Raw genomic sequence first — 57,316 nt, 5'->3', positions numbered from 1 at the left:
GCGTCCTGGTAGATCGGATAGCGCTCGTCGCGGCGGTCGGCTTCCATCAGGAAGAGGCCTTGCCCGAGCGCGCTGTCCACCTGCTCCGGAGCCTTGCCCAGATGGCCGAGGTAGCTGTCCACGAGCGAGCGCTTGGAGTGGTAGATGTTGGTCATGCCGTGAACCTGAACCTGGACCTCCAGCGACGTGCGCTGCTTGACCTCGACGATCTGCTCCATGTTCAGCTCGCGGGCGAGCACGATGCGCGACGCCCCCCGCTTGCCCCAATAGTCGGCCTGCGCGTAGCTGGTCGACGTCATCTCGGCGTTCCAGTGCAGCCGCAGCTGCGGCGCCGCCTCGCGCGCTGCCATCAGCACCGACGGGTCGCCGAAAACGATCGCGTCGACGCCGATCTCCGCGAGCCGGCCCAGATAAGCGGGCAGCTCGCCCACCGTGCGGTTGTCCATCAGGTTGTTGACCGCCGCGTAGATGCGCGGACGGCGCTCCGAGCCGCGAGCGATCCGCACGGCCTCGCCGATCTGCTCCAGCCCGAATTCTCCCGGCAGCCTGGCTCCGAATCGGGATTCCCCGATGACGAAGGCGTCCGCGCCGGCGTCCGCCAGCAGGCTAAGCTCCTCCAGGGAAGCGGCCGTCGCCAGCAATTCCGGTTTTGTCGCCACCATTGATTCCTCCTTGCTCCTGCTTCTATTGCTTGCCGCTTTCGCGGATGTTTTTCAGATGCTGGTCATAGGTGACGGCAAACAGATGCTCGCTCGAGCCGTCTTTTTTCGTCACATAGTAATAGAAGTCGTTTTTCTCCGGCTGCAGCGCCGCCTCGATCGACTTCAGGCTCGGACTGCTGATCGGCCCCGGCGGCAACCCGTCGCTGCGATAGGTGTTGTACGGGCTCTCGACCTCCAGATCCTTCTCGAACAGCCGCTCCTTGGGCTTGTCGAGCAGATACTGGACGGTGGCGTCGATCTGCAGCCGCATCGGCTTGGCGAGCCGATTGTAGATGACGCCGGCCACGGCCGCGCGCTCCTGGTCGACGACGACCTCGCGCTCGACGAGGGAGGCGACGGTCATGAGCTCATGCAGCGTCAGCCCGCGTTCTGCCAGCGGCTCGTCGATCTCGCCCAGCTCGGCCAGCTTGCGGTCGGTCTCGGCGAGCATCCGCTGCAGGATGTCCTCCTCGGTGCTGCCTTTCTTGAGCTCGTACGTCTCGGGGAACAGATAGCCCTCCAGCCGGTGGCGCAGCCTGGCGTCGTCCGGAATCGACTTGACCGCCTCCGCCTCCCAGTCCCTCTTCTCGTCCGCAAGGGCAAGGAAGCGGGTCTTGTCGATGAAGCCCTCCGCCGCCAGCTTGTCCGCGATCTGCAGCAGCGTGAAGCCTTCGGGAATCGTGAAGCGGATCGTCTCCTCCTTGACCGTATCGCCTTCGTTCAGCTTGCGGATGATGGCGTCATGCTCCATGCCGGGGGACAGCTCGTAGGTGCCGGCCTTGAACGCGCCGCCCTGCTCCCGGAATTTCAGGTAGTACTTGAAAATGAACGCATCGCGAATGATGCCCTCCTGCTCCAGCCGGTCGGCGATCCGGTTCGGGGACATGCCCCGCTCGATGGCGACCTGCCTGGCCTCGCCCGCCTCCGCCGGCCTCAGGCCGTTCCATATATAGCCGCCCAGCCCCGCTGCCGTAAGCAGCAGCAGCGTGACGAGCGTCAGCAATACCCATACCGTAATCCGGCTTCTCGAAGGTCCTGCAGGCTGCTGCGCGTCCCCTTCGACTCGATCGTTCCTTCGCATCTGGCTTCTGTCCCCCGCTTCCGACTGTACCTGAATTCCGCAGCCCGCCCTCGCGGCGCGCCCGGGCAGTAGAAAAGGGGCGGCAATTGCCCGCCCCAACCCGCCTGCTATTCCTTGCCCGATTCTTCGAAAAGCAAAACGTCGTAAGCCTCGGCGGCAAGCTCCCATTCCTCGTCGTCCTCGATCGTCTCGAGCTGCGGCTCGCCGTTATGCGCGGCGACCCGGAACATCTCGACCTCGCCTTCCTTGCGTCCGGCCGGAGACTGGAGCGCCGCGTAATGCGAGCCGTCCAGCTCGAACTCGGCGAGGATGACAAAAGCGATCTCAGCCCCGTCCTCGTCGACGAGGAGCACTTCGCGGCCAAAAGCCTGCTTGAGCAGCGACACGCGCTGCGGAAGTCCTGCGCTCATCAGCCTTGTCCGTCCTCCAGCTCGCCGAGAAGCGTGTTGAACGTCTCCTCGACCATGCTCCACTCTTCCTCGTCCTCGATCGTGTACAGCTTGAGGTCGTCGCCGTCCTCCTCGTAGCGGAACGCGTAGACTTCGTCTTCCTCTTCGTCCTCGCCTTCCTCCGCGCTGAGCGGAACGACCATCATGTATTTCTGGTCCGAGCCGTCGACTTCGAACTTCATGATGACCTCGAACTCTTCCTCGTTGCCTTCCTCGTCCGGAATGTAGATGATTTCCGGCTCTTCAAACTGCATGTCGTCCTTTGCCATCGTTTACCCTCACCTTTTCATCTTAGAGTCGAGATAATTCTGCAAAATCAGCGCGGCCGCGATCTTGTCGACGACCTGCTTGCGTTTGTTGCGGCTGACATCCGCTTCGAGCAGCGTCCTCTGCGCGGATACCGTCGTCAGTCGTTCGTCCCATAGGTGTACAGGTAAGTGGACTGCTTGCCTCAATTCCTCGGCAAATGCGATGCAAATTTCGCCACGCGGACCGATCGTGCCGTTCATATTTTTAGGAAGCCCGACGATGATCTCGGACACCTCGTGCTCCGCGGCAAGCTGCGCGATTCGCTGCAGCTCGCCGCCGCCCTTGCGCTGCAGCACCTCGAGCCCTTGGGCGGTCCAGCCCATCGGGTCGCTGAGGGCAACGCCGATGCGGCGGTCGCCGTAGTCCAAGCCCATAAGTCTAGTCAGTCTGCATTCTCCTGTCGCGGCCTGATCAGCGGTGAGCGGCCAGATACGAGCGGACCAGCTCCTCGATCAGCTCGTCTCGTTCCTTCTTGCGGATCAGGCTTCGTGCGTTGTTATGCCTCGGGATGTAGGCGGGATCTCCGGATAGCAGATACCCGACGATCTGGTTGATCGGATTGTAGTCCTTGTCGACCAGCGCGTCATACACCGTCAGCAGGATCTCCTTGGAGGAAGCCTCAGGACCGTCTGCAACCACGTCGAACTTCATTGTCTTGTCCATGGAGCTCACCGCCAGCACCTCGCTTTCCTCTGGCCCGGATCGTAAGGGCGCGATTAAAGATACATCCTCACTATATCACATTTGCCTGGGCGAGAACCAGTTCTTCGACAAGGCGCAGCGCTTCGCCGAGCTTCGACGGATCCTTGCCGCCCGCCTGGGCCATGTCCGGACGGCCGCCGCCTCCGCCGCCGCAAGCGGCTGCCGCTTCCTTGATGATCTTGCCGGCGTGGAAGCCCTTCTTGACGAGCTCCTGGGGCACCGATACGACAAGGTTGACCTTGCCGTCCGCCGGAGCTCCGAGCGCGATGACCGCCGCCGGCAGCTTGAGCCGCAGCTCGTCGGCGATGCCGCGCAGCGCGTCCATCGTCGGCGCGCTCACCTGAGCCGCCAGCACGGAGACGTCGCCCGCATTCTTGACGCCGCTCTCCAGCTGGCCCGCCTCGATGCGCGACAGCTTGCCTTGCAGCGATTCGTTGTCGCGCTGCAGCTCCTTCACCTGGCCGAGCAGAGCTTCCAGGCGGCGCGGCACGTCGGCCGCGCCAGCCTTCAGCAGGCTCGCCGCCTGCTCCAGCAGCTCGAGCCGTCCTTCGAGATACGCGTAGGCGCTGCGGCCGGTTACGGCCTCGATGCGGCGTACGCCCGAGCCGATGCCGGTCTCGCCTACGATTTTGAACAGTCCGATCTGCGACGTGTTCTCCACATGGCAGCCGCCGCACAGCTCGATGCTGTAGTCGCCGACCTGCACGACGCGCACGACGTCGCCGTACTTCTCGCCGAACAGCGCCATCGCACCCATCGCCTTCGCCTCGGCGATCGGCTTGCTCTCGATCACGACCGGCGTGCCGGCCCAGATCTGCTCGTTGACGCGGCGCTCGATTTCCGCCAGCTCCGCGGCCGAGATCGAGCCGATGTGGGAGAAGTCGAAGCGCAGCCGGTCCGGCTCGACGAGGGAGCCGGCCTGGTTGACATGTCCGCCGAGCGTTTCCTTGAGCGCCTTGTGCAGCAGATGCGTCGCGGTATGGTTTTTGACCGTGTCGCCGCGCGAGGAGGAGGATACCTCGGCCGCCACCTGGCCGCCCTTGCGCAGCGCGCCTTCGACGACGAGCGCATGATGGACCGGCTGGCCGTGCGGCGCCTTGGTGACGTCCTCGACCTGCAGCTTCAGGCCCGGCGCTTGCAGGAGGCCCTTGTCGCCGACCTGGCCGCCGCTCTCGGCATAAAACGGCGTGCGGTCGAGCAGCACGAGCACGCGGCTGCCTTCGCCGGCGATGTCGACAAGCTCGCCGTCCAGGACGATGCCGGTGACGACGGCGTCGCCGACGAGGCGGGAGTAGCCGATGAACTCGCTCGGCTCCGTGAACTCCGACAGGGCGCCGCCCTGCACGCTCATGCCGCCCGTCTCCTGGCGCGCCGCGCGGGCGCGGCTGCGCTGCGCCTCCATCGCCTGGTCAAAGCCGCCGCGGTCGACGCCGAGGCCGTTCTCGCTGGCGTAGTCCTCCGTCAAGTCGAACGGGAAGCCGAACGTATCGTACAGCTTGAACGCATCCTCGCCGCCGATCTCCGTCCGCCCTTCCGCCTTGGCCGCACGGGCCAACTGCTCCAAGAGGCCGAGACCGCCTTCGAGCGTGCGGTGGAACTGCTCCTCCTCGCTGCGGATGGCCTTCTCGATGAACTCGCGTTTCGCGACGACTTCCGGGTAGTAGACGCCCATGATGTCCCCGATCGTCTCGGTCAGGCGGTACAGGAACGGACGGTCGACGCCGAGCGTCTTGCCGTAGCGGACGGCGCGGCGCAGCAGGCGGCGGATGACGTAGCCGCGGCCCTCGTTGGAGGGCAGCACGCCGTCGCCTGCGGCGAACACGACCGTGCGCGCGTGGTCGGCGATGACCTTGAGCGCGATGTCCTTCTCCACGCTGTCCTTGTACGTCACGCCTGCGATCTCGCAGGTTTTCTCGATGATCGGCAGGAACAGGTCGGTGTCGAAATTGGAGTCGACGTCCTGCAGGATCGAGGCGAAGCGCTCGAGGCCGGCGCCGGTATCGATGTTCTTGTTCGGCAGCGGCGTGTAGCTGCCGTCCTTATTGAGGTTGTACTGCGTGAAGACGAGGTTCCACACCTCGAGGTAGCGCTCGTTCTCGCCGCCCGGATACAGCTCCGGATCGGACGGATCGTTGCCGTACTGCTCGCCGCGGTCGTAGAAGATCTCGGTGCACGGGCCGCAAGGGCCTTCGCCGATCTCCCAGAAGTTGCCGTCCAGCTTGACGATGCGCTCCGCCGGCAGGCCGACCGTCTCGTTCCAGAGCCGGTACGCGTCCTCGTCGTCCGGATGCACGGTCACGCTCAGGCGCTCCGGATCGAAGCCGATGTAGTCCTTCGACGTGAGGAACTCCCACGCCCAGACGATGACCTCGTCCTTGAAGTAGTCGCCGATGGAGAAGTTGCCGAGCATCTCGAAAAACGTCTGGTGGCGGCGCGTCTTGCCGACGTTCTCGATGTCGTTCGTGCGGATGCACTTCTGCGCGTTGGTGATGCGCGGATTGTCCGGAATCTCGCGGCCGTCGAGGTACGGCTTGAGCGGCGCGATGCCGGCGTTGATCCAGAGCAGGGACGGATCGTTATGCGGCACGAGCGAGGCGCTCGGCTCGACCTTATGTCCTTTGCTTTCGAAGAATTTCAGCCACTTGGCGCGGATTTCTGCTGCTTTCATGACAAATCCAACCTTTCCTATCGCGGAATGTGAAAAACAAAAAACGCCCCTGTCTGCCGACAGGGACGATTGAACTCGCGGTACCACCCTGGTTATCGCTCCGGCTCCGCGATGTGCGGACGGGCAGCGATCTCCTCGATCCGGCAGATAACGGCTCCGGCGGCCGGTGGAGTTGATCCACGCTCCGAGATCAGCTTCGGCACGCTCTTCGGCAGGCGGATTCTCGCAGCCGTCCGGCGGGCGCTCGGCGCTCCATCCGAAAGGAATCCGTTCTCTGATTGCCGGGCTGCGCCCTACTTGGCATCCCATCAACGCTGTGTCTATGCGGCCTCGCCCCAGCGGGACGTATTTCGGCCATATACCGCCGATTATAGGATAGAGCGGCAGGATTGTCAATTTGTATGGGCGGACGGACGCGACTGGAAGCGGTTGGATTGCTCTGCCGGCTATAGGAGCCTTGGCGAGGTTGCAAAAACGCTTTACACGGTCCGCCGCCGCACGTAATACGCGAACACATGCTGCAGGATCACCTTGAGCGCCGCGAACACGGGCACGGCGAGGATCATGCCGGGAATGCCGGCCAGCTGGCCGCCGACGAGCAGCGCGAAGATGATCATGAGCGGATGGATATGCAGCGTGCGCCCGACGACCTGAGGCGAGATGACGTTCCCCTCCAGGATCTGGCACGCCGTATTGACGACGGCGACAAGCAGCATCATTTTAAACGAAACCGTCGAGGCGACGAGCAGCGCGGGCGCCGCTCCGATGAACGGTCCGAGATACGGAATGACGTTGGTCACCGCGACGATCGAGGCGAGCAGCAGCGCGTAGGGCAGCCCGATGATGGCATAGCCGGCGTAAGCGAGCAGGCCGATGATGACGCAGACGAGGAACTGCCCGCGGATGTAGCTGCCGAGCGCCTCGTCGATGTCCTTGAGCATGCGGACGACCGGCTTGCGATGCGACTTGGGCACGCAGGCGATGACCGCGCGCTCCATCACCTCGAAGTCCTTGAGGATATAGAACACGAGGAACGGAATGATGAAGAACAAGAACACGGCGCCGAGCATGGAGCCGATGTTGTTGATGAAGTCGGTCGTCGATTCCGCGAGCCGCTTCTCCAGCCCGGCGAGCGCGCGGATCATCGCCTCGCGGAAGCTCTCCGGCAGGAACGACGTATGGTTGAAGTCCCGCACGAGGCTCTGCGCCCGCATCGTCAGCTCCGGCGCATGCTCCCCGAGCTCCTGCACCTGCTCGGTCACCATCGGGATCAGGTTCATGAGGATGACGGCGAGCGCCGAGCAGAACACGGCGTAGATGAGCAGGACGGCAAGCGAGCGCGGCACCCGCCTGGCGCTGAGCAGGCTGACGATCGGGTGAAGCACGTAGGCGATGACCATCGCGATCAGGAACGGGGTCAGCACGGCGCTCGCGAAGCGGTATACCGTCAGCAGCAGCGGCTTGAGCAGCAGCAGCAGGAACAGGGCGAGCAGGCCGAGGATCGCGTAGACGAGCCCGAGCAGCATCCGGTTCTGCGTCCATTTTTCCATCCCAGCCCCTCCCCTCTCGCATCCGCTGTCCGAAAGCCGGGACCGTCCAAGCTTGCTGGAGAGCCTGTCTGCCCGGCAGGTCCGTTAAAGTATATGCGGCTTCCGCCGCTCCCATACCTTGCCTGTCCGCTGCCGCGCTTCGCGCTTCGACGGACAGGAAAAACCCCTGACGGAAATCCGTCAGGGGCGCAGCTCCCGATATCTCGGTCGGCCTGCTTCAGTTCGCGTGGATCTCGGACGAGGCGATGTCGTCCTCGAAGAACAGATCGTCCAGCGAGCTGAGCGTTCCGTCCTCCTCGACCTGATAGACCGACATTTTATCGCCGTTGACCGTCAGCTCGATATAGCAGCCCCAGCAGTAAAACTGATGCGAGCCGATCTTGCCGATATCTCGGGAATTGCAGTTGGGACATCTCATGCTCATCGATTCATTTCTCCCTACATTACGGATCGGAAGCTGCGACACGCTCCAGGGCACTCTCGTCCAGCGGCGGGACGACAATCGCATCTTCCCCTAACAAGAAGACATCCGGATCCCGGGGCGCTCTCAGCCATCTCCGACCGTCCTTAAGGTCTGAGACAAATCCGTCCGTCAGTTCAAAGCCTACTACCTGTGTACCCTGATTCGGGTCAAAATAAACATCGCTTATCCGGCCGAGCTGATCTCCCTCCGCCGTGACGACGGGAAGCTCCTTGAGCCGCACGCAGCCGCCGAGGAACGAGCGCGGCAGCGACTTCAGGCGCCTCACCCCGATCGACTCGGCCGAGCGGAGGAACACGCAGTCGGCGCCGCAGACGAGCACGTCGTCCCACAGCACGGTTCGGGCATGGCCCGGCCGCCAGCACCAGCCGTCGAGCACGAAGCCCTGCAGCGTCCAGTGCTCGTCGAACCAGGCGTCGCGGATTTTGCCGGCGCGGGCGCCGGAAGCGGCGAAAAAGGCGGGCTGCCCGATGACTTCCTGCAGCTTCAGCATGCGGTCGGCGGCATTCGGCACGCAAAGCGCCTCCTAAGAAGATTTACGATTACGGCCGAGAAAAGTTTCAACGCGCTCGGCCGCAAGCTCCATTTCTTCTGTAGTATTGCCCAATCCGAAGCTGAATCTTACCGCCGAGCCGGAAAGCTCCTCCGGCACGCCCATCGCCTGCAGCACATGCGAAGGCTCCAGCGCGCCCGCCGTGCAGGCGGAGCCGCCGGAGGCGGCGATGCCGGCCAGGTCGAGATTCATCAGCAGCGACTCCCGGTCGAAGCCGGGAATCGCCAGGTTGACGATGCCCGGCAGCCGCCGCTCGGGATGGCCGAGCAGGACGGCCGCTCCGTCCGTAACCTCCGCCATCCTGCGCAGCCACAGCTCGCGCAGCTGCTCCATCGCGGCCGCGCGGCGCTCCCGCTCGCGCGCGGCGAGCTCGGCCGCGCGGGCGAAGCCGGCGAGGGCGGCGACGTTCTCGGTGCCGCCCCGCCGCTTGCGCTCCTGCGAGCCGCCGACGAGCAGCGGCGCAAGCGGCGTGCCTTGGCGCACGAACAGCGCGCCGACTCCTTGGGGGCCGTTGATCTTGTGGCTCGAGAGCGTCATCAGCGAGATCGGCAGCTCGGCGACGTCGATCGGCAGCTTGCCGTACGCCTGGGCCGCATCGGTATGGAACGGCACCCCGCGCTCCTGCGCCGCCGCCGCCAGCTCCGCGATCGGCTGGAGGACGCCGGTCTCGTTGTTGGCGTACATGATGCTCACGAGCCCGGTATCGTCGCTCAGGCTGTCGCGCAGCTGATCGGGCGAGACGAGACCGTCGCCGTCGACGGGCAGCACGGTGACGCGCCAGCCGCCGCGCTGCAGCCGCTCGCATTCCTTGAGCACGGCATGATGCTCGGCCGCGCTCGTGACGAGATGGCGCTTGCCGCTCGCGGCCTGCGCCTCCAGCACGCCTCGCAGCGCGTAGTTGTCCGCCTCCGTCCCGCCGGAGGTGAAGACGAGCTCATCCGGACGGCAGCCGATCGTGGCGGCGATCGCGTCCCGCGCCGCGCTCACCCGCTTGCGGGCGTCGCGCCCGAAGCTGTGCAGGCTCGAGGCGTTCGCCGGAGGCCCCTGCAGCACCTCGAGCATCGCCCGCGCGGCTTCGGGATGCAGCGGGGTCGTGGCGGCATGGTCGTAATAGATCCGTTCCATCGCGTTTCAAGACCTTTCTCGAATCGGAATCAAATATAGAACATATAGCTGTCGGCTTCGCTCTTGTCCGTATATTGGATGAGGTCGAGCAGCGTCGTGGAGTCGAGCACCTCGGCGATGCTGTCGCGGATGCGCAGCCACAGGTTGCGCTTGGCCGGATCGTCCTCCTCGGTGAAGTCGACCGGCGAGATCGGCCCTTCGAGGATGCGGATCACGTCGCCGGCCGTAATCGTGTCCGGGTCCTTGGACAGGATGTAGCCGCCGTAGGCTCCGCGGATGCTTTTGACGAGGCCGGCGTTGCGCAGAGGAGCGATCAGCTGCTCGAGGTAGTGCTCCGACAGCTGATTCTTCTCGGCGATGCTCTTGAGCGAGATCGGACCTTCTCCGAACTTGGCGGAAAGCTCCATCATAATGGTAAGGCCGTACCGGCCCTTCGTAGAAATTTTCATGGCTGCACCTCTTTCCCTGATTGGTCGACAAACTAAATCAAGGTATTCCCATAATACTGATATGTTAGCACAGTTCAGGGCTGTACGTCCGCTAAATTCGGCGTTCGGCCGCCAGAAATTCATCATCGGATGAAACTCTAGGCTCCGTTGTGCTACAATGGGAGAACTCTTCCCGCCCGGCCGTCAGCGGCAGGGACGGACACAAGTTGTCAGAATAGCAGGGAAGGCTCCAGATTGTCAAGGTGGTGGATTACTATGGCAGCGCAGGAAAGCAACCGCTCCAAGCGGGTTGTCGTCGGCATGTCCGGCGGAGTCGATTCGTCCGTGACCGCCCTTCTCCTCAAGGAGCAAGGCTACGACGTCATCGGCATTTTCATGAAGAACTGGGATGAGACCGACGAGAACGGCGTCTGCAGCGCGGACGAGGATGCCGAGGACGTGCGGCGCGTCTGCGAGCAGATCGGAATTCCCTATTATACGGTCAACTTCGAGCGCCAGTATTACGACAAGGTATTCTCGTACTTCCTCGATGAGTATCGCCGCGGCCGCACGCCGAATCCGGACGTCATGTGCAACCGCGAGATCAAGTTCGGCGAGTTCCTCTCCAAGGCCAAGTCGCTCGGCGCGGACTATTTGGCGACGGGCCATTACGCGCGCGTCGTCCGCGACGAGGAAGGCGTCACGACGCTGCTGCGCGGCATCGACGCCGGCAAGGACCAGACGTACTTCCTGCATCAGCTCAGCCAGGAGCAGCTCGCCTCGGCGATGTTCCCGATCGGCCATCTGCCGAAGCCCGAGGTGCGCCGGATCGCCGAGGAGAACGGCCTCGCGACTGCCCGCAAGAAGGACAGCACCGGCATCTGCTTCATCGGCGAGCGCAACTTCAAGCAGTTCCTGAGCGGCTACCTGCCGGCCCAGTCCGGGCCGATGGTCGATCTGCGCACCGGCGAGACCAAGGGCCGGCATGACGGGCTCATGTACTACACGCTCGGCCAGCGCCAGGGCCTCGGCATCGGCGGCTCCGGCACAGGCGAGCCGTGGTTCGTGGCGGACAAGGATCTGGAGGCGAATATCCTCTACGTCGTGCAGGGCGACGCGCATCCGCGCCTGTACTCCTCCTCGCTGACCGCGAGCGAGGTCAACTGGATCGACCCGCAGCGTCCGGCGGGCGACATCCGCTGCACGGCCAAGTTCCGCTACCGGCAGCCCGATCAGGGCGTCACGCTGCGGCTCGGCCCGGACGGCGGCGCGGAGGTCGTGTTCGACCAGCCGCAAAAGGCGGTCACGCCCGGGCAAGCCGTCGTGTTCTACGACGGCGAGCGCTGCCTCGGCGGCGGCACGATCGAGACCGTGTCGCTCGTCGACGAGCGGACGTTCGCGGAGTCCGGCCGCGCCTGACGGAGGCGGCGGGACGGCCGGGAATGATGCCGGAATTGGGAATCCAAGGCGCTTTTCTGCCTTGGAGCCGTCGGTTCAGGCCGAGAATGGGGATCCAAGGCACTTTTCTGCCTTGGATCTTTCGGTTCAGGCCGAGATCGGGAATCCAAGGCACATTTGTGCCCTGGATTCGCCGATTCAGGCCGAGATTTCTGGATCCAAGGCACTTTTCTGCCTTGGATTCGCCGATTAGGGCCGAAATTTCGGATCCAAGGCACTTTTCTGCCTTGGATTCGCCGATTAGGGCCGAGATTTCGGATCCAAGGCACTTTTCTGCCTTGGATCCGCCGATTCGGGCCGAGATTTCGGATCCAAGGCACTTTTCTGCCTTGGATCCGCCGGTTCAGGCCGAGATTCGGAATCCAAGGCACTTTTCTGCCTTGGATCCGTCGGTTCAGGCCGAGATTTCGGATCCAAGGCACTTTTCTGCCTTGGATCCGCCGGTTCAGGCCGAGAATGGAAAGGGTCTGTCCCCGGTCATCGTCGATGACCTTCGGGACAGACCCTTTTTCGTCGTGCAGCAATTCAGCGAGCGCATCTCCTTGGCTGCGGCGATTGCTAGCGCCGATTTTCCTTCAGCAAGCGTGTCTCCTTGGCTGCGGCGCTAGGGAGCGCCGACTTTCCTTCAGCTGACCGGCGCTCCCTAGCGCCGATCAGCTTCAGCGAGCCCGTTCTAGAAGGGTGTCCCTAAATGTTTTCCGCCCGAATAAGAATAAGCCACAGGACGGTTCGAGCACGCCGGCGCTCAAGCCCTCAAGTGCGGCGCATATACGCCTTCACTGTCAGCGGCGCGAAGATCGCGACGATGGCGGCCGCGGCGAGCAGCGACCAGCCGACCTCGGCCCCGAGCGTCCCTTCGTTCGCCAGATCGCGCACGGCGCTGACCAGATGCGAGACCGGATTGAACTTTACGAACCACTGCAGCCAATCCGGCATCGTCTCGACCGGCACGAACGCGTTGGACAGGAACGTCAGCGGGAACAGCACGATCATCGAGATGCCCTGGACGCTGGAGGCGCTGCGGGCGATGACGCCGAAAAAGGCGAAGATCCAGCTGACCGCCCACGAGCAGACGATGACGAGCACGGCGGCGATGGCCACGTAGCCGAGGCCGCCCTCGGGACGGTAGCCCATCAGATAGCCCATGACGAAGGTCAGCACCGTGGCGATCGTATACCGCACCGTATCGGCGAGGAGCGAGCCGGCGAGCGGCGCGATGCGCGCGATCGGCAGCGACTTGAAGCGGTCGAACACGCCTTTGTCCATATCCTCGCGCAGCTGCACGCCGGTGACGATCGAAGTGCCGATGACCGTCTGCACGAGGATGCCGGGGATGATGACCGGCAAATAGCTGGCCACGTCGCCGGAGATGGCGCCGCCGAAAATGTACGTGAACATGAGCGTGAACAGAATCGGCTGCAGCGTCACGTCGAACAGCTGCTCCGGCGTCCGCTTGATCTTGAGCAGCCCTCGGTACGCCATCGTCAGCGAGTTGCGGAAGGCCTGGACGATGCCGCCCCGCTGGACGATCCGCCTGGAAGCGCCTGCCGGCGCAATTTCGGTCTTCATGCGTTTCTAGCCTCCATTCGTTCGTTGGCGCTGGACGCGTCCGGCGCCGTAGCCGCCGGTCCGCTGCCGGTTATCGTCAGGAACACTTCGTCGAGCGTCGGCTTCTGCACGCTGATCTCCGCCAAGTCGACGCCGGCGCCGCGCAGGGCGATCAGCAGGTCGGTCACCTGGCCGGCCTCCGCCATCGGAGCGGTAATCCGCCCGGCTTCCGCCGTCGCGCTGGAGCGGGTCTGAAGCACGCGCTCCACCGTCTCGCGGGCGGTCGCGATCTGGCCCGGATCCGTCACGCGCAGATGGAGCGACGAGCTGCCGACCGACGCCTTCAGCTCGTCTCCGGTGCCCTCGGCGACGACGCGACCGCGGTCGATGACCGCGATGCGGTCAGCCAGCTGGTCGGCCTCGTCCAGATACTGCGTCGTCAGCAGCACGGTCGAGCCGCTTTTGACGAGCCTGCGGATCGTGTCCCACATCTGCGCCCGCGTCCGCGGATCAAGGCCCGTCGTCGGCTCGTCGAGGAAGATGAGCGGCGGCTGCGAGATCAGGCTGGCCGCCAGATCAAGCCGCCTGCGCATGCCTCCGGAGAAGTTTTTGAGCGGCCGCTTGGCCGCTTCGGTCAAGCCGAATTCCTCCAGCAGCTCCGCCGCCTTTTGGCGCGACTCGGCGCGGCCAAGACCGAGCAACCTAGAGAAGATTACGAGATTCTCGGTCGCGCTTAGCGACTCGTCGACCGAGGCGTACTGTCCCGTCACGCCGATCAGCTGCCGCACCTGCTGCGGCTTCTGCATCACGTCGACGCCGAAGATGCGCGCCTCGCCCGCATCGGGGCGCAGCAGCGTCGCGAGCATGCGGATCGTCGTCGTCTTGCCCGCTCCGTTCGGGCCGAGCACGCCATAGATCGAGCCGGCGCGCACCTTCAGGTCCACGCCGTCGACAGCCCGATTGTCGCCGAACTGCTTCACGAGTCCGCGCGCTTCGACCGCCCACTCGCTCGTGCTGGCTGGATTGGATTTCATCGTTGTTCATCCTCCCTGGTTATCGTTCGCTGCAAGCATAACCCTCGAATGTGAACTCGATTTGAACCGAATCAAAGGAAATCGCGAGGCATTTATGGATGATGGATTGCGAGAAGCAGATTGGGGTGCAGGCTGTTCCTGCGGCGCGGACGGAACCGTGCAAGGGAATTCGCCCTTTTTGTTTTTTTGGCCAGCGACGTCGAGAGGATGCCGCTTGTCCGTGAGCGGGAGCGACGCCGGCGCGGCAGTCGCGAAGCCCCGCCTTCCGCGGCATGCGGACGCCGGAATACGGACGCGGCTCGGCATAGGCGCCTTGAATGGCCGGGCGCTCTCCCCCATAATAGAATTCAATTGAAGCGACAGAGAGGATCGATGCTTGATGTTGAAACGAAAACCGGCGCCTGCGGTCGTCTCCAAGGCTAAAGGAAACACGCTGCTGCTGGAGCGGGCTTTCGAGGCCTCGCCCTCGCAGCTGTACCGGGCCTATACGGAGGAGGAGCTGCTCCGCGAGTGGTGGGGGCCGAAGGGCTGGACGGTGGCGGAGAGCCGCATGGAGCTGCAGCCGGGCGGCTTTTGGCATTACGGGCTTGCAGCCGAGGACGGCAGCCGGAAGACTTGGGGCAAGTTCGTCTACCGCGAGCTGCAGGAAAACGAGCGGCTCGTCTACGAGGACTACGCCGCGGACGAGTCCGGAGCCGTGCCCGAGGGACAGGGCCTGCTCGTCTCCCTGGAGTTCCGGGAGGAAGGCGGCCGCACCCGGCTCGCGAGCCGCGCCGAGTTCGTCTCTTCCCAGGCGCTGAAGCGCTCGCTCAAGCTCGGCGTCGTCGAAGGCATGAGCCAGACCTGGGATCGGCTGGCGGCCTGCCTCCGCCGCATGGACCGCGAAAAAGGCTGATTCGGACGTCCAGAAGGGACGGATGCCCGAAACAGCCTTATGAATGCTGACTGCTGACTGCTGAATGCTGACTGCCGACGCCCTGGCTGGCGCCGAGGGCAGGCTGCTGCCTGCCTTCGGCCGGCCTTTCAGCTGCCCGTATCGCGCAGGCTCCGCTCCGCGTCGAACTCGTCGGTGATGTCGCCGACGATCTCCTCCACGATGTCCTCCAGCGTCACCAGCCCCGCCGTGCCGCCGTATTCGTCGATCAGGATCGCGAGCTGCGCCTTGTCCTGCTGCATCCTTGCCAGCAGCGCATGGATGCGCGTCGACGCCGGCACCGCCGCCACCGGACGGATCAGGCCGTGCAGGTCGGTCGCCTGCATGCCCGCGCGGAGCAGGTCCTTGATGTGGACGAAGCCGATCACGTCGTCCTTGTCGCCGTCGCATACCGGATAGCGCGTGAACATGCGCTGCAGGGCGGCGGCTTTATTCTCCTCCAGCGAACGGTCCACGAACAGGCAGACCATGTCCGTCCGCGGAATCATGATCTCCCTCGCCTGCGTATCCGCAAAGTCGAAAATATTGTCCATGAGCGTCAGCTCCGCCGGATCGATCAGCCCGCTCCTGCGGCTCTCCTGCATGAGCAGGCGCAGCTCCTCCTCGTTATGCGCCGGCTCCGGCCCGGAAGCCGGCTCGAGTCCGCTCCAGCGCAGCAGCCGGCCGGCCATGCCGTCCAGCACGCGGATGACGGGATAGAGCAGCGAGTGGAGCAGGATAAGCGGGCGCGAGGTCCAGAGCGTCACCTTTTCGGCCTGGCGGATGGCAAGCGTCTTGGGAGCGAGCTGGCCGAGCACGATGTGGAACAAGGCGATGAAGCCGAAGGCGGCGACGAACGTGACGGTCCCGGCCGCCGGACCGCCGAAGCCGAAGCGCAGCAGCAGCGGCTCGAGCAGCGCCGCGACGGCCGGCTCCCCGACCCAGCCGAGGCCGAGCGAGGCGAGCGTAATGCCGAGCTGGCAGACGGAGACGAAGGAATCGAGGCTGCCGGTCAGGCGGGAGGCGAACCGCGCCTTACCGTTGCCTTCGGAGACGAGAGCGCTGATGCGGCTACCGCGTACTTTCACCATCGCGAGCTGCGCGGCGACAAAAAAGCCGTTCAGGAAAACGAGAAGCACAATAAGCAGCAAGCTGATGCCGAGCGGCAAGGGGTCGTCGGACACGCTCTTCCCTTCTTCCGCTCCTTGACGGATGCGGAAGTCGGGCGCACCTCCTCCAGTTCAAGTCGATTATCTCTATGTGTATGGACGGAGGAGCCGCAATATTCAAGCTTCAGGCTTGTCAGGGAATGAGGAGGAGCTTGCCGGTTGTCCGGCGGCTTTCCATCTCACGGTGAGCTTTCGCAGCTTCTGTCAACGGATAAACGCCGCCGAGCTCAATGTTCAGCTTGCCTTGAGCAATCCAATCGAAAAGGCGCGCGGCGCGCTCACGCAGCAGCGCGGTCGTGGGAATGTGGTCGGTGAAGACGGCATAGCCCAGCTTGATGCTTTTCGGCAAGCTCATGATATCCAACGAGCCGGGACCGCCGAGAACGGGTCCGTACCAGCAGAACGTTCCCGAACGGCGCAGAGCCGCCATCGACCCCGCAAATGTCGTTGGACCGGATCCGTCGTAGACGATATGCACGCCCTCGCCGTTAGTCAGGTCGCGTACTTGCTCAGCAAACTTTCCTTCCCTGTCGACGATGACGTGATCGGCGCCGGCCTTGCGCGCCGCTTCAGCCTTTTCTTCACTGGATACGCGACCGATTACCGTGCCGCCGCGCAGCTTTACGATCTGGGTGAGGAGCTGGCCGAGGCCGCCAGCCGCCGCATGGACGAGCACGGAGTCGCCTGCCTGTACGGGATAGAAGTCGGTGGCGAAGTGGCTGGCGGTCAACCCCTGCATCATGACCGCAGCGGCAGTTCGGTCATCGATGGCGTTTGGAATGCGAACGAGCGAATCGACAGGCGCGACCAGCTTCCCGGCATAGCTGCCAGGCACAAAGACCCATGCCACGCGGTCTCCGACAGCGAAGTCCGTCACGCCTTCTCCAACCGCCTCAATGCGCCCCGCGCCCTCCACGCCTAAAATTTTCGGGTTGGGCATTTCCACCCATGCGCTCCCGCGCCGGACACCGATATCCATGAAATTGACTCCAGCAGCAGCGACATCAATCCGTACTTCTCCGACTCCGGGCATGGGATCAGGGCGCTCCACATATTCAAGTCGGTCGGCTTCGCCGACCCCATTCATTACAATCGCTTTCATCGTCATCACCTTTTTTGAATGATCGTTCCGTTATTAGCAAAAAAAAATGGCTATCGTACTATCCGAAGCGCCATTTCGCCAAGATTGGCGAGATCATTCGGCTGAGCTCCGCCACGAGCCGCAAGCCGAATGCCTGAGATGCTTGCAATGAGGAAAGTCACCAGTTGATCGGGATCGAGTCCTTCCGCGATATCACCTTCGGACTGCGCCTTGCGGATGCTTTCAATCATGACGGCGCGAAGCTCGCGCTCGGCCGCAGCATTGACCGCTGTGAGCTCGGGACGCGAGCATCCGAATTCGGCAATCGAGCTGACGCCGAGACAAGGAGTGTAGGCCTCGCGCACGACCCGGTGGAGCATCGCCCGGATGCCGTCGACCGCGCGCTCCCCTTGACCCAGTGCTGCACGATGCGCGCTGCTCTCCGAGACGGCATAACGACGGACTACTGTCAAATAGAGCTGCCACTTGTCGCCGAAAGTGTCGTAGAGGCTCTGGCGACCGATTCCCATCGCATCAACAATCATCTGCGCTGACGTGCCTTCGAATCCGTATTGGCGGAACACGTTCGTCGCGGCGTCAAGAGCGGCATCAACAGCAGTTTTGGAACGTTCATTCAAGATAAAAATAACTGCATGCTGTTTTTTTTCTGTTGCCTCCGCCCTTTTGCAGCATCAGAACCAGCCGCCCACGGTCATCGCGAGCAAATACAGGTTCAGCACCGCGATCAGCGCCGCGCAGCTCCAGGCGACGGCCTTGAGCAGCGGACGGTTGGCGAATTCGCCCATCTTGCGCGGATCGCTCGTGAACTTGACGAGCGGGAAGACGGCGAAGCTGAGCTGCAGCGACAGGATGACCTGGCTGAAGATGAGCAGCTCGGTCGTGCCCCTCTCGCCGTAGAGCGCCGTCACGATGACGGCCGGCACGAGCGCGATGAGGCGGGTGATGAGCCGCCGCAGCCAAGGCTTCATGCGCAAGCCGAGGAAGCCCTCCATGACGATCTGGCCGGCGAGCGTGCCGGTCAGCGTCGAGTTCTGGCCGGCGGCGAGCAGCGCCACGCCGAACAGCACGCTCGCTGCCGCGCCGCCCATTAGAGGCGCCATCAGCCGGTAGGCGTCGCCGATTTCGGCGATGTCCGTATGGCCGCTCGTGTGGAACACCGCTCCGGCGACGATCAGGATCGCGGCGTTGATGAACAGCGCCAGCCCGAGCGCGATCGTCGAGTCGATCGTGGAGAAGCGGATCGCTTCTTTTTTGCCCAGCGGCGTCTGCTCGAAGCGCCTCGTCTGCACGATCGAGGAGTGCAGGTACAGATTATGCGGCATGACCGTCGCGCCGAGGATGCCGATCGCGATGTAGAGCATGGCCGGGTTGGACACGATCTGGCCGGACGGAACGAAGCCTTTCATGACGTCGGCTACGACCGGCTGCGCCCAGATCAGCTCCAGCAGGAAGCAGCCGCCGATCGTGCCGATCAGCACGATGACGAGCGCCTCCATGTAGCGGAAGCCCTTGTTCTGCAGCAGCAGCACGAGCATGACGTCGAGCGAGGTGAGGATGACGCCCCACAGCAGAGGCAGGCCGAACAGCAGGTTGAGCGCGATCGCCGTGCCGATCAGCTCCGCCAGGTCGCAGGCGGCGATCGCCAGCTCGCACAGCGCCCACAGCATCAGCGCGACCGGCTTGCTGTAGTGGTCGCGGCAGGCTTGCGCCAGATCGCGCCCGGTGACGATGCCGAGCTTGCCGGCGAGCGACTGGAGCACCATCGCGATCAGGTTCGACAGCAGCACGACCGACAGCAGCGTGTAGGCGAACAAGGAGCCGCCCGCCAGATCGGTTGCCCAGTTGCCGGGATCCATGTAGCCGACGGCGACCAGATAGCCCGGTCCCATGAAGGCGAGCAGCTTGCGCAGCCAGCTTCCTTTCCGCGGCACCTGGAGACTGCGGTTCGCTTCGGCGAGCGACGGCTCCCCTCCGCTTCTTCTCCAGCCGCCTGATTCCAGCGCCGCTTCGTTTCCGACCGCTCGCTCGTTCTTCATCGCTCATCTCTCCTTTTGCGCACGCACATCTATGTTGAGTTAGGGAAACTTTTAGAGCCGACGATTCCTCTCCCGTTATGAATATGACAGGGGATCGCAAGTGTTACACCTCTATATAGTTTAACTCTAAACATTGTCGCTGTTAAGCGGCAATTTTACGGCTGGACGAAGGCCGATGGCGGCACTCTCTCGTCGCGGAGCGGGGCGAGACCGGAGCCCCCCGCTTGGCAGAGCGGGAGACCACCGAAACCGGAACCCGCTTCGCGGAGCGGGTGAACACCGAAACCGAAACCCGCTTCGTGGAGCGGGAGAACACCGAAACCAGAACCCGCTTCGCGGAGCGTGGACTCGTTCCGATCTCCCTGGAGCCCAGATTCCTTTGATTCTATTTTTCAAAAAGGAAGGAATCCGGCCTCCAAGGGAACCGCTGCCGCTTCTCCACGAGCCCCCGTCCGCTTCGCTCCCCGGTTTCTCCTCCCCGCCGCTTTGCTTTGCCATCCGCAACCCGATTGCACCCGTTTGGCTCTCCTCACATCCGAGCAATTCGGTTATCGTGCCTCTGGTCAGCCTGTAATCCTTTTTTTCGACTTACTGCCTCACCAACACGCCTCCCAACAGTCTGTAACCCGATTTTTTCGACCCATTCGATCCGAGCTGCTCGGTTTTTCCGCGTAACTCCCCCGTTCGGGCTCACGTTGGACCCGAGCTACTCGGTTTTTCCGCGCAACTCCCTCATCCGACCGTACTTCCGACTCGAGCTGCTCGGTTTTTCCGCGCAACTCCCCCGTTCGGGCACTCGTTCGACCCGAGTTACTCGGTTTTTCCGCGCAACTCCCTCATCCGACCACACATCCGAGCCGAGCTGCTCGGTTTTTCCGCGCAGCTCGGAGAAGGCTATCCTCATGCGAAAAGGCCTGCCGCCTGGTCATGCGAAAAGCCCGCCGCCTGGGTGGGCGACGGGCCGGGACTGAAGCCTCCGGGGTCGATGCAATAGGTCGGCCGGGATCAGCCGGCTTGAGCTACGCTTCAGCGACGCTGGCTTGGGGCCGATCGGCGCTGCTGCTGGTTGTGGCGGATCTTGTCCTCCATGCCTTGGCGGGTCGCCTCGTAGACGGTCGAGCCGGCCAGCCGCTCGGGATAGTAGAGCTGGTCGACGTAGTGGCCGGGAAAGTCATGCGGGTACTGGTACCCGACATGGCCGAGCTGCTGCGAGCCCTTGTAGTGGGTATCGCGCAGATGCAGCGGCACCTCCGCCGTGCCGACGGCGTCCATCTTGGCCATCGCCTTGCCGATGGCGAGCGCGGTCGCGTTGGACTTGGGACTCTCGACCGCGAACAGGATCGCTTGCGCGACGTTGTACTTCGCCTCGGGCCAGCCGATCTTGTGGTAGGCGTCCATGCTGGCGACCGCCTGCAGCATCGCCTGCGGGTTGGCGAGGCCGATATCCTCGCTGCAGGCGACGATGAGGCGGCGGATGAACACCATCGGATCCATGCCGAGCTTCTCGACGGCGTACAGGAACCAGAAGAGCGCCGCGTCGGAGGAGCCTCGGATGCTTTTGTGGAAGGCCGAAAGCACGTCGTACTGGGTCGACTCGTCAGCCTGCACGGCACGGCTGCGGATCGACTCCTGGGCGACCTCGAGCGTGACGACAACGGTGCCGTCCGGCTCGGAAGGCGTCGTCACCGCAGCGAGCTCCAGCGCGTTGAGCGCGCGGCGGATGTCGCCGCCCGCCATGCCGGCGATATGCTCCAGCGCCTCGGGCCGCGCGTCGAGCTTCATGAAGCCGAGCCCGCGCTCCTTGTCGGCGATCGCGCGTCGCATCGCCTCCAGCGCATGCCGGCTCTCCAGCGCATGCAGCCGGAACAGCGTCGAGCGCGACAGCAAGGCTCCGTTGACGGAGTGGAACGGATTCTCGGTCGTCGCGCCGATGAAGATGATGATGCCCTGCTCCACCGCAGGCAGCAGCGCGTCCTGGCGCGAGGAGTTGAAGCGATGCACCTCGTCGAGGAACAGGATCGTCTTGCGCCCGTAGAGCGACTTGGAGCTCTTGGCCCGCTCGATGACGTCGCGCACGTCCTTGACCGTCGCGTCGACGGCGTTGAGCTTGACGAACTCGCCCTCCGTCCGGCGGGAGATGATGTGGGCGAGCGTCGTCTTGCCGCTGCCGGGGGGACCGAACAGCAGCAGCGAGCTGACCTGGTCGCCCTCGATCGCCCGGCGCAGCAGCGTGCCCGGGCCGACGACGTCTTCCTGGCCGATATATTCGTCGAGGGTCTGGGGCCGCATCCGATCGGCCAGCAGCCTTGCCCGCGGCTGCCGCTCCTCTTCCTTGTAGTCGAACAAGTCCATGCCTGCCACCTCGGTTCATAAAAATGTCTCCTGAAAGTGTACCATACCGCGGCTTCGGCGTACAAACGTTCGCTTGCGCGTCCGAAGACGCGCGGGCGGGCATGGCAAAAAGACGAGGCGGCCAGCAGGCCGATGTCATCAAGCCCCGTCATGCCTGAGCTTGATGACATCGGTTCGCGTCCGCCTCGTCTTATGTCGGCTGCGTCGCCGTTCGGCATCGTTGCTTGCTTCGTCTTCAGCTACGATTGCCGCAGCCCGGACCGCCACGGCTCGCCGGCTCGGGGCGACGCCGGCGCGTCTGCGGCTGCGTGCACGCCGTGGAAGCGCAGGTCAGGCCTGCGCCTCCGCGGCGGTCAGGCCGAGCTCCTGCCATTCGCGCTCGAAGCTCGCCTTCAGCTGCCGTTTGCGCTCCTCGTCGACGAAAGCGGCCTCGATCGCATGCCGCGCGACCTTCTTGATGTCCCGCTCGGAGAAGCGGAAACGATGGGCCAGATTTTCGTATTCCCGCGTCTGGTTCGTGCCCGACACCGTCGGATTGTCCGTATTGACCGTCACGAGCAGTCCGCTGTCGAGGTAGTCGCGGATCGGATGAAGATCCATCGACGGCACCGCTTTGGTCTGCACATTGCTGATGACGCACAGCTCGAGCGGGATGCGGCGCTCGCGGATGAGCTGCGTCACCTCCGCGTCCTCGCGCAGGCGGACGCCGTGTCCGATGCGGCGGGCGCGCAGCTTCTCGACCGCGCAGCGGATGCTGCACGCTCCGGCCGCCTCGCCGGCGTGGATCGTGATCGGCAGGCCGAGCCGATGCGCCAGCTCGAACACCTCGGCATGCAGCTCGTTCGGGTAGCCGGCCTCGTCGCCCGCCAGATCGACGCCGACGACGCCGAGCGGCATGAACCGGCTGGCGGCGCGCACGACCTCCTCGTTGTCCATCTGGCCGTGATGGCGCATGCAGATGAGGATCATGCGCACGCAGTGGCCGTATTTGGCCTCGGCCTCCGCCAGACCCGCCGCCACCGACGTGACGATCTCGTCTACGGACAAGCCACCGCGCGTATGCAGCTGCGGAGCGAACCGCACCTCCAGATAGCGGACGTTGTCGAGCGCGGCATCCTCCGCCGCCTCATAGGCGATCCGCCTCAGCGCCGAGCGCGTCTGCATGAGCAGCAGCGGCAGCTCGAACCGTTCCAGATATTCGACCAAGCTCGAGCAGGAAGGCGGCGCCGTCATCCGGCCGGTCAGCTCGCGCAGATCGGCGCAGCTGAGCTCGATTCCTTCCTCCTCCGCGATCTCGGCCGCCGTCGCCGGACGCACGCTTCCATCCAGATGGCAATGAAGCTCGATCTTAGGCAAGCGGCGCATCAAACTCATCTCCATCGTCCATCACCTTCCCGCAGGGTATTAGAACGATGGTACTTCCTCACAAGGTCAATGTCAATATACCTGACCCAAAATAGGCTTATTCCCAAAATATATGACATTGACCTAACCTAGATGCGAATGGATGAAACCGTTTAGGTTCGGCATCCGGCCCGCATGCCCCCGCCTACACCTCGATGCCGTTCTTCTCCAGCAGGTCGCGCACGGCGACGCTCACCATGATAAGGCCGGCGACCGGCGGCACGAACGCGTTGCTCGCCGGCGGCTGCTGCGCCTTGCGGATCTCGGGCGCGTTGTCCGGCACGATCCGCTGCGTCACGTCCTCGCGCGGCTTTTTGGGCATCTCCGACGAGAAGACGACCTTCACGCCCTTGCGCACGCCTTCCCGGCGCAGCTTCTGGCGGACGACGCGCGCGATCGGATCGGTATGCGTCTTGGAGATGTCCGTCACCGTGAACTTCGTCGGGTCCATCTTGTTGGCCGCGCCCATGCTGGAGATGATCGGAATGTTCCGCTCCAGGCACTGCTTGATGAGATGCACCTTGTACGAGATCGTGTCGGAGGCGTCGAGCACGTAGTCGAGCGGGTACTCGAACAGCTTTTCGTACGTTTCCTCCGTATAGAACATGCGCAGGCTGATCGCCTCGCACTCCGGGTTGATGAGCTGGATGCGGTCGCGCATCAGATCCGCCTTCGGCTGGCCGACCGTCGTCGTCAAAGCGTGGATCTGGCGGTTGATGTTGGTGATGTCGACGACATCCTTGTCGATCAGGATGATCCGGCCGACGCCGGTGCGCGCGAGCGCCTCCGCGGCGATCGAGCCGACGCCGCCGATGCCGAGCACGGCGACCGTGCTGCGCTTCATGACGTCGATGCCTTCCGGACCGAACGCGAGCTCGGTGCGGGAAAATTGGTTCAACATGGCTTTCGCCTTCCTTTCCTCTTGGGTTATCTTGCCCGCGGGCGATGCCAAAGCCGCACCGGAGCCGGTGCGGCTTTGGCGGCCGTGCTATGGTCCGAAGCAGCGGGCTTGCCGCCGCTTCGGGCGAGTTGCGTCTTGTCCGCGGCTGGCGGCTAGCCTTGGGCCGGGGCCCCTGCTGCCGCTTCGGCCGGCTGGCCGCCTTGCGGCGCGGCCGGCTTGGAGCCCGGCTTCGGCACGGTGCGGATGTGCAGCTGCTGCAGCTGGGCAAGGTCGACCTGCGCCGGAGCGTCCATGAGCAGGTCGGTCGCGCTGGCCGTTTTCGGGAAGGCGATCGTCTCGCGCAGGTTGCTGCGATTCGTCAGCAGCATGACGAGGCGGTCGAAGCCGAACGCGATGCCGCCGTGCGGAGGCGTGCCGTACTCGAACGCGTCCAGCAGGAAGCCGAACTTGTCATGCGCTTCTTCCATCGAGAAGCCGAGCGCCTGGAACATCTGCTCCTGCACCTCGCGCTTGTAGATCCGCATCGAGCCGCCGCCGACCTCGTAGCCGTTCAGCACGAGATCGTACGCTTGCGCGCGGATCGCGCCCGGATCGGTCTCGAACAGATGCAGGTCCTCGTCCTTCGGACGGGTGAACGGATGATGCTCCGCCACGTAGCGCTTCGCTTCCTCGTCCCAGCCGAGCAGCGGGAAGTCCACGACCCAGGCGAACTTGTACGCCGAGTCGTCGATCAGGCCGAGCTGGCGTCCGACCTTCAGGCGCAGGTTGCCGAGCACGTCGGCGACGACCTTTTTCTTGTCCGCGGAGAACGTGAGCAGGTCTCCCTCTTCCACCCCGAGCCGCTCGGTGAGCGCCTGGATTTCTTCGGCCTTTAGGAACTTGACGATCGGTCCGCGCCATTCGCCGTCCTTGACGGTGATCCAGGCCAGGCCTTTGCCGCCGTAGCGGGCCGCGAACGGCTGCAGGTCGTCGAGCTCCTTGCGGCTCCAGCCCGCGCAGCCCTTGGCGTTGAGCGCGCGCACGACGCCGCCGCCCGCCGCGACGCTGGCGAATACCTTGACGTCGCTCGTCGAGACGATGTCCGTGATGTCCTCGATCTCCAGGCCGAAGCGCAGGTCCGGCTTGTCCGAGCCGTACTTGTCGATGGCGTCGGCGTAGGTGATGCGCTGGAACGGAGCCGGGATGTCGACGCCGATCGTCTCCTTGAACAGGCGCTGGGCGAGGCTCTCCATCATGGCGAGCAGCTCGTCCTGGCTCAGGAAGGACGTCTCGATGTCGACCTGGGTGAACTCCGGCTGGCGGTCGGCGCGCAGGTCCTCGTCGCGGAAGCAGCGGGCGATCTGGTAATAGCGCTCGATGCCGCCGACCATGAGCAGCTGCTTGTACAGCTGCGGCGACTGCGGCAGCGCGAAGAATTCCTCCGCATGCACGCGGCTCGGCACGAGGTAGTCGCGCGCGCCTTCCGGCGAGCTCTTGGTCAGGATCGGCGTCTCCACCTCGACGAACTGCTCGCCGTCGAGGAAGTCGCGGAAGATTTTGGCCGCCTTGGAGCGGAGCAGCAGCGTGCGCTGCATTTCCGGACGGCGCAGGTCCAGATAGCGGTACTTCAAGCGCAGCGTCTCGTCGACCTCGATGCCGTCCTCGATCGGGAACGGCGGCGTCTTGGCCGCGTTCAGCACCTCGATCTCGGTGACGCGCACTTCAATTTCGCCCGTTTCCAGGTTCGGATTGCGCGTTTCCTCGTCCCGCTCGACGACCTTGCCCTTGACGGCAAGCACGTACTCGCTGCGCGCGCGGTCGGCGACTGCCAGCGCATCGCCGGAGAAGTCCGGGTTGAAGACGATCTGCACGATGCCCGTGCGGTCGCGCAGGTCGATGAACAGGACGCCTCCGAGGTCGCGGCGGCGCTGCACCCATCCTTTCAGTTCAACGGTCTTGCCTACGTCCGCCTTGCTCAGGCGTCCGCAATGAATGATGCTGCTCATTGATCCCCACTCCTTGTCGGTAATTTCTGCATGATTGCGCTATTCGCCCTGGATTGCCGCGGCCAGCTCGCCGAGCGGCACCATCCGCTGCTCGCCCGTATCCATTCGCTTGAGCGCGATTTGGCCTTGCGCCAGCTCGTCGTCGCCGAGGATCGCCGTGAACCGGGCGGCGTAGCGGTCGGCCGATTTCATCTGGGCTTTCATCTTGCGTCCCTGGTAGTCGCGATCCGCCGACAGTCCTGCCGCGCGGAGCGCGTGCAGCTGCCGGGACACTTCGCGCTCGGCCGCCTCGCCGAGAGCGACCAGGTAGACATCCAGCGGCTGCGCCGTCGAAGCCTCGCCCTGCTGATGCTCGAGGATGAGCACCGTGCGCTCGAGGCCGAGGCCGAGGCCGACGCCAGGCTGATCCGGTCCGCCGATCTCGCCGACGAGGCCGTTGTAGCGGCCGCCGCCGCCGATCGTGTCGATCGCGCCGATGCCCTCCGCCTTGAACTCGAAGGCGGTGTGGGTGTAGTAGTCGAGGCCGCGCACGAGGCGCGGATTGATTTCGTACGGGATGCCCATGTCGTCGAGGCCCGCTTTCACCTTGGCGAAGTGGTCCGCGCATGCTTCGTCGAGGCTGTCGAGAATCGACGGTGCGCCTTCGAAATGCGCCTGATCGACCTTGCAGTCGAGTACGCGCAGCGGGTTGCGGTCCATGCGCGACTGGCAGTCCTTGCAGAGCAGCTGCCGCTTCGGCTCGAGGAAGCCGAGCAGCTTGGCGCGGAAGTCCGCCCGCACCTCCGGCGTGCCGACAGAGTTGATCTCGACGCGCACGCCGCGCAGTCCGACCTCGGTGTAGAAGGTGTAGCCGAGCGCGATCACCTCGGCGTCGAGCGCAGGCTCCGCCGAGCCGAGCGCCTCCACGCCGAACTGGTGGAACTGGCGGTAGCGGCCCGCCTGCTGGCGCTCGTAGCGGAACATCGGACCGATATAATACAGCTTGGTCAAATCGGGCTCGCCGTACAGCTTGTTCTCGGCGTAGGCGCGCACGACGCCCGCCGTGCCCTCCGGACGGAGCGTCAGGCTGCGTCCGCCGCGGTCCTCGAACGTGTACATCTCCTTCTCGACGATGTCGGTCGTCTCGCCGACGCCGCGGCGGAACAGATCCGTCGATTCGAAGATCGGCGTGCGGATTTCCCGGAAGTTGAAGCGTCGGCAAATTTCCCGCGCCTTGGCCTCGACGAGCTGCCAGCGCTCGACCGCTCCGGGAAGCAGGTCCTGCGTGCCCGGCATTTTTTGAAATTTCATTGTAGCGCCCCTCCTGTCTCTCTTGCATCGCTTGCGTCTTGCGTCTTGCGTCGGTTGCGTCCCCGCGCTGCGGAACAGCAAAAAGCTCCCGTCCGCCGGCGACGACATGTCGCCAGGGACGAGAGCTGTATCTCCCGTGGTGCCACCCTGATTCCGAATGCGAAGGCCATGGCCAGCCCGCGCGTCCGCTCCGATGCGGTTAACGCCCGCCACACGCGATCGGCTACTTTCGTTCCTCGTTCGCCGACCGTTCTCCGGGATGTCCTTCCTTCAGCCACCATAAGGACGCTTGCAGCCGTAACGGCGTCCCTCTCTGCGTATGTGCGCTGAACTACTCGTTCCCATCATCGAAGTCATATGAGTGAATTTCCACCATTCTACCGCGCTGCAGGGATCAAGTCAAGAAGCGTGGCGCCGCCGGCAAAAAAAGGACCCGGAGCGGCAGCTCCGGGCAACAGGTGAACCTATTAAAAAGGGGGTCGAGGTTCAGTATAGCCCTCTTATGTTAAGGCAGCGTTCCGGTCGGATTACAATTCGATGACAAAACGGTCAAGGGCGGTCAGGCTCGGGCTGCTTGCGTTCCGGCAGCGGTGCCGAGCAGGCCCAGTCCTCCGCGAATTCGAGATCCTCCTCCAGCTCCTCCAGCAGCAGCGCCTCCCGCCGTTCGGCCTGCAGCAGACGGCGCCCCGCGGCGCCCAGCACGAGCTGCTTGCGTCCCACTCGCATGACATGCACTTCCTTTCGAAAATTGAGCCACGATTACCGCGAACCATTCCGATAAGTAGTGTTGCCACGCCCGCCCGGACTTAATCGTCGCCGGGGAGGCCGTTCGATCCGACTTACTCCTTGCTGTCGATCACCAGCGTGACCGGCCCGTCATTGACGAGCGCCACGTCCATCATCGCGCCGAAGCGGCCGGTCTCGACCTTGAGTCCGGCTGAGCGCAGCGCTTCGTTGAACGCCTCGTACAGCGGCTCCGCCTGCTCCGGGCGGGCCGCCGCCATGAAGTTCGGCCGCCGGCCCTTGCGGGCGTCGCCATAAAGCGTGAACTGCGACACCGAAAGGATGTCGCCGCCCGCTTCCTTGACGCTGAGGTTCATTTTGCCGGACTCGTCCTCGAAGATGCGCAGCCCGGCGATCTTGTCGGCCATCCAGCGCAAATCCGCCTCGCCGTCCTCATGGGTGAGGCCGACGAGCAGCAGGAGTCCCCGCCCGATGCGGCCCGTCGTCTCGCCGTCGACGGCTACGTGAGCCGACGAGCAGCGCTGCACGACTACTTTCACGGCATGCCGCCTCCTCTTATTGCATGATGCGCTGGACGGAGTAGATGTCCTTGACGCGCTTGATCTTCTCCACGACCGATTGCAGATGCTCGATGTTGCGGATGAGGATCGTCATGTGGATGATGACCATCTTGTTGCGGCCGGTGCGGCCGGTGACGGCGGAGATGTTCGTCTTGGACTCCGCGACCGCCTGCAGCACCTCGTTGAGCAGCCCGCGATGGTCGTACCCGGTAATCTCGATGTCGACGCTGTAGTTCGACTCCGCCGATTCCTCCCACTCGACCTCGATGACGCGCTCGGCGTCCTCTCCGCCTTCTTCGATCGGGATGTTCGGACAGTCGCTGCGATGCACGCTGACGCCGCGCCCGCGCGTGATATAGCCGACGATGGCGTCGCCCGGGACCGGGTTACAGCAGCGGGCGAAACGGACGAGCAGGTTGTCGATGCCCTTGACCGTCACGCCTCCCGTAGCCGCCTTCTTGCGCGTGCCCGGAGACTTCATCTCGACGGGCTCGCTCGTCAGCTCGATCTGCTGCGCCGCCTCGGCTTCCCGCCGCATCTTTTCGGTCATCTTGGTGCAGATCTGCGCAGCCGTGATGCCGCCGAAGCCGATCGCCGACATCATGTCCTCGGGATCGTGGAAGCTGAACTTGGAGGCGGCCTCCATGAGCTTGTCCTCGATCATCCACGCCGACGGCTCCAGGCCCAGCTTGCGCAGCTCGCGCTCGAGTGCCTCGCGGCCTTTGACGACGTTCTCCTCGCGGCGCTCCTTCTTGAACCACTGCTTGATCTTGGCCCGTGCGTGTGAAGACTTGGTGAGCTTGATCCAGTCCTGGCTCGGCCCGTAGGAATGCTTGGACGTGAGGATCTCCACGATGTCGCCGGTCTTGAGCTTATGGTCGAGCGGCACGATGCGGCCGTTGACCTTGGCTCCGATCGTCCGGTTGCCGACCTCGGTATGGATGCGGTAGGCGAAGTCGAGCGGCACCGAGCCGGCCGGCAGCTCGATCACCTCGCCCTTCGGCGTGAAGACGAAGACGAGATCGGAGAAAAAGTCCATCTTGAGCGACTCCATGAACTCCGACGCGTCCTCCGCCTCGTTTTGCAGCTCCAGAATTTCCCGGAACCAGCTCATCTTGTCCTCGATGTTGCCGCCCGGCGCCGTGCCTTCCTTGTAGGCCCAGTGCGCGGCGACGCCGTACTCGCTCGTCCGGTGCATCTCCCAGGTGCGGATCTGCACCTCGGTCGGCTCTCCGTTCGGACCGACGACGGTCGTATGGAGCGATTGGTACATGTTCGCCTTGGGCATCGCGACATAGTCCTTGAAGCGGCCCGGCATCGGCTTCCACAGCGTGTGGATGATGCCGAGCGTGGCGTAGCAGTCCTTGATGTTGTCGACGATGATGCGGATCGCCATCAGGTCGTAGATCTCGTTGAACTGCTTGTTGCGCATCGTCATCTTGCGGTAGATGCTGTAAATATGCTTGGGGCGGCCGGAGATGTCGCCCTCGATGCCCATCTCGTCCAGCTTCTCGCTGATGCGCGAGATGACTTGGCCGATGAAGTCCTCGCGCTCTGCGCGCTTTTTCTTCATGAGGTTGGCGATCCGGTAGTATTGCTGCGGGTTGAGGTACCGGAGCGCGGTATCCTCCATCTCCCACTTGATCGCCGAGATGCCGAGCCGGTGCGCGATCGGACAGAAAATCTCCAGCGTCTCGTAGGCGATGCGCCGCTGCGCTTCCTCCGACTGGAACTTGAGCGTCCGCATGTTGTGCAGCCGGTCGGCCAGCTTGATCAGAATGACCCGGATATCCTGCGCCATCGCGACGAACATCTTGCGGTAGTTCTCGTTCTGATGCTCCTCCTTGGAGCGGAACTTGATCTTCTCCAGCTTGGTGAGGCCGTCGACAAGCATCGCGCAGGTGTCGCCGAAGCGCGCTCTCACCTGCTCGACCTCCACCGTCGTGTCCTCGACGACATCGTGAAGCAGGGCCGCGATGATCGACGTCACGTCCATCTGCATGTTCACGAGAATCTCCGCCACCGCTACCGGATGGAGGATGTAAGGCTCCCCGGACTTGCGCACTTGGCCGAAGTGAGCCTGGTCGGCAAAAACATAGGCCTCCCTGATTCGGGCGAGATCCTGTTCCTTCATATAAGTTGACGCCTTAGCGAGTAGTTGGTCTATGCCCATGGAACGTCCCTTTCTGAGTGTCAGGATTCGACTCCAGCCGTGTCCCCGTACCTATGAAAATTGGTTTAACTCTTATTATGCCCCCATCATGCGGCGTCCGTCAACTCGCTGCCCGGCAGACGCTTTTCGACAATCCCAGACAGGATGCCGACGTAGGGAATCGACTCGCGCTTCTCAGGCGACCGACGCAACGAGCGATGCTGAAACCGGCTCGCGCTTCAGCCGCGACTGACGCTGAATCCGGCTGCCGCTTCTCAGGCGATTGACGCTGAGCCGATTCCCGCTTCGCAGGCGATTGACGCTGAAGCCGACTCCCGCTTGGCGGAGCGGGGACTCGTTCCGATCTCCCTGGAGCCCAGATTCCTTTGATTTTATTTTCCAAAAAGGAAGGAATCCGCCCTCCAAGAGAACAGCTGCCGTTTCTCCACGAGCCCCCGTCCGCTTCACTCTTTGGATTCGACGATAGGCTCGGTGATTTCGCTCAGCACCGTTAGCCCCATCACCGTTACAATCGGTTAGACGCTAATGCCGAACCCGCCCCCGCTCCGCTTCTTAGAGACTCATTCCGATCTCCATGCACACAGGATTTCTTTGATCGCAATCTCCGGAACCCTCGAAAGCTTCTATAACGAGCTGAACCCCCGGAAAAATCGGGTTACAGCGGCTCACAAGCTCGTCTTTTTGACCCTAACCCGAATAAATCGGGATACAGCGATTAATCAGCCAGTCTTTTGGGCTCTAACCCTAATAATTCGGGTTACATCGGCTCTCAAGCCCGTTTTTCAAGCTCCAACCCGAATAAATCGGGTTACAGCGGCTCGCAAGCCCGTCTTTTTGGCCCTAACCCGAATAAATCGGGTTACAGCGATTAACCAGCCCGTCTTTGGGGCTCTAACCCGAATAATTCGGGTTACAGCGGCTCACAAGTCCGTCTTTTGGGCTCCAACCGACACGCCTGCCTACCGGAGTTACTGATTTGACCTCACAACTCCGACTGGTTCGGCCTCCGATTGCCCGAGTTACTCGGTTTTTCCGCGCAACTCCATCCGTTCGGCCTCCGCTTGTCCGAGTTACTCGGTTTTTCCGCGCAACTCCGATGCGCCGAAGTCGTTGCAGTCTGGGTCATTTCCAGCAAGCTGGGGCTGCTTGCTGGCTCTTTCCGCAGCGGCCGTTCATGCTGCCGCGTGCCGAGCGAGCTGCCGTCTCCCAGGTATGCGGGAGACGGTTCACCCCCTAAAAAAGGGGGAAGGCTGGCTGTGGGACGAGGAAAGCGGAGCGGGCCGATGCCTTTCGGAGAAGCGGCAGCGGTCCTCTTGGAAGACGGATGGCCTCTGCATAGGAGGTCAGGAAATCAGGGCATCCGGCTTCCAGTGGAATCGGAGAAAGGCTCGGATCGCGCTGCGGCTTGTTCGTTTCCCAAACTTGCTTCCCCGGCTTCACCTGGGAATGGATCGGATCGCGCTGTGGCCTGTTCGTCCCACCTCTCTCGCTTCTCCAGACCGCCCGGAGAAAGGCTCGGATCGCGTCCCCAAACTTGCTTCCCCGGCTTCACCTGGAGAAAGGCTCGGCTCACACTGCGGCCTGTTCGTCCGCCGAAAACCAAAAAAGGCCGGGAATCGTCCCGGCCGGCCGTCATTATTTCCTGAGAAATAATTAATATTGGATGAGCGAGAAGACATCGGTTCCGTCCAGCTTCTCGCGTCCGTTCAAGTAGGAGAGCTCGATCAGGAACGAGGCTCCGACGACCTCGCCGCCGACCTGGCGGATCAGGTCCATCGTCGTCGCGATCGTGCCGCCGGTCGCCAGCAGGTCGTCGGCGATCAGCACGCGCTGTCCCGGCGCGATCGCATCCTTGTGAATGGCCAGCTTGTCCTTGCCGTATTCCAGGTCATAGGAAGCCTCGACGGTCTCGCCTGGCAGCTTGCCGCTCTTGCGGATCGGCACGAAGCCGACGCCGAGCGCCAGCGCCAGCGGAGCGCCGATGACGAAGCCGCGCGCCTCCGGTCCGGCGATCAGGTCGATCTGCTTGTCCTTGAGCGCGGCTTTCATGTCCTCGATGGCCGCGCGGTACGCTTTTCCGTCGCCGAGCAGAGTCGTGATGTCCTTGAAGCGGATGCCCGGTTGCGGGAAGTCCTCGATGACGCGGATATAGTCTTTATAATTCATGGTCGTTGATCTCCTTTTGTTCAATTCAAAATGGATTCGGCTTGAAGCTCCGGTCGGAGCTGCGCCAGCCAGGCGCTGATCGCCTCCGGACTGTCCTGAAGAAGAGCGGCCAGCCGGCTTTCTTCCCGCGCCGCTCTCCAGGAGGCCGACTCCGTCAGCTCCCGCCGGCCGGGAGCTGGCTCCAGCGCAAGCGCGCCGCCCTCCTCCCGAAGGAAACCCAGCTCCGTGAATACGGCCAGCGCGAGCGCGGCCGCGGCGCTAGGACAGCCCGCCTGCTGCGCGAGCTGCCGCGCCGCCTCGGCGCGACCGCCAGGCAGCGGCGCCAGGCGACGCAGGCGCGCGTAAAGCTGGCCCATCCGCTCCCGCTCGGTCCAATCGGCGCCGGCCGGCTGCTGCCTCGGATAAAGCAGATGGACAGCCGCGAGTCCGGGCGTGAGGCGCAGGCCAGCCTCCAGCTCGGCCCACGAGGACGGAGGCTCCAGCAGCGCCAGCTCGCGGCAGCCGAAGCCGCCTGCCGGCAGCTCGGCGGGGTCGCAGCAGCGGAAGCCGCCTGCCGCGCCGGAAGCGGCAGCGGCGGTCTCTTGCCGCAAAGGCCCTTGCAGTCTCGCAGGCGATGCGATGACCGCTCCTGTCGCGCCTTCTCGGAGCAGCCGCTCCCTTAGCCGAGCGACGAGCGCCAGCGGATCGCGCGTGCCCCGATGATCGTATACGCGCGGCTGCCGGACGGCAAGGTCGCGGATCATGAGCTGCGGACGCTTTCGGCCATTCCACTCGTTGACGCTCAGCTCTCCGACGATGTCGGCGGCCGAGCTGCCTGCCAGCTGCTCGGACAGCCCGCCCAGGCCGAAGCCGATCGCGTCCAGCGCGGAGGCTCCCGGCTTGCCGAGAGACAGCTTGAGATGGGACTGGTCCTTGCCGATCGTTCGCAGCTCGGCCAGCCTCGCTCCTTGCAGCAGCACCTTCGGCAGCGGGTTGCCGCTGCCGAACGGCTCCAGCAGCGCCAGCTGCTCGATCGTCTTCAGCGACGCCTCTTCCGGCAGGCAGACAAGATCGATCTCACTCACCGGCACATAATCTTCCGGCTGCAGCTGACGGGCCGCTTCCAGGCAAAGGCCGCGCTCGAGCTCGGCCAGATGCTCATGCTTCAGCGTCATGCCTGCAGCTGCCGCATGGCCGCCATAATGCTCCATGAGGTGCTTGGAGGCGCTCAGCGCCTCGTATAGGTCGAAGCCCGGAATCGATCGGGCCGACCCTTTGCAAAGCCCCGTCTCCAGATCATGGCCGAGCAGCACCGCCGGACGGAAATGCCGATCCAGCAGCTTCGAGGCGACGATGCCGATGACGCCCGGATTCCATCCCTCGCGCGCGAGCACGATGACGCCGGGATGAGGCTCGCCGGCTTCGTCGGCGCGGCGGCAGCGCTCCTGCCAGGCTTCCTCCGCCTCGAGCGTCATCTGCTCGACGATCGCCCGGCGGCGGACGTTCAGCTCGTCCAGCTCGCCGGCGAGTCCAGCCGCCTCGGCCAAATCCTCCGACACGAGCAGCCGCACCGCCGCATCGGCATGCTCCAGCCGGCCCGCCGCGTTGATGCGCGGTCCCATCTGGAAGCCGATATCGGACGCCGTCACCGATTCGAGCGCGGTTCCGCAAGCCTCGGCCAACGCTTTGAAGCCCGGCTTCGGCGAGCGGCGCATCGTCTCGAGTCCGCAGCGTACGAGGAAACGGTTCTCGTCCTCGAGCGGCATCAGGTCCGCGACCGTGCCGAGCGCCGCGATGTCGCTCCACTCCAGCGGCGGCCGCCCGAGCAGCGCCTGAGCGAGCTTGAAGGCGACGCCGGCGCCGGCAAGTCCCTTGAACGGATACGGACAGCCCGGCTGCTTCGGATTGACGATCGCATCCGCCTCCGGAAGCGACTCCGGCGGCTCGTGATGATCCGTCACGACGACCGACAGGCCGAGCTCTCTCGCTCGAGCGATCGGCTCCACCGCGCTGATGCCGTTGTCGACCGTGATGATGAGGGAGAAGCCCTGCTCGGCGGCCCTCTCGACGGCCGGCACGTTCAGACCGTAGCCTTCCTTCATCCGGTGCGGAATATAATAATCATGGCGCATGCGCAGCTCGCGAAGCAGATAGAGCATGAGCGACGTCGAGGATACGCCGTCCGCGTCGTAGTCTCCGTAGACGAGCACCCGCTCGCCGCCGTCGGCTGCCTGGCGGATCCGCCGCACGGCCGCCTCCATGCCGAGCAGCTCATAAGGATCATGCAGCTCTTCCACGCCGCCGCGCAAAAAACGCTCCGCCTGCTCGGGCGATTCCTGGCCCCGCAGGACGAGCAGGCGCGCCGCCAGCGGCGACAGCCGCAGCTGCGCCGCCAGCTTGGCGGCTTTTTCTTCGCCGGACGCATCCAGTTCGCGGATGCGCCAGCGGGTTTTGGACGGGATCAATCCGTCACCAGCCTTTCCAGCAAACAAACGCTGCCGCTTAGCGGCAGCGTCGACTCACCTGTTTATTGCAATAAGGTCGGCATATGCTCCTGATTCGGATCATGGTTCGATTTGTACGGATAGCCGGGGTTGTAGGGCTCCACGCAGATGCGCATCTCCACGATCTGCAGGAAGCGCTTCTGCACGAGCGTCCTCACTCTGCCGGCGATCTCGGAGCCCTCCATCACGGAGATGCGCGGGTTGACGCTGATGACGATGTCCGCCGCCAGCTTGCCCCCGTTGTGGACAGGCTGCACGGCCTCGACCGTGACGACGCCGTCGACGCGCTGGATCAGCTCCATCAGGTCGCTCGCCAGGCCGTCATCCGCCTGCCGCGTCTCGATGCGCGGCCTCCCGGCCTGCATGATGAGGCCGTAGCCCTTGCTGACGAGAACGGCCGCGATCAGCGCCGAAGCGATCGGATCCATGTACAGCAGCCATTCGATGCCGCTTTCTCCACCTGCCCATGCCGCTCCCGCCCCGGCCGTAGCCGCGATCGAGGACAGCCATTCGGTCGCCGGAGCCGCTCCGCGCACCAAAAGCAGGCGGATCACAAGGCAGGCCGGTACGACAAAAGCCGCGGGCCACCTCGGATAGAGGTCGGGCGGATCAAGCAGATCCTGCACGGCCAGCATCGCCAGCTCCAGGCCGATCAGCATGAGCAGGATCGAGAACAGATAGGCCGGCGCATGCTCGGCTCCGCCCAGCCATCGGCGGGAAAGGGCCGAACGTCCGCGCCGGGCCCCGTCTCCGCTCGACAAGTAGCTGCCGCAGGCGTCAGCCGCCGAGCGGAACGCATCGGAGAGCACGGCCGAGCTGCCGAGCAGCGCTCCCGACGTTCCTTTGGCAAGCGCCAGGCCGATATGGACAGCGGTTCCCCTTTTGCCGGAATCGGCGGCGGGCTGTAGCTTGATGGCCATCGGACGCGCCTCCTGACTACGAAGCGGCCGGGTTGCCCGCAGGCGCCTGCTTCTGCTTGGACTTGGACTTCATGAGCAGCCACAGCGGGCTCGCGATGAAGATGGAGGAATAAGCGCCGCAGAACAGGCCGATCAAGATCGCCAGCGAGAACAGGCGGATCGATTCGCTGCCCAGCACGAACAGGGCGGCGGCGGCGAACAGGACGGTTACCGCCGTGTTGATCGAGCGTGTCATCGTCTGCCAGATGCTGTCGTTGACGAGCTTGCGCAGATCGTCCGGCGACTTGATCTTGGCGAAGCGCAGATTCTCGCGGATCCGGTCGAAGATGACGATCGTATCGTTGATGGAATAGCCGATGATCGTCAGGATCGCCACGATGAACGGCAGGTTGACCTCAAGCCGGAACACCGAGAAGATGCTGATGACGAGGAACGCGTCATGCACGAGCGAGACGATGGCCGCGAGGCCGAAGCGCCACTCGAAGCGGATCGCCATGTAGAGGACGATGCCGATACTGGCGACGATCATCGCCTTGAGCGCGTTCCACTGCATCTCGCGGGCGATCTCCACGTCGACCGTGTTGACCTCGACCGAGGCGGCCGGGTCGAACTTGGCCTTGAGGTCGGTCTTGAGCTTGTTCTCCTGATCCTGGCTCAGCACTTCGTCGAAGCGGATCGTCATGCGGTCCTGGCCGAAGGTCGGCGCATTGTGCTTGCCGTATCCGCCCTCGGTGAGGAACGTCTCGATCTCGGCGCGCTGGCTCTCGAGGCTCTTGGACGACTGCACGTCCACGCTCGATCCCGAGCTGAAGTCGACGCCGTAATTCAAGCCGAGCGAGGCGAGCGAGATGATGCCGCCAAGCGTCACGACGATCGCGAAGAGATAGAAATATTTGCTGTATTTGACGAAGTCGATTTTCGACTCCTTGAAGTTGCGCAGGTCCTTGTCCTTAGAGGGCACGGATTTCACTCTCCTTTACCCCGTAGTAGCCCGGCTTGGCGAATCGTCCGCTCTTGATCATGAGCCAGAGCAGGTAGCGGGATACGACGACGTTGGAAATGAGGCTGATCAGCACACTGAGCAGCAGCGTGATCGCGAAGCCCTTGACGGAGCCGACGCCGATGAAGAACAGCACGAGCGAAGCGATGATCGTCGTCACATGGGAGTCGATGATCGTGCGCAGCGACGTCTTGGAGCCGGCGCGGAAGGCGCTGTTCAGGCTCTTGCCGGATCGCAGCTCTTCCTTGATCCGCTCGGCGGTGATGATGTTGGCGTCGACGGCGATGCCGACCCCGAGGATGAACGCCGCGATGCCCGGCAGCGTCAGCGTCGCGTCCAGCGCGATATGCGCCGCCAGCAGCAGCCACGTGTAGATGATCAGCGATACGCTGGCCGCGATGCCCGGAACGCGGTAGAAGATCAGCATGAAGAGTACGATGAACACCGTGCCGATGACGCCGGCGAAAATCGTGTCGTCCAGCGACTTCTGGCCCAGCGTCGCGCCGACGGACTGGGTGTATTTGACCTCGAGCTTCAGCGGAAGCGCGCCGAGGTTGATCGTGTCGCGCAGAGCCATCGCCTCGTCGCGCGTGAAGCTGCCCGTAATGGAGGCTTCGCTTTGGTTGATCTCGCTCCGTACGCTCGGCGCGGAGATCTCCTCTTCGTCGAGATAGATGGCAAGCACGTTTTTGCCATTGGTAAGCTTGGCCACCTCGCGGGTGACTTCAGCGAACTTGGAGGCGTCCTTGAGCTTGATGGAGATGCCGTACTCGTTGAGCGCGCTCTGCTGCAGGGCGGCCCCGTTCTCCTTGAAGTCCTGGCCGGTCAGCTCGATCTTGCAGTAGCCTTCTCCGTCCTTGCAGCCGCGCGCGCTGCGGAACGTCAGGTTCGCCGGCTTGACGAGCGTCTCGCGAAGCTCGGCTTCCTTGCTCTCTTCCATGCCGGCGATGCGGATGCGGATCCGGTCCGCGCCTTCCGTCGTGACCTCCGGCTCCGAGACGCCGGTCTGGTTCACCCGTTTTTCAAGGCTTTTGGCCGTCTCGTTCAACGATTCCTTCGTTACAGTGCCGCCTTCGTACAAGGGCGTGGCTTGGTACAGGATCTCGAATCCGCCCTTGAGGTCGAGGCCGAGTCTAGTCTTGTCAAGCAGGGCGGGGCTTGTTGCACCAATGACGCCTAAGCTTACGACGACAATGAGCAGGAATGCCAGCATCCGTTTCATATGCCTGATGTTCCTCCTTAAGTTCTCAATCGTATCTATTATACCGAGCGCCAAAATGGGAGTCAAAAAAGAAAACCCCTGCTCTCAGGGGTTCTGCCAGGCGCTCATCGTCAGATGATGCATCAGCTGCTGGGGCTTGAGCGACAGGATGTCGTTCACGAGCCGATACAGCGGCGGCGCTCCGCTCTTGGCATATTTTGCGTGCACGCACTCCCATATGTCCGGTCCGGTCACCGATTCGTATCCGATCCAGCGGAACTCCTCCGCCTTGCTCTCGCACAGGACGAACAGCTCTGCCGCGATCTCGTCCTCCGACATCCCGCCCGCCTGCTCCCTGAAGGGATGAATTTCCGTCATTCGGCCTGCCGCCTCCCTCGCTGCTCCTATCGTCCAGCCGTCATCGTTTCCAGTTGTACCCCTTCGACACCGAGGCGCCTTTTCCTGCCGGTATGCCTGTTTTCTTTTGAAAATGGCAGACATGCCCCCGCCCCCTGTCCGCATAGACTCCTCTACGGACGCGCTCTGCGCCTCGCCGCCATCTTCAAGGCGCCGGCAGAGCCAAATTACGGCCTAGCGGAAAAGAGAGGTTGCCATGACGAAACAAACGTTCATCAAGGGAGCGATGATCCTGCTCGCCGCAGGCGTCGTCAACCGCATCCTCGGCTTCGTGCCCCGGATCGCGCTGCCCCGGGTCATCGGCGCCGAAGGCGTCGGCTTGTACCAGCTCTGCTATCCTTTTCTCGGCGTCCTTCTGACGCTCATCACCGGCGGCATCCCGGTCGCGGTCGCCAAATGGGTCGCCGAAGCCGAGTCCCAGGGAGGCGGGGCAAGGGTGCGGCAGATCTTCCGCACCGCGATGGGGCTGACCGTCGCCCTCGGCTTGATCATGACGAGCGTCATGCTGCTGTCGGCCAAATGGATCACGACGCGGGTGCTGACCGATCCGCGGGTGTACGAGGCGTTTCTCGTAATGGCGCCGATGCTGCTGCTGATCGGCGTCTCCTCCGTCTATCGGGGCTATTTCCAAGGCAAGCAGAACATGATTCCGACCGCTCAGTCGCAGGTCGTGGAGACGGTGCTGCGGATCGCCGCCCAGCTGACGCTCGCCGCGCTGCTGCTGCCGATGGGCTTGCAATGGGCGGCGGCCGGAGCGATGATGGGCACCGTGCTCGGCGAGGTAGCCTCGCTGCTCGTCATGCTGCATCATGCGCGCAAGGACCGTCTGGAGCATCCCCGCGAGCGGGACGGGCTGGACATGCCGGCGGAAGGGGCCGCGCTGCCGCTGGAGCCGCTGCCGGCCGGACGGGCTCCCGTGCTGCGCAAGCTGCTCCGGCTGTCCGTGCCGATCACCGGAAGCCGGCTCGTCGGATCGCTGTCGTATTTGCTCGAATCCATCCTGACCGCCCGCAGCCTTGCCGCGGCCGGCATCGCTACCGGAGCGGCGACCGCCCAGTACGGCGCGCTGCAGGGCATGATCATCCCGCTGCTGCTGCTGCCGACCGCCCTCACCTACTCGCTGTCCGTCTCGCTCGTCCCGTCGCTGTCGGCGGCGGCGGCGCGCGGCGACCGAGCCGCCATCCACAAGCGGCTGCATCAGTCGCTGCGGCTCGCGCTCGTCAGCGGCGCTCCGTTCGTCGTCATCATGGGGCTGCTCGCCGAGCCGCTTTGCCGCATTCTGTACGACCACGCCGAGATCGCGCCGCTGCTGACGCTGCTCGCCCCCGTCGGCATCTTCATCTATTTGCAAGGGCCGCTTCAAGCCGCGCTGCAGGCGCTCGACAAGCCGGGCACGGCGCTGCTCAACACGACGATCGGAGCCGCCGTGAAGCTGTATCTGATCGTCGAGCTGGCCTCGCGTCCCGATCTGGGCATCTACGGCGCCGTCATCGCCATCTCGGTCAACATCGTGCTCGTCACGCTGCTGCACGGCATCAGCGTGCTGCGGATTTCCGGCTTTCGCATGAAGCTGCCGGATTTCGTCAAGGTCGGCGCCGCCATGATCATCATGGGGGCGGCCTGCCGCTGGATCATGTCCCATCATTCGCTGTCGCTCGAATGGCTCGGCCTTGCCGCCGCCTGCACGATCAGCGCGCTCCTCTACCTCGCGCTCATGGCCGTCATGGGCATTATCGACCGGCATGACCTCCGGCGCATCCCCGGCATCGGACGCTGGTTCTGAACGAAGCGGTCCCTACGACAAAAAAAGCAGCCGCGGAAAACGGCTGCTCATTGTTTTTTCCTCACATCGACAAACAGCTCTCCCTTGTGGTCGACCGAGCAGAAAAACACCTGCTTGTAATCCGACACATTGAACTTGCGAAGCTGCTGCTTGAGCCAGAAGCGGTTTTTCTCGAGCCTTTCCAAGCTCTGGTCGAGCACCTTGCCGTCCATGATGAGCGGGATCGGAAGCGTCTCAAAGCGGTAGCTGGCCGGCAGCTTCATTTGAACCGGCTTGTGCTGCACGCCGTCTGCCTTGCGGCTCGCGCCGGAGCCGCCCGCGCTGTCCTGGCCGCCTTGCTCGTCCGCTTCCCCGCCTTTTCCGCCGCCCGCCCCGCTCTCCTCCTGCTCCTTGGGAATGACCGACAGCTTGCCGCTCGTCTCCAAAATCGCAAACTCGACATCCGCTACGCGAGCGATCTGATTTTCCCGCAGCTGCTGCAGCAGATCATCCAGATTGTAGCGCTGCTTCTTCATTTCTTCCGGATCGAGCTTGCCGTCGGCGATAATGACGCTCGGCTTGCCGTCGAACAGCAGCCGGATGCGCCGGTTCTTCATGCCGATATAGGCGATGCCGACCTGCACGGCCATCAGGATGACCATCGGCACGATGCCGTCCAGCAGCGGCCTTTCCGTATCCTCGATGACGAGCACCGCGATCTCCGCGATCATGAACGAGATGACGAGGTCGAAGACGCTCATCTTGCCGATCTCGCGCTTGCCCATCAGCCGCATGATCAGGAACACGACGAAATAAATCAGAACCGTGCGAAGCAGCAAGGATCCAAGGTCCATGACCGGATCGCCTCCCCTCTCTGGCGCTTGCTCATGGGCTATTGTCGCCTTCCCGCCGATCCGCCATGCGGCCCTTGCCGCATCGAAATGTTGGCAATTGCCTCGGTCCGCGCCGCTGCGGCCATGCCGCGACTTGTACTATTTCTGCCGGCTTGGCCATATGGTGGAATAAACCGAACTCTCGGAAGGTGGGGATCCGAATGAATCCGATCAAGACCGTACCTAAAGTAAGGCTCGGCTCGCCGATGCTGGCCGGACTCGTCTTCGCCGCGTTATGGCTCGCCCTCGGCGCGCTGCTCCTGTCGCTGCTCCTCTATGCCGGCAGCCTGAACGAATCGTCGCTGCCGGCATGGTCGCTCGGCATCCATGGCGCGGCCGCGCTGTGCGGCGGCTTCACCTCCGGCAAGCGAAGCGGCTCGAAGGGCTGGTACCATGGCGGGCTGCTGGGCCTCGGCTACGGGCTGCTCGTGCTGATCATCAGCTTTCTGGCGGCGGATGCCGGCATCGGGGCGCGCACGGGCATCCTGTTCCTGATCGTCGCGCTGGCCGGCGCCTTCGGCGGCATGGTCGGCGTCAATTTGCGCAAATAATCTGGAATCAACTGAGAGCCGTGTAAATAACAAGCCGATATGCTATACTTGCTTACGTTCGTCTGCCGGGACCCGCTCGGCCGGCGGCGCATCAGGTTGACCTTTAGGGGGAAGCATATTGGCGATCTTTCATTCCATGAATCAAGTCACGATATATACGATCCTGACCTCGGCCCTGCTCATCGGCTTCGGCACCGGCCGCAATCCGCTGCGGGCGGCCTGGGTGTTCGTCCGCAATTTGGCGACCCGTCCTCGCTACCTGCTGCTGTTCGCCTCTTTGCTGGGCATCTTGTTCTTGAACAAGTTCGAGCTCACGCTCGAAAAGGCGATGAAGCCGCAGCCGGATTTCACGCCGTACATCTTCAGCTTCGAAGGCCGCTTCGTCGAGAACTTCCAGCAGCTGTTCCATGCCGAATGGCTGACGCCGTTTCTTGCCTTCTTTTATATCGTCGTGTTCCAGAGCGTGCTCGTCGCCTCGCTCGGCATCTACATGTTCCGCGACCGTTCAGGCCGGCAGTTCAAGGCGACCTGTTATGCCGTGATGATCAATTATCTCGTCGCCATTCCGTTCTATCTGTTTCTCCCGGTGAAGGAGGTATGGGCGTACGATCCGAACGTCCACTTCTACATGCTGGAGGCATTCCCGGCGTTCGAGTCGATGTATCGCGGCCTGTCGGGCCTCGACAACTGCTTCCCGAGCCTGCATACGTCGATCTCCGTCACGATGGCGCTGCTCGCCGCCCGTTCAGGCAATCGCCGCTGGGCCTGGTTCTCCGGCATCAACGCCGCCATCATTATTTTCACCATCTTCTACATGGGCATCCACTGGCTGACCGACATGCTCGGCGGCCTCGGCCTGGCGGTCTTCTCCGTCGCGCTCGCCTATCGGCTCGCCGACTTGAGCTCGATCCGCAAGCCGCTGCCGACGGTGCAGGGCTGAAGCTTTGCTCGTTCATGGGCCAGCAAGCAGGACCGCGATCCTTCCGCCGCGTGCGGGATGATCGCGGTCCTTTTTTGCGCAGACTCATGCTTTCGCTTGCCTGACCCTCAGAGAAGCTCAGTGGACGGCATTCTCGATCGTGGCGAAATAAGCCCCCCAATGCGGCCGCCGGCCGTCGCGGTCCGTGAAGCCGTACCGATCCGACAGCTCCCATGAGCTGAGCGCGCGGCCGGACAGCTCCTGCCGTCGCGGATCGGCAGCCAGGCATGCGAGCGCCCGCCCGACGAACAGCGGCGTCTCCGATTCGAGGAAATGCGGGTCCTGGCTCGCCGCATCGCGCCAATTTTCCTCCGAGACGCCGAAGTGGTCCAGCATCTCCTCCGAGCGCAGGAAGCCCGGCGTCAGCGACACGGCTGCGGCTCCTGCCGCCTTCCACTCCTCGGCAAGTCCTGCCGCCATATGGATGCCCCAAGCCTTGATCAGGCTGTACGCGAGCTCGCCGCGATAGCGGTAGTCGATGCCGTCCGTGATCTCGGCGATCAGGGCACCGTCCGACAGCGCCAGCAGCGGCGCGGCAAGGTAAGCGGTAATGTAGTGGGTCTCCATGACGGTGCGCTGCATCGCCAGCGCATCGTCAAGCGGGCTTTCCCAGTAGCGCTTGCCCCAGTGGGAACGCTTCTCGCCGCCCCAGATGTCGTTGACGAGAATGTCGAGCCGTCCCTGCTCGCGGCCGATCCGCTCCATGAGCGCCTCCACTTGAGCCGGCACCATATGGTCCGTGCGGACCGCGACCGCCTTGCCCCCGGCCCGCTCGACCCGTTCCGCCGTCTCTTCGATCGTCTCCGGCCTCCCCAGCTCCGAACGCGCCTCGCGCGTCGTCCGGCCGCTGACGTACACGGTCGCGCCGCGCTCGCCGAGCGCCTCCGCGATGCCTCTACCGGCTCCCCTCGTGCCGCCGGCAACGAGCGCGATCCTGCCCTTCAAGTCTTGCTCCGGCTTCCATGTCATGCCCAACCACTCTCCTTCTTTTTTCGCGTTCCCTTCCATCCTAACTTGCGAATAAGCCATCCTCTGTCCTATTCACGAGGATATAATGTAGAAAAGGAGGCTTGGAACCATGACGAGACAGCTGGAGCTGCTGCTCTTGCTTCAGGCAGAAGGCAAAAAAAGCGTGCGCGAGCTCGCCCGGCAGCTTGAAGTATCGCCTCGCACCGTGCAGCGCGACCTCGATGCGCTCTCCGCCGCAGGCGTGCCCGTCGTCGCCGAGCGGGGCGGCGGCGGCGGTTGGAGGCTGATGGAAGGCTATCGCACCCGGCTGACCGGCATGACGGACGCGGAATGGAGAGCGCTGCTGCTCGCCTCCGGCAGCCCGGCCGCTGACGAGCTCGGCTGGTCGGCGGAGCTGGAGAGCGCGCTGCTGAAGCTCAGGGCGGTGCAGCCGAGCGCCTCGCTGCCGCATGCATCCGCGCTGCAGTCGAGGCTGCTGCTCGACGGCGAAGGCTGGACGGCGGCCGAGAAGGAGCAGCCGCATCTCAGCCTGCTCATGGAAGCGGTGCTGCAGGATCGGCGCATCCGCTTCCGCTACGCCTCGCCGGCCGCATCGCCGGCGCCAGCGGCGGCGTCCTCCAGCCCGCTGCCCCGCGAGCGGCTCGCCTGTCCGCTCGGCCTTGTGCGCAAAGGAAGCTCCTGGTACCTCGTCGCCGACGAGCTGGAGAGCGGGCAGCTCGATTCCGCCCCGCAGGAGCCGGTCCGCAAAACGTTCCGCGTCTCGCGGGTGCTTGAAGCAAGGCTCGAGGCGGAAGCTTTCCAGCGTCCGAAGACGTTCGACCTGCCCTCCTGGTGGGCCGCGTCGGTAGCCGACTTCCAGTCGGCGCTGCCGAAGCCGATGACGGCCGGGCTGCTCGTCACTGCGGACGCGCTGGCACGCCTGAAGCGGATGCGCTACGTCAGCGTCGACGAAGGCTCCGTCCGTCTGCGCGAGGGCGCGTCGATCACGGCATCCGGCAGCTGTGCCGGACAGCCGCCGGTGCCTGCCGTCGGCAGCGCCGCAGCAGAGCTGCCGACCGTCTCCGCCGACGGCTCCGCAGGCGAGCCGGACGAGGCGGATGCGGCGGCTGCGCAAGTCTGGCTGCAGGCCGAAGTCCGCTTCGACACGATGGACTACGCCGCCAGCGTCATCCTGTCGCTTGCTCCCGAGGCGGCCGCGCTGAGCCCCCCGGAGCTGCGCCGCCTCGTTCGCGAGCGCGCGCTGCGGGCCGTCCGCGGCCATGAGGAGCCGCAATAACAAAAAAGGACCAAGCTGAAAATCAGCTTGGTCCTTTTTAAACCGCCGGCCTCGACGGCCGAAGCCGCCCCATGGCCGGCGATGCAGGCCGATGCGCGCGTTAGAGCGTGCCTTCCGGCTCTACCTTGTCGCTCTTCTCTTCCTTCGCGGCCGCTTTGCTCTCTGCCGGAGCCGGGGCGCTGTTCAGCACCGTGTTGATGGCGCTGCGCTCGAAGGTGATGCGGGTCGTGTCGTTGACGCGAAGCACGACGGTATCGTCAGTCAGCTCGACAATCGTGCCGTGCATGCCGCCGATCGTCGAGATCTTGTCGCCTTTTTTAAGCGCGCCGAGCAGCGCGTTGCGGGCTTTCTGCTTCTTTTGCTGCGGACGGATCAGCAGGAAGTAGAACACCACGAACATGAGGATGAAGGGAAACAGCATCGTCCAGATGTTGCCGCCTCCGGCTTGAGATGCAAGATACATGGAAAGGACCCCTTTCAGTTGCGTGTCGATTCATCCGGCCTCTCGGCCGGATTTCTAGAAGCCTTTTTCGTTGTCGTGCAGGCCGTACATCGTGAAGAACTCATTACGGAAGTCGAGCAGCCGATCGTCCTGGATCGCCTGCCGCACGCCCCGCATCATCTCCAGCAGGAAATGCAGGTTGTGGTACGTCGTCAAGCGGATGCCGAACGTCTCGTCCGCCTTGATGAGATGGCGGAGATAAGCGCGCGAGTAGTTGCGGCACGTATAGCAGGAGCACTCGGGATCCAAAGGTCCGAAATCCTCCGTATACTTGGCGTTGCGGATATTGACGCGGCCCTGGCTCGTCATCGTCGTGCCGTTGCGCGCGATGCGCGTCGGCAGGACGCAGTCGAACATGTCGATGCCGCGGATGGCGCCGTCGAGCAGCGCGTCCGGCGAGCCGACGCCCATCAGATAGCGGGGCTTGTTCGACGGGAGCAGCGGCACGGTCTCCTCCAGCACCTCGTACATGAGATGCTTCGGCTCGCCGACGCTCAGACCACCAATAGCATACCCCGGAAAATCAAGGGAAGTCAAATCAGCCGCGCTCTGGCGGCGCAGGTCGGCATGCATGCCTCCTTGCACGATCGCGAACAGTCCCTGATCGCCCGGACGGGCGTGCGCCTTGAGGCAGCGCTCGGCCCAGCGCGTCGTGCGCTCGAGCGATTGCTTGATGTAGTCGTACTCCGCCGGATAAGGCGGGCACTCGTCGAACGCCATCATGATGTCCGAGCCGAGCGCGTTCTGGATCTCCATCGCCTTTTCCGGGGAAAGGAACAGCTTGTCTCCGTTCAGATGGGAGCGGAAGTCCACGCCCTCCTCGCGGATCTTGCGCATGTTGCTCAGCGAGAACACCTGGAAGCCGCCGCTGTCGGTGAGGATCGGACGGTCCCAGTTCATGAAGCGGTGCAGGCCGCCCGCCTTGGCGATGAGCTCATGGCCCGGACGCAGCCACAGATGGTACGTATTGCTGAGGATGATATGGGCGTCCATCTGCTTGAGCTCCTCGGGGCTCATCGTCTTGACGGTCGCCTGGGTGCCGACGGGCATGAATGCCGGCGTCTCGATGACGCCGTGCGGCGTGTGGACGCGGCCGAGCCGCGCTCCGGTCTGCTTGCAGGTTTTGATCAGTTCGTAAGTTACAGCCACGGTTCACTCTTCCATTCCTAGTAGATAAACATCGCATCGCCGAAGCTGAAGAACCGGTATTGCTCCCGGACGGCAGCCTCGTAGGCGGCGAGCACGTTCTCGCGGCCGGCCAGCGCGCTGACCAGCATGACAAGGGTCGACTTGGGCAGATGAAAATTCGTCAGCAGGGCGTCCACGGCCTTGAACTCATAGCCGGGGTAGATGAAGATGTCGGTCCAGCCGCTGCAAGCCTGCAATCCGTCCGGAAAGCGGGCCGCGACCGTCTCCAGCGTGCGCGCGGACGTCGTGCCGACGGCGACGATGCGGCCGCCGCGCTCGCGCGTGCGGCGCAGCCGGGCGGCCGTCTCCTCGCTCAGCTCATAATACTCCGAGTGCATCACATGCTCCTCGATCGTATCCGCCGAGATCGGACGGAACGTGCCGAGGCCGACATGAAGCGTCAGCGGCGCGACCTCGACGCCCGCCTGCTGCAGCTCCTCCAGGAAGGACTGGCTGAAATGAAGTCCCGCCGTCGGCGCGGCAGCCGATCCCGCCTGGCGGGAATAGACCGTCTGGTAGCGTTCCCGGTCGTCGAGACGCTCCTTGATGTACGGCGGAAGCGGCATCTCGCCGAGCCGGTCGAGCAGCTCGGGGAAGATGCCTTCGTAAAGGAAGCGGACCGTGCGGCCGCCCATCTCCCCTTCCGCCTCGACGACGGCGCGCAGCAGCGGCTGTCCGTTCTCTCCTTCGCCGAAGGCGACGACGGCTCCGGTCCGCAGCTTCTTGCCGGGCTTGGCCAGCGTCTCCCAAGTATCGCCGTGCAGCTGCTTCAGCAGCAGCAGCTCCGCTTTGGCTCCCGTGTCTTCCTTGACGCCGAGCAGACGGGCCGGAATGACTCGCGTGTCGTTGACGACGAGCGTATCGCCTGGACGAAGATAGTCCTTGAGGTCGCGGAACGCATGATGGCCGAGCTCTCCCGTCTTCTTGTCCAGCGTCAGCAGGCGCGAGGCGGTCCGCTCCGCGAGCGGCGTCTGCGCGATCAGATGCTCCGGGAGATGAAAATCGTAGTCTTCTACATTCATAAGGTCAGGATCCGTCCTTAACGAGTTCAATCTCTTTATAGTAGTATTTCAGAATCGCATCGTACGCATACCCTTGCTCGGCGAGGCCTTTTGCTCCGTACTGCGACAGCCCGAGGCCATGGCCGTAGCCCGTGCCGCGGATATACCACGACGCCGCGGAAGCGACGGGACGGATCGAGCCGTCCCCGCCGATGACGTTCAGCGACGCGCCTCCGGAGGAGGAAGCCTTGGCCCCGCCTGCGCCCAGCACCTGCACGGCTGCGCCGGCTTCCTTGGAGCCCGGCTGGCCGCCGCCGCCGAGCAGCGACAGCGACGCCGGCTCGATCCAGAAGCGCGTGCTCGGCAATCCGCCAAGCGCGCCGCGCAGGCTGTCCGGCGACTTGACGCCGAGCTCCTTGCCGTTGACGAGCAGCTTGGTCACGCGGCCCGAAGGTCCGCGCTCGCCGACCTCGAGGCGCGTGATCGGGCCCGAGACCGCCGAAGTCGTCTTGCCCTTCATCGCGTCCACCAGCTGCTGGCTCGTGAACGGCCCCCGGATCCAGTTCATCTCGTTGGACTGGGGCACCGTCTCGAGCACGGTCACTTTGGCTCCCGCGCCGAGCTTCTCGACCGCATCGACGCCGCTTTGGACGAGCGGGATCGGGCGCACGTTCGTATCCGCCGACTTGACGACGGCGGTCTGGGCGGCGGCGCCATTCGTGCCGGACAGCGTCACGGTGTCCGAGCGGACGAAGCCGCTCTTGCCCGACGGCGTCAGCACCCGATGCCAGGAGAGAAGGCCTTTTTCGGAGGTGTCGTCGGGGCTGTCCACGCTCGCCAGATACGGAACCGGGTTGCCCCACACCTCGGCGGGGTCCGCCGTGCGGCCGCCCGAGCTGGAGGAGAACACCGCCTCGACGGGCTTTCCTCCCGACTTCAGAACGATGCCGGCCGTCGCGTCGACCGCCTGGATCGTCGTCGCCTTTTCGGCTGACGTGCCGTTGTACGCCTGGCTGAGCGTCGTGTCGACGACCTCGGCGATGCCGAAGCCGCTGCCCTGGGCGAGCGCGTAGGAACGGGCGGCGACGGCCTGCGCCTTGAGCGCCTCCGCATGCCAGGAGCCCGGCATCTCGCCGCCGACGACGGAATACAGATACTCCTCGAAATCGAGCTCGTTGATGACGGCGAGCGCGCCGTTGTAGCTGCCGACTTCGACCTGACCTCTGTATGTACGTCCGTACCTCTCGGCAAGTTTCACCGGCTCGGCGCCCGCCGGACGGATGACGGCGAAGGAGCCGGACGGAGCCTGGTACAGCGGCGTCGGCGAGCCCTCCTTCTGGCTGACCGTCAGCTCCTGCCGCTTGATCAGGTAGGCGCCGGCGGAAGCCGGCGCGAGGCCGGCCGCTTCGGCGACGCCCGCCAGCTTGAGCCGGATCGCGTCGAGGCCGGCGGCATCGGCCGCCGCTCCGACGAGCACGGAATAGGACGTGCCGCTCCCGCCCGGGCGAAGCGCCACGAACGTCTCGACGCCGGCCGCGCCGAACGCGCCGGCGGCGGCGAGCGCCTCCGCTTCGGTCGCATAGGCGGCCGTCTCCAGATGAAGCGGACCGCGCACGGCGCCGGCTCCGCCGCCGAACGTCTTGACGGTCGCGTTCTGCATCCACTTGGCGAGCGCCGTCGAAGCCGCGGAGGCGGTCGCATAAGACCCCTCCGTCACCTCATACGCCGCCATGCCTGCGCGGGACGTCTTTTCCAGCACCGGATTGCCTCCGGCCGACTTGACCGCCTTGGCCACGGCCAGCGCCGCCGAGAAGTCGGCGCTCTGGCCCAGCAGCGCCGAATATCCTTCGGCCATCGCCCGCAGCTCGACGCCTGCCGGAACGGCGTCCAGCAGCCCCGTCTCGCCGTTTTTCTTGACGGCCAGACGCAGCCCGCCCGCCGAGCTCAGCGTAGCGGCAGGCGTCGACAGCGTGTATTTGTTTGGAACCGTGATGAAGATGCCGACCCGGATGGCGCGCCCCGCCTCTCCGTCAGCCATCGCCGCGGAAGGAAGGCATAGGCTTGCCGCCAGCGCGGCCGGACCGAGCCAGGCCGCCGCTTTATATGCTCTCGATCGCTTCATTGGGTCTCCTTTCGATGGTCGCATTCCGCTTCATGTCCGTCGCCGTCCCCGTCGCTTCCGCGCTCCGAAGGCATGACGCAGTCCGCGCCGCAGCCGGTCGAGACGCGGCCGAACCAGGCGTAGCGGCGGGCCGCGACGTACCGGTAGAGCGCATCGGCGAGCGGCCGCATGCCCGGCAGCCGGTACAGCCAGGCGATGCGGCCGAAGCCGCGCACGGAGCGCAGCGCCCGCACGACCGCAGCGCTGCCGGCGTAGACGGCGCCGTCGCGTGCGACCGCGTGGATCTTCTCCAGCAGCTGCCCGGAGGCGGGAGGCGCTCCGCGGAACAGCCGCTGCAGCTCGCCCTCCGTCAGCTCCTGCACGGCCGCATATCGGATCGGCTCGCTTGGCTTGAGCGCCTGAAGACGATCCACCGCTCCTTGGCAGAGGCGGCAGCCGCCGTCGTAAAGCACCGTCAGCCCGGCGGCATCCGCCCCGCCGCGCCGCCGCTCTCCCGCCGCGCCAGCGGCGCCGGACCGGCCTCTCATGGCGCTACTCCGGCACCGGCAAGCCGAGATGCCGGTAGGCGAGCGGCGTCGCCACGCGCCCGCGCGGCGTGCGCTGCAGGAAGCCGATCTGCATCAGATACGGCTCGTACACATCCTCGATCGTCTGGCTTTCCTCGCCGATCGTCGCCGCCAGCGTGTCGAGCCCGACCGGGCCGCCGCGATAATGGGAGATCATCGCCTGCAGCAGCTTGTGGTCGATGCGGTCGAGTCCGAGCGGATCGACGGCGATGAGCGACAGCGCCAGCTCCGCGAGCTCGCTCGTGATGATGCCGTCGCCGCGCACCTGCGCGAAGTCGCGCACCCGCTTGAGCAGCCGGTTGGCGATGCGCGGCGTGCCGCGCGAGCGCAGCGCGATCTCATGCGCCGCTTCGCCGACCATGCGCACGTCCAGAATCTCGGCCGAGCGCGAGATGATGAACGCCAGCTCGTCCGTGCCGTAATACTCCAGCCGGCTGACGACGCCGAAGCGGTCGCGCAGCGGCGCGCTGAGCAGGCCGGCGCGGGTCGTCGCGCCGATCAGCGTGAACGGAGGCAGGTCGAGCCGCACGGAGCGCGCGCTCGGGCCTTTGCCGATCATGATGTCGAGGCAGAAGTCCTCCATCGCCGGATAGAGCACTTCCTCGACCGAGCGGTTCAGCCGGTGGATCTCGTCGATGAACAGCACGTCGTTCTCCTGCAGGTTCGTCAGCAGCGCGGCGAGATCGCCCGGACGCTCGATCGCCGGGCCCGACGTCGTGCGCAGGCTGACGCCGAGCTCGTTGGCGATGATGTTCGACAGCGTCGTCTTGCCGAGGCCCGGAGGGCCGTACAGCAGCACGTGGTCGAGCGCTTCCTTGCGCAGCTTGGCCGCCTCGATGAACACCTTGAGGTTGTCCTTCACCTGGGACTGGCCGATATATTCGTTCAGATAGCGGGGGCGCAGGCTGTACTCCACCGCCTGGTCCTCCATCATCAGATTGGCGGAAATGATGCGATCATCCTCCATCTGCTCCCCTCCTCCTGCGCGCTCAGCCCTTGAACAGCTGCTGCAGCGCGCGCTTCATGAGCGCGTCGACGGTCTCGCCGGGCAGCTGGGCGTCGCCCATGCCGGCCCAGGCGCGATCGAGCTCCGCCGCCGTATAGCCGAGCGCGGCGAGCGCCTCGCGCGCCTCGGTCCATGCCTCGCTGCCGGCTCCGGCGACCGTGCCGCCGCCGGAGGATTCCGCCTCCCACTGCAGCTCGACCGTCTGCACGGCGAGCTGGAGCTTGTCCTTGAGGTCGAGGATCATGCGCTGCGCCGTCTTCTTGCCGATGCCCGGCAGCCGCGTCAGGAAGCTCAGGTCCTCGCGGTGGATCGCGGCGACGACCGCCTCCGGCCGCCCTCCGGCGAGGATGCCGACGGCGACGCGCGGCCCGATGCCGGACACCTCCAGCAGCTGCCGGAACAGCGCCTGCTCCTCGCGCGTCTGGAAGCCGAACAGCTGGGCGGCGTCCTCGCGCACATGATGGTGGCAGTACACCGTCACCGCCTCCTCGCTGCGCGCGAAGGCATACGGGTTGGGCGTGTACACGCGGTATCCGATATCGCGGACGTCGATGACGACGGAGTCGGCATCGACCTGGGCGACGCGGCCCTTCACATAATCGATCATCTTCGGCGCACCTCGTTCAATTTGGTCTGGAGGACGGAAAAATGCGCATGGCAGACCGCGACTGCAAGCGCGTCCGCCACGTCGTCCGGCTTGGGAATTTTGGCGAGGCGCAGGAACATGCGCACCATCTCCTGCACCTGGCGCTTCTCGGCCTTGCCGTAGCCGACGACGGCCTGCTTGACCTGCATCGGCGTATATTCGCTGATCGGCAAGCCGCGCTGCGCGGCGGCGAGCAGGATGACGCCCCTCGCCTCGCCGACCGTGAACGCCGTCGTGACGTTGCGGTTGAAGAACAGCTTTTCTACCGCCACGCAGTCGGGCTTGTATGTATCCATGAGCGACGAGGCGGACTCGTACACCTGCTTGAGCCGCAGCTCGTGAGGCGTCCCGGCCTCGGTCTCGATCGAGCCGTACTGCACCGGCGCCAGCTTGCTCCCGTCCTTGTCGATGAACCCGAACCCGGCGATGGCGATGCCCGGGTCAATCCCTAAAATGCGCACCCGCGCCACTCCCTGCCGTCATTTCTGAAAAAAGAAAAAACCCCGATGCCCGGGGTACAGACTCTATCAGTATAGCAAAATAACTCTCTCATGAGAACAAGCGTTTCTCAGAGGAGCTGGCGGAGCCGGCAAATAGCCCCTGTCTCCGACGGGAGATCAGGGGCTGGCGAAGCCTTGCGGGAAAAGATGCGGAGCGGCAAGGAAAGCCGCCGCGGCGTGCGGATGCCCGCGCAAGCGGTCAATACGTCTGATGCATGGCGCCCTGGCTGACGCCGACCGCGAAGTCGCCGTAGCTCGAGAGCACGCTGTTGTATTCGTCCTTGTCCTCCACCCGGATGCCGCCGAACAGGCGGTCGAGCTCCTCCTTCGGCAGCGAGCTTTCCATATGCTGCAGATCGAGCTGATAGAAGGTCTTGATGACCTTCTCCTCCTCCGGCGGTCCTTCGAAAAGGGTGAGGCTGCCGTCGGCGTCCACGCCGAACGTGGCGCTTCGGCGGCATGCGTCCGACAGATCGTCGATCCATTCCGTCAGCAGCACCTCGCCGCTATCGACCGTAGCGGTCAGCCGGGGCTGCTCCAGCAGCAGCCGATGCACTTCCTCCGCCTCCAGCCGGCCGAGCGGCTGCGTCTCGACGCCGCATAAATATACTTTCCGCAGCACGACGGGAGCGGCCTCGCGGCCTCGAAGGAAAGCGGCCGCCCCTTGATCCGGTTCCATCGCGCCGGCTCCGCCATCCGCCGGCTCGGCCGTCCGGGCAGGCTGAGCCGCCGCGGCTGCAGGCTGAGGCGCGGCGGCCGAAGCAGGCGGATAGCCGGCGAGCAGCAGCGCCGCGCCGGTCGCGGCGCAGGCGAGGCGCAGCGGCAGGCGGCGCAGAGGGTTCCAATTCCGTTTGGGCCACAGGCGGAACAGCTTGAGCATGACATCCTTCACCCTTTCCGGCGCGTTTGCCGTTAGGATGAGCGGATGCTGGAGGAATTATGCATGCATAGCGCTAGCGGCGGTTGATCCACGGCCGGCTGCCCTTGGACTGGCGCACGGTCGGCCTTGCCGCCGAACGGATGACCGCCTTTTTGGCCGGCTTGCGCGGCGACGCCGTGCCGGTCTTGGCCGGCTTCGAAGGCCCTTTGACCGTCAGCCCTCCCGCCGCCGCGGCAGCGGGCTCGGCTTCGCCGGCCTCCTGCTCGCGCTCCCCGCATCCGCAGGGCTGCGCCTGAACCGGGCTCAGCTGCGCCGGAGCGGCGGCCGCGGGCTGGCCGTAGCCGCCCGCATGCAGTCCGGCAGTGGCGCCGGGCCAGGACGGCTGCGCATAGCCCGCTGCCGCTCCGGCAGCCATCGGCGCGCCGTAGCCGCCCTGCCCGGCGGAGGCGGGCAGCGCCGCCTCCGGCTGCCAGGTGCCGCTGCCTCCGTAGCTGTAGGAGCCGCTGAGGCCGGGGGCCCACGGCGCGGCGCCTTGCTCCGCAGCCGCCGGGTAGCCGGCGGCCGCTCCGGCGAATGGCTGGGCCGGATAGCCGCCATAGCCGCCGTAACCGCCGGCATAGCCTTGGCCGCCATAAACCGATGCATACGGATCGCCGTACATCGGCTGGCCGCCCCAAGGAGCGGCGGCAGGCGAGATGCCGGCCGGCCAGCCGCCCGGCTGGCCATAGCCGTCCGCGGCGCCGGCGGCGAACGGCTCGTAAGGAGCGTAAGGCGATCCGTAGCCCGCGCTCTCCGCCCCGAGAACGCCGGAGCCGTAGCCGCCATAGCCGTGGCCAGGGCCGAATGCCGACTCGGCCGCGGCCAACGGCGACGGTCCGCCGTGTCCGGCGTATCCGCCATGGACCGGCTCCGACGAGGCGATCGGCGAAGCGCCGTAGCCGCCGTAGCCGCTAGGGCTGCCGTAACCGCCGTAACCGGAGCCATAGCCGCCCTCTCCAGCGCCCGCGACAAGCCCCGGAATTTCCTGCGAATAGCCCGAGCCGTAAGGGCCGTATCCGCCGTAGCCCGCTCCCGCCGCTCCCGCCGCACCGGCGACCGAGCCCGGAAGCTGCGGCATCTGATAGAGCGGAGCGAAGGCTTCCGTCGCCGGAATTTTCTCCTGCAGGAACGGATGCGCCGTTTCGTTCATTTCCCCGGCCGCGTGGCTATGGCCATAGCCGGATTGGGCTGGAGCGGCGGCGGAAAGCGGCGATGGAGCATAGTCCTTGTGCTCGGAGCCGTACGAACCGTAGGAAGGCTTCTCGACGACGGGCACGACCAGCTCCTCCGTCTGCACGACCGGAGGCGGCGTGACGGGCTCCGCCTGGACCTCCGTCTTTTTCTCGGCTGCCGGCTCAGGGACCGGCGTTTCCTTCGGCGCCGTATTCTTCTTGCCGCCCTCGCCGGATTCCGGCTCCGCCTTGTGCTGCGCGGTGAGCGGCGATGAGGACGGCTTCGGAATATGGACCGTATCGCCTTCCTTGAGCTCGGCCGGATCCACGATTTGCGGATTGGCCTTGATCAGCTCCTGCAGCGAGACGCCCCAAGCCTTCGCCAGCTTCCACAGCGTATCGCCGATCTTCGCCTTGTACTTGTGGATCAGCTCCGGCGCTCCCGGCTTGCTCGCCGATGCCGGCACCTTGACCTTCGTGCCGATCAGGATGTTATGAGGATTCGTCAAGGTCGGATTGAGCTTCTGCAGCTCTTCTACGCTCACCCCGTATTTCTGGCCGATCAGGTACAGCGTGTCGCCCTTCTTCACGATATGGATTTTCACTTTGCCGACTCCCTCCTCTTCGCATGCTTGCGAATGCGGCGGCTGCCCGCCCATCTGCCCGTCGTTACATCGTATGCAGCGACTAGGCATCTGCCACCCTTTTCCGCAAAATAATCCAAGCCCCGCGCGCATTGCAAAAAAAAGAGCGCTCCGTCGGAGCGCCTGAACGGCGAAGCGAAAGCTACTCTTCCTCGTCTTTCTTTTTGCCTGGCTCCGGCTCGAAGCCGAAGCTGACCTTCCGCGGCAGCTGCCGCCCTTCCGCTTGAAACTTTGCATAGGCTTCCCGGATGTCGGGCACCGCTTGCCGAACCGTCAGGAGAAAGCCGCGCAGCATGCCCGCCAGCGCCTCCAGCCGCTCCTCCTCCCATCCGTCCCAATCGCCGCTTGCCAGCTCCGGCACCTCTCCGATCCATGACCTTCCCGCCGTCTGACGCCACTTCTCCCGCTCCTGCTCCGTCATCGACCCGTAGAGGCTGTCGATCTCCGCGATCCGATCGCTGCGCTTGTCCATCTCTTCCTCTCCTCCTGCCGTTGTGATCGTTGGAATAAAAAAAGCGCCCGACCAGCCCCTCAGGCCGAATGGACGCTTTCTCTTGTCGAATAACGCTTCAAGCGCGGCTCTCCGCCGCCGCTTGCGCCAGCTCCGGAGCGGTGCTGCCGAAGCTCGGATACGAGCCGAGCACCCGCACCTGGCAGCCGATCGCCTCGATCTCCTGCAGCGCGGCGGGCAGCAGCACCGTGTCGAGCGCCATCTCGATGTCGATGACGAAATGGTACGTGCCGAGACGCTTTTTGGTCGGACGCGACTCGATGCGCGCCAGGTTGATGCGCCGCCAGGCGAACGCCGACAGCACCTGGTGCAGCGCGCCCGGGAAGTCTTCCGGCAGCGTGACGAGGATCGACGTCTTGCGCACCGGCGACTCCCGCAGCTCGAACGGCTCGCGGCCGACGAGCAGGAAGCGGGTGTAGTTGTTGTCGTGGTCCGTCACGCCGGGGCGGATGACGTCGAGCCCGTAATGGGCCGCGGCGAGCGTAAGGCCGATCGCCGCCCAGCCTTTGCCGGGATTCTCGCTGACGATCTTGACCGCCTCGGCCGTGCTGCTCACATGCTCCCACTCGGCATGCTGCAGGTTCGCCCGCAGGAAGCTATGGCATTGCGCCATCGCGACCGGATGGCTCAGCACGCGCACGATGTGGCCGTACTCCGGCTCGCCGTCCTCGCCGCACAGCTCGCCGCGATGGCCGATCAGCTGCTGGCGGGACGGGTAGATCCATTCCGCCTGGATCGGCAGGTCGACCTCGTGCAGCAGCCAGTCCATATGCAGGTTGACCGAGCCCTCGATCGTATTCTCGATCGGGATGACGCTGTAGTCCGTCCGGCCTTCTACCGTAGAAAGGAATACGTCGGAAATCATCGGGTAGTAAACGCGCTCCGCGCCGTCCTCGCCGCAGAGGCTGCGGGCAGCCTCGTCGGAGGTGGAGACGACGGGAAGCAGGGCGACTTTCATCATGCTTCGGAATCTCCTTTGCTATGGCCTTGCGGCGCCAGCCAAGGCGCCAGATGCTCGTCCAGCACGACGGGACCTTCCAGGTCCGGCTCCAGCCGGATCAGGTCGGCCTCGATGCCCGCCGCCGCCAGCGTGCCGAGCAGGAACGTCTCCAGCTCCGCCAGGCGCGGGCTCTCCCGGTCGACGAGCGCGAGCAGCGTCGGGCCTGCTCCGCTGAGCGCGGCGCCGAGCGCGCCGTGCTCGGCCGC

General features: G+C 64.5%; 54 protein-coding genes and 1 other annotated feature (2 of these 55 only partly in view). Of the genes, 7 read left to right on the top strand and 47 right to left on the bottom strand.

Annotation, left to right across the window (positions count from 1 at the left end; all coding sequences use genetic code 11):
- The 12 genes from H582_RS0104415 to cymR form a co-directional block, all read right to left on the bottom strand.
- Positions 1–659 carry the 5' portion of a peptidase U32 family protein gene (locus H582_RS0104415; protein WP_028597558.1) on the bottom strand. 280 nt of this gene lie to the left of the window's left edge, so 659 of the gene's 939 nt are visible here — the first part of the coding sequence; its start codon is at positions 657–659; the stop codon falls past the left edge of the window.
- Between the two features lie 25 nt (positions 660–684).
- Complete coding sequence (mltG, locus tag H582_RS0104410) at positions 685–1,782, bottom strand: endolytic transglycosylase MltG (RefSeq protein WP_174817669.1); 1,098 nt, start codon at positions 1,780–1,782, stop codon at positions 685–687.
- Between the two features lie 107 nt (positions 1,783–1,889).
- On the bottom strand, positions 1,890–2,192 hold the full coding sequence (locus H582_RS0104405; protein WP_028597556.1) for a DUF1292 domain-containing protein: 303 nt from the start codon (positions 2,190–2,192) through the stop codon (positions 1,890–1,892).
- Entirely contained in the window at positions 2,192–2,500 is a 309-nt protein-coding gene (locus tag H582_RS0104400) for a DUF1292 domain-containing protein (protein ID WP_028597555.1), read from the bottom strand. The genes H582_RS0104405 and H582_RS0104400 overlap by 1 nt, the downstream gene beginning before the upstream one ends.
- 9 nt (positions 2,501–2,509) lie before the next feature.
- Complete coding sequence (gene ruvX / locus H582_RS0104395; RefSeq protein WP_043110901.1) at positions 2,510–2,914, bottom strand: Holliday junction resolvase RuvX; 405 nt, start codon at positions 2,912–2,914, stop codon at positions 2,510–2,512.
- Positions 2,915–2,951: 37 nt separating this feature from the next.
- A complete protein-coding gene (locus H582_RS0104390) occupies positions 2,952–3,212 on the bottom strand; it encodes an IreB family regulatory phosphoprotein (RefSeq protein WP_028597553.1) in 261 nt (86 codons plus the stop codon).
- Positions 3,213–3,273: 61 nt separating this feature from the next.
- A complete protein-coding gene (alaS, locus tag H582_RS0104385; RefSeq protein WP_028597552.1) occupies positions 3,274–5,910 on the bottom strand; it encodes an alanine--tRNA ligase in 2,637 nt (878 codons plus the stop codon).
- Positions 5,911–6,389: 479 nt separating this feature from the next.
- A complete protein-coding gene (locus H582_RS0104380; RefSeq protein ID WP_028597551.1) occupies positions 6,390–7,460 on the bottom strand; it encodes an AI-2E family transporter in 1,071 nt (356 codons plus the stop codon).
- A gap of 217 nt (positions 7,461–7,677) precedes the next feature.
- A complete protein-coding gene (locus tag H582_RS0104375) occupies positions 7,678–7,878 on the bottom strand; it encodes a hypothetical protein (RefSeq protein ID WP_028597550.1) in 201 nt (66 codons plus the stop codon).
- A 25-nt stretch (positions 7,879–7,903) separates the two neighbouring features.
- Positions 7,904–8,455: a PRC-barrel domain-containing protein gene (locus H582_RS0104370; protein WP_228551615.1), complete on the bottom strand. Its 552-nt coding sequence runs from the start codon at positions 8,453–8,455 to the stop codon at positions 7,904–7,906.
- Positions 8,456–8,467: 12 nt separating this feature from the next.
- Positions 8,468–9,619 (bottom strand): cysteine desulfurase family protein, encoded by a 1,152-nt coding sequence (locus H582_RS0104365; RefSeq protein WP_028597548.1) that lies wholly within the window; start codon positions 9,617–9,619, stop codon positions 8,468–8,470.
- 29 nt (positions 9,620–9,648) lie between these two features.
- A complete protein-coding gene (cymR, locus tag H582_RS0104360) occupies positions 9,649–10,068 on the bottom strand; it encodes a cysteine metabolism transcriptional regulator CymR (protein WP_028597547.1) in 420 nt (139 codons plus the stop codon).
- Positions 10,069–10,323: 255 nt separating this feature from the next.
- On the opposite strand from cymR, the gene mnmA reads away from it, so the two are divergent.
- Together mnmA and H582_RS0104350 are read left to right on the top strand one after the other, a co-directional pair.
- On the top strand, positions 10,324–11,466 hold the full coding sequence (mnmA, locus tag H582_RS0104355; protein WP_028597546.1) for a tRNA 2-thiouridine(34) synthase MnmA: 1,143 nt from the start codon (positions 10,324–10,326) through the stop codon (positions 11,464–11,466).
- 317 nt (positions 11,467–11,783) lie between these two features.
- Complete coding sequence (locus H582_RS0104350; protein ID WP_146000457.1) at positions 11,784–12,113, top strand: hypothetical protein; 330 nt, start codon at positions 11,784–11,786, stop codon at positions 12,111–12,113.
- A gap of 145 nt (positions 12,114–12,258) precedes the next feature.
- On the opposite strand, the gene H582_RS0104345 is transcribed toward H582_RS0104350, so the two are convergent.
- Positions 12,259–13,074, bottom strand: coding sequence for an ABC transporter permease (locus tag H582_RS0104345; RefSeq protein ID WP_028597544.1), 816 nt, complete (start codon positions 13,072–13,074; stop codon positions 12,259–12,261).
- Positions 13,071–14,087 (bottom strand): daunorubicin resistance protein DrrA family ABC transporter ATP-binding protein, encoded by a 1,017-nt coding sequence (locus tag H582_RS0104340; RefSeq protein ID WP_028597543.1) that lies wholly within the window; start codon positions 14,085–14,087, stop codon positions 13,071–13,073. Before H582_RS0104340 ends, H582_RS0104345 begins: the two co-directional genes overlap by 4 nt.
- Before the next feature lie 379 nt (positions 14,088–14,466).
- On the opposite strand from H582_RS0104340, the gene H582_RS0104335 reads away from it, so the two are divergent.
- Entirely contained in the window at positions 14,467–14,982 is a 516-nt protein-coding gene (locus tag H582_RS0104335; protein WP_052332952.1) for an SRPBCC family protein, read from the top strand.
- Positions 14,983–15,110: 128 nt separating this feature from the next.
- On the opposite strand, the gene H582_RS25930 is transcribed toward H582_RS0104335, so the two are convergent.
- The 18 genes from H582_RS25930 to H582_RS0104245 all read right to left on the bottom strand — a co-directional run bounded on the left by H582_RS25930 (position 15,111) and on the right by H582_RS0104245 (position 38,864).
- Positions 15,111–16,184, bottom strand: coding sequence for a hemolysin family protein (locus H582_RS25930; RefSeq protein WP_043110900.1), 1,074 nt, complete (start codon positions 16,182–16,184; stop codon positions 15,111–15,113).
- A 118-nt stretch (positions 16,185–16,302) separates the two neighbouring features.
- Complete coding sequence (locus H582_RS0104325; RefSeq protein WP_028597541.1) at positions 16,303–17,271, bottom strand: quinone oxidoreductase family protein; 969 nt, start codon at positions 17,269–17,271, stop codon at positions 16,303–16,305.
- 50 nt (positions 17,272–17,321) lie between these two features.
- Positions 17,322–17,888, bottom strand: coding sequence for a TetR/AcrR family transcriptional regulator (locus H582_RS0104320; protein WP_028597540.1), 567 nt, complete (start codon positions 17,886–17,888; stop codon positions 17,322–17,324).
- 54 nt (positions 17,889–17,942) lie between these two features.
- Complete coding sequence (locus tag H582_RS0104315; RefSeq protein WP_028597539.1) at positions 17,943–19,307, bottom strand: Nramp family divalent metal transporter; 1,365 nt, start codon at positions 19,305–19,307, stop codon at positions 17,943–17,945.
- 1,026 nt (positions 19,308–20,333) lie between these two features.
- On the bottom strand, positions 20,334–21,659 hold the full coding sequence (locus H582_RS0104305; protein WP_028597538.1) for a replication-associated recombination protein A: 1,326 nt from the start codon (positions 21,657–21,659) through the stop codon (positions 20,334–20,336).
- Between the two features lie 330 nt (positions 21,660–21,989).
- Complete coding sequence (gene add, locus H582_RS0104300; RefSeq protein WP_028597537.1) at positions 21,990–23,039, bottom strand: adenosine deaminase; 1,050 nt, start codon at positions 23,037–23,039, stop codon at positions 21,990–21,992.
- A 169-nt stretch (positions 23,040–23,208) separates the two neighbouring features.
- Positions 23,209–23,964, bottom strand: coding sequence for a tRNA threonylcarbamoyladenosine dehydratase (locus tag H582_RS0104295; protein WP_028597536.1), 756 nt, complete (start codon positions 23,962–23,964; stop codon positions 23,209–23,211).
- Positions 23,965–24,116: 152 nt separating this feature from the next.
- Positions 24,117–25,949: an aspartate--tRNA ligase gene (aspS, locus tag H582_RS25925; protein ID WP_043110899.1), complete on the bottom strand. Its 1,833-nt coding sequence runs from the start codon at positions 25,947–25,949 to the stop codon at positions 24,117–24,119.
- Positions 25,950–25,988: 39 nt separating this feature from the next.
- Complete coding sequence (hisS, locus tag H582_RS0104285; RefSeq protein WP_028597535.1) at positions 25,989–27,239, bottom strand: histidine--tRNA ligase; 1,251 nt, start codon at positions 27,237–27,239, stop codon at positions 25,989–25,991.
- A 111-nt stretch (positions 27,240–27,350) separates the two neighbouring features.
- Positions 27,351–27,596 (bottom strand) — a binding site (T-box leader).
- 192 nt (positions 27,597–27,788) lie between these two features.
- Positions 27,789–27,965, bottom strand: coding sequence for a hypothetical protein (locus tag H582_RS31580; RefSeq protein WP_153783986.1), 177 nt, complete (start codon positions 27,963–27,965; stop codon positions 27,789–27,791).
- Between the two features lie 113 nt (positions 27,966–28,078).
- Complete coding sequence (gene dtd / locus H582_RS0104275; protein ID WP_028597534.1) at positions 28,079–28,522, bottom strand: D-aminoacyl-tRNA deacylase; 444 nt, start codon at positions 28,520–28,522, stop codon at positions 28,079–28,081.
- Positions 28,523–28,538: 16 nt separating this feature from the next.
- A complete protein-coding gene (locus H582_RS0104270; RefSeq protein ID WP_028597533.1) occupies positions 28,539–30,716 on the bottom strand; it encodes a RelA/SpoT family protein in 2,178 nt (725 codons plus the stop codon).
- 1,653 nt (positions 30,717–32,369) lie between these two features.
- Entirely contained in the window at positions 32,370–32,882 is a 513-nt protein-coding gene (locus H582_RS0104265; protein ID WP_028597532.1) for an adenine phosphoribosyltransferase, read from the bottom strand.
- Between the two features lie 20 nt (positions 32,883–32,902).
- The gene (recJ, locus tag H582_RS0104260) at positions 32,903–35,326 is read right to left on the bottom strand and encodes a single-stranded-DNA-specific exonuclease RecJ (RefSeq protein ID WP_028597531.1); all 2,424 of its coding nucleotides are present in this window, start codon (positions 35,324–35,326) and stop codon (positions 32,903–32,905) included.
- Positions 35,327–35,388: 62 nt separating this feature from the next.
- A complete protein-coding gene (locus H582_RS0104255) occupies positions 35,389–36,285 on the bottom strand; it encodes a cation efflux transmembrane domain-containing protein (protein WP_028597530.1) in 897 nt (298 codons plus the stop codon).
- A 16-nt stretch (positions 36,286–36,301) separates the two neighbouring features.
- Complete coding sequence (gene secF, locus H582_RS29780; RefSeq protein WP_052332951.1) at positions 36,302–37,246, bottom strand: protein translocase subunit SecF; 945 nt, start codon at positions 37,244–37,246, stop codon at positions 36,302–36,304.
- Positions 37,236–38,507: a protein translocase subunit SecD gene (gene secD, locus H582_RS29775; RefSeq protein WP_052332950.1), complete on the bottom strand. Its 1,272-nt coding sequence runs from the start codon at positions 38,505–38,507 to the stop codon at positions 37,236–37,238. Before secD ends, secF begins: the two co-directional genes overlap by 11 nt.
- 84 nt (positions 38,508–38,591) lie before the next feature.
- Positions 38,592–38,864, bottom strand: a complete 273-nt coding sequence (locus H582_RS0104245; RefSeq protein WP_084136561.1) for a post-transcriptional regulator — start codon at positions 38,862–38,864, stop codon at positions 38,592–38,594.
- 235 nt (positions 38,865–39,099) lie between these two features.
- Here H582_RS0104245 and spoVB point away from each other — a divergent pair, with 235 nt between their 5' ends.
- The gene (spoVB, locus tag H582_RS0104240; RefSeq protein ID WP_028597528.1) at positions 39,100–40,686 is read left to right on the top strand and encodes a stage V sporulation protein B; all 1,587 of its coding nucleotides are present in this window, start codon (positions 39,100–39,102) and stop codon (positions 40,684–40,686) included.
- Between the two features lie 47 nt (positions 40,687–40,733).
- On the opposite strand, the gene H582_RS0104235 is transcribed toward spoVB, so the two are convergent.
- The gene (locus tag H582_RS0104235) at positions 40,734–41,519 is read right to left on the bottom strand and encodes a DUF421 domain-containing protein (protein WP_028597527.1); all 786 of its coding nucleotides are present in this window, start codon (positions 41,517–41,519) and stop codon (positions 40,734–40,736) included.
- A gap of 200 nt (positions 41,520–41,719) precedes the next feature.
- On the opposite strand from H582_RS0104235, the gene H582_RS0104230 reads away from it, so the two are divergent.
- The gene (locus H582_RS0104230) at positions 41,720–42,109 is read left to right on the top strand and encodes a TIGR04086 family membrane protein (RefSeq protein ID WP_028597526.1); all 390 of its coding nucleotides are present in this window, start codon (positions 41,720–41,722) and stop codon (positions 42,107–42,109) included.
- A 136-nt stretch (positions 42,110–42,245) separates the two neighbouring features.
- Positions 42,246–43,049, top strand: coding sequence for a phosphatase PAP2 family protein (locus tag H582_RS0104225; protein ID WP_127464398.1), 804 nt, complete (start codon positions 42,246–42,248; stop codon positions 43,047–43,049).
- 117 nt (positions 43,050–43,166) lie between these two features.
- Here the strand turns inward: H582_RS0104225 and H582_RS0104220 are convergent, their stop codons facing one another.
- Positions 43,167–44,057, bottom strand: a complete 891-nt coding sequence (locus H582_RS0104220) for an SDR family oxidoreductase (protein WP_028597524.1) — start codon at positions 44,055–44,057, stop codon at positions 43,167–43,169.
- A 109-nt stretch (positions 44,058–44,166) separates the two neighbouring features.
- Between H582_RS0104220 and H582_RS25915 the strand changes: the two genes are divergently transcribed.
- Positions 44,167–45,333 carry a helix-turn-helix transcriptional regulator gene (locus H582_RS25915; protein WP_052332949.1) on the top strand — a complete coding sequence of 389 codons (1,167 nt, stop codon included), beginning with the start codon at positions 44,167–44,169 and terminating at the stop codon, positions 45,331–45,333.
- Positions 45,334–45,433: 100 nt separating this feature from the next.
- Here H582_RS25915 and yajC read toward each other — a convergent pair whose 3' ends face one another.
- The 13 genes from yajC to thrB all read right to left on the bottom strand — a co-directional run.
- Positions 45,434–45,796 (bottom strand): preprotein translocase subunit YajC, encoded by a 363-nt coding sequence (gene yajC / locus H582_RS25910; RefSeq protein WP_043110898.1) that lies wholly within the window; start codon positions 45,794–45,796, stop codon positions 45,434–45,436.
- A gap of 54 nt (positions 45,797–45,850) precedes the next feature.
- A complete protein-coding gene (gene tgt / locus H582_RS0104205; RefSeq protein ID WP_028597523.1) occupies positions 45,851–46,984 on the bottom strand; it encodes a tRNA guanosine(34) transglycosylase Tgt in 1,134 nt (377 codons plus the stop codon).
- Between the two features lie 17 nt (positions 46,985–47,001).
- Positions 47,002–48,045: a tRNA preQ1(34) S-adenosylmethionine ribosyltransferase-isomerase QueA gene (gene queA / locus H582_RS0104200; protein WP_028597522.1), complete on the bottom strand. Its 1,044-nt coding sequence runs from the start codon at positions 48,043–48,045 to the stop codon at positions 47,002–47,004.
- A 4-nt stretch (positions 48,046–48,049) separates the two neighbouring features.
- Positions 48,050–50,146 (bottom strand): SpoIID/LytB domain-containing protein, encoded by a 2,097-nt coding sequence (locus H582_RS0104195; protein WP_028597521.1) that lies wholly within the window; start codon positions 50,144–50,146, stop codon positions 48,050–48,052.
- Positions 50,143–50,673: a thiol-disulfide oxidoreductase DCC family protein gene (locus H582_RS25905; RefSeq protein WP_052332948.1), complete on the bottom strand. Its 531-nt coding sequence runs from the start codon at positions 50,671–50,673 to the stop codon at positions 50,143–50,145. The genes H582_RS0104195 and H582_RS25905 overlap by 4 nt, the downstream gene beginning before the upstream one ends.
- A 4-nt stretch (positions 50,674–50,677) precedes the next feature.
- Complete coding sequence (gene ruvB, locus H582_RS0104185; RefSeq protein WP_028597520.1) at positions 50,678–51,679, bottom strand: Holliday junction branch migration DNA helicase RuvB; 1,002 nt, start codon at positions 51,677–51,679, stop codon at positions 50,678–50,680.
- Between the two features lie 22 nt (positions 51,680–51,701).
- Positions 51,702–52,325: a Holliday junction branch migration protein RuvA gene (ruvA, locus tag H582_RS0104180; protein WP_028597519.1), complete on the bottom strand. Its 624-nt coding sequence runs from the start codon at positions 52,323–52,325 to the stop codon at positions 51,702–51,704.
- Entirely contained in the window at positions 52,322–52,825 is a 504-nt protein-coding gene (ruvC, locus tag H582_RS0104175) for a crossover junction endodeoxyribonuclease RuvC (RefSeq protein ID WP_028597518.1), read from the bottom strand. Before ruvC ends, ruvA begins: the two co-directional genes overlap by 4 nt.
- Before the next feature lie 238 nt (positions 52,826–53,063).
- Complete coding sequence (locus tag H582_RS29770; protein WP_052332947.1) at positions 53,064–53,744, bottom strand: BofC C-terminal domain-containing protein; 681 nt, start codon at positions 53,742–53,744, stop codon at positions 53,064–53,066.
- Between the two features lie 73 nt (positions 53,745–53,817).
- Entirely contained in the window at positions 53,818–55,560 is a 1,743-nt protein-coding gene (locus tag H582_RS25895; protein ID WP_043110897.1) for a LysM peptidoglycan-binding domain-containing protein, read from the bottom strand.
- 181 nt (positions 55,561–55,741) lie between these two features.
- A complete protein-coding gene (locus H582_RS0104160) occupies positions 55,742–56,071 on the bottom strand; it encodes a hypothetical protein (protein WP_028597517.1) in 330 nt (109 codons plus the stop codon).
- A 97-nt stretch (positions 56,072–56,168) separates the two neighbouring features.
- Positions 56,169–57,071 (bottom strand): prephenate dehydratase, encoded by a 903-nt coding sequence (pheA, locus tag H582_RS0104155; protein ID WP_028597516.1) that lies wholly within the window; start codon positions 57,069–57,071, stop codon positions 56,169–56,171.
- Positions 57,068–57,316 carry the final stretch of a homoserine kinase gene (gene thrB / locus H582_RS25890; protein WP_052332946.1) on the bottom strand. Its footprint extends 723 nt past the window's final position, so only the last 249 of its 972 coding nucleotides appear in the window; its start codon lies off the right edge, out of view; it ends in the stop codon at positions 57,068–57,070. Before thrB ends, pheA begins: the two co-directional genes overlap by 4 nt.

Source organism: Paenibacillus pasadenensis DSM 19293 (genome assembly GCF_000422485.1).
GTDB classification, from domain to species: Bacteria; Bacillota; Bacilli; order Paenibacillales; family Paenibacillaceae; genus Paenibacillus_O; species Paenibacillus_O pasadenensis.
The sequence above is the reverse complement of the archived record's forward strand: the minus strand, read 5'-3'. Positions and strand labels throughout refer to the sequence as shown.

Coding starts and splice junctions, on each gene's coding strand:
- mltG (WP_174817669.1), bottom strand. CDS start 1,782: ATGCGAAGGAACGATCGAGTCGAAGGGGACGCGCAGCAGCCTGCAGGA.
- H582_RS0104405 (WP_028597556.1), bottom strand. CDS start 2,192: ATGAGCGCAGGACTTCCGCAGCGCGTGTCGCTGCTCAAGCAGGCTTTT.
- H582_RS0104400 (WP_028597555.1), bottom strand. CDS start 2,500: ATGGCAAAGGACGACATGCAGTTTGAAGAGCCGGAAATCATCTACATT.
- ruvX (WP_043110901.1), bottom strand. CDS start 2,914: ATGGGCTTGGACTACGGCGACCGCCGCATCGGCGTTGCCCTCAGCGAC.
- alaS (WP_028597552.1), bottom strand. CDS start 5,910: ATGAAAGCAGCAGAAATCCGCGCCAAGTGGCTGAAATTCTTCGAAAGC.
- H582_RS0104380 (WP_028597551.1), bottom strand. CDS start 7,460: ATGGAAAAATGGACGCAGAACCGGATGCTGCTCGGGCTCGTCTACGCG.
- H582_RS0104375 (WP_028597550.1), bottom strand. CDS start 7,878: ATGAGATGTCCCAACTGCAATTCCCGAGATATCGGCAAGATCGGCTCG.
- H582_RS0104365 (WP_028597548.1), bottom strand. CDS start 9,619: ATGGAACGGATCTATTACGACCATGCCGCCACGACCCCGCTGCATCCC.
- cymR (WP_028597547.1), bottom strand. CDS start 10,068: ATGAAAATTTCTACGAAGGGCCGGTACGGCCTTACCATTATGATGGAG.
- mnmA (WP_028597546.1), top strand. CDS start 10,324: ATGGCAGCGCAGGAAAGCAACCGCTCCAAGCGGGTTGTCGTCGGCATG.
- H582_RS0104345 (WP_028597544.1), bottom strand. CDS start 13,074: ATGAAGACCGAAATTGCGCCGGCAGGCGCTTCCAGGCGGATCGTCCAG.
- H582_RS0104340 (WP_028597543.1), bottom strand. CDS start 14,087: ATGAAATCCAATCCAGCCAGCACGAGCGAGTGGGCGGTCGAAGCGCGC.
- H582_RS0104335 (WP_052332952.1), top strand. CDS start 14,467: ATGTTGAAACGAAAACCGGCGCCTGCGGTCGTCTCCAAGGCTAAAGGA.
- H582_RS0104325 (WP_028597541.1), bottom strand. CDS start 17,271: ATGAAAGCGATTGTAATGAATGGGGTCGGCGAAGCCGACCGACTTGAA.
- H582_RS0104315 (WP_028597539.1), bottom strand. CDS start 19,307: ATGAAGAACGAGCGAGCGGTCGGAAACGAAGCGGCGCTGGAATCAGGC.
- H582_RS0104305 (WP_028597538.1), bottom strand. CDS start 21,659: ATGGACTTGTTCGACTACAAGGAAGAGGAGCGGCAGCCGCGGGCAAGG.
- add (WP_028597537.1), bottom strand. CDS start 23,039: ATGGAGATGAGTTTGATGCGCCGCTTGCCTAAGATCGAGCTTCATTGC.
- H582_RS0104295 (WP_028597536.1), bottom strand. CDS start 23,964: ATGTTGAACCAATTTTCCCGCACCGAGCTCGCGTTCGGTCCGGAAGGC.
- aspS (WP_043110899.1), bottom strand. CDS start 25,949: ATGAGCAGCATCATTCATTGCGGACGCCTGAGCAAGGCGGACGTAGGC.
- hisS (WP_028597535.1), bottom strand. CDS start 27,239: ATGAAATTTCAAAAAATGCCGGGCACGCAGGACCTGCTTCCCGGAGCG.
- H582_RS31580 (WP_153783986.1), bottom strand. CDS start 27,965: ATGCGAGTGGGACGCAAGCAGCTCGTGCTGGGCGCCGCGGGGCGCCGT.
- H582_RS0104270 (WP_028597533.1), bottom strand. CDS start 30,716: ATGGGCATAGACCAACTACTCGCTAAGGCGTCAACTTATATGAAGGAA.
- H582_RS0104265 (WP_028597532.1), bottom strand. CDS start 32,882: ATGAATTATAAAGACTATATCCGCGTCATCGAGGACTTCCCGCAACCG.
- H582_RS0104255 (WP_028597530.1), bottom strand. CDS start 36,285: ATGGCCATCAAGCTACAGCCCGCCGCCGATTCCGGCAAAAGGGGAACC.
- secD (WP_052332950.1), bottom strand. CDS start 38,507: ATGAAACGGATGCTGGCATTCCTGCTCATTGTCGTCGTAAGCTTAGGC.
- H582_RS0104245 (WP_084136561.1), bottom strand. CDS start 38,864: ATGACGGAAATTCATCCCTTCAGGGAGCAGGCGGGCGGGATGTCGGAG.
- spoVB (WP_028597528.1), top strand. CDS start 39,100: ATGACGAAACAAACGTTCATCAAGGGAGCGATGATCCTGCTCGCCGCA.
- H582_RS0104235 (WP_028597527.1), bottom strand. CDS start 41,519: ATGGACCTTGGATCCTTGCTGCTTCGCACGGTTCTGATTTATTTCGTC.
- H582_RS0104230 (WP_028597526.1), top strand. CDS start 41,720: ATGAATCCGATCAAGACCGTACCTAAAGTAAGGCTCGGCTCGCCGATG.
- H582_RS0104225 (WP_127464398.1), top strand. CDS start 42,246: ATGAATCAAGTCACGATATATACGATCCTGACCTCGGCCCTGCTCATC.
- H582_RS0104220 (WP_028597524.1), bottom strand. CDS start 44,057: ATGACATGGAAGCCGGAGCAAGACTTGAAGGGCAGGATCGCGCTCGTT.
- H582_RS25915 (WP_052332949.1), top strand. CDS start 44,167: ATGACGAGACAGCTGGAGCTGCTGCTCTTGCTTCAGGCAGAAGGCAAA.
- yajC (WP_043110898.1), bottom strand. CDS start 45,796: ATGTATCTTGCATCTCAAGCCGGAGGCGGCAACATCTGGACGATGCTG.
- queA (WP_028597522.1), bottom strand. CDS start 48,045: ATGAATGTAGAAGACTACGATTTTCATCTCCCGGAGCATCTGATCGCG.
- H582_RS0104195 (WP_028597521.1), bottom strand. CDS start 50,146: ATGAAGCGATCGAGAGCATATAAAGCGGCGGCCTGGCTCGGTCCGGCC.
- H582_RS25905 (WP_052332948.1), bottom strand. CDS start 50,673: ATGAGAGGCCGGTCCGGCGCCGCTGGCGCGGCGGGAGAGCGGCGGCGC.
- ruvB (WP_028597520.1), bottom strand. CDS start 51,679: ATGGAGGATGATCGCATCATTTCCGCCAATCTGATGATGGAGGACCAG.
- ruvA (WP_028597519.1), bottom strand. CDS start 52,325: ATGATCGATTATGTGAAGGGCCGCGTCGCCCAGGTCGATGCCGACTCC.
- H582_RS29770 (WP_052332947.1), bottom strand. CDS start 53,744: ATGCTCAAGCTGTTCCGCCTGTGGCCCAAACGGAATTGGAACCCTCTG.
- H582_RS0104160 (WP_028597517.1), bottom strand. CDS start 56,071: ATGGACAAGCGCAGCGATCGGATCGCGGAGATCGACAGCCTCTACGGG.
- pheA (WP_028597516.1), bottom strand. CDS start 57,071: ATGATGAAAGTCGCCCTGCTTCCCGTCGTCTCCACCTCCGACGAGGCT.